This window comes from Gandjariella thermophila (assembly GCF_005405885.1).
Classification (GTDB): domain Bacteria; phylum Actinomycetota; class Actinomycetes; order Mycobacteriales; family Pseudonocardiaceae; genus Gandjariella; species Gandjariella thermophila.
Map to the genome: position 1 here is coordinate 170126 of NZ_BJFL01000003.1, position 55661 is coordinate 225786.

General features: G+C 69.9%; 60 protein-coding genes (2 of these 60 running past the window's edge). 10 read left to right on the top strand and 50 right to left on the bottom strand.

Features of this window, described 5'->3' with window-relative positions:
- Positions 1-90 carry the beginning of a type VII secretion-associated protein gene (locus tag FFT21_RS04640; RefSeq protein ID WP_137812491.1) on the bottom strand. Its footprint begins 1812 nt before the window's first position, so only the first 90 of its 1902 coding nucleotides appear in the window; its start codon is at positions 88-90; its stop codon lies beyond the left edge, outside the window.
- Between the two features lie 28 nt (positions 91-118).
- A complete protein-coding gene (gene eccCa / locus FFT21_RS04645) occupies positions 119-4096 on the bottom strand; it encodes a type VII secretion protein EccCa (protein ID WP_137812492.1) in 3978 nt (1325 codons plus the stop codon).
- A gap of 289 nt (positions 4097-4385) precedes the next feature.
- Between eccCa and eccD the strand changes: the two genes are divergently transcribed.
- Positions 4386-5783: a type VII secretion integral membrane protein EccD gene (gene eccD, locus FFT21_RS04650; protein WP_137812493.1), complete on the top strand. Its 1398-nt coding sequence runs from the start codon at positions 4386-4388 to the stop codon at positions 5781-5783.
- A gap of 46 nt (positions 5784-5829) precedes the next feature.
- Positions 5830-7239: a type VII secretion-associated serine protease mycosin gene (mycP, locus tag FFT21_RS04655; RefSeq protein WP_137812494.1), complete on the top strand. Its 1410-nt coding sequence runs from the start codon at positions 5830-5832 to the stop codon at positions 7237-7239.
- 24 nt (positions 7240-7263) lie between these two features.
- On the opposite strand, the gene eccB is transcribed toward mycP, so the two are convergent.
- Complete coding sequence (gene eccB / locus FFT21_RS04660; protein WP_192909386.1) at positions 7264-8868, bottom strand: type VII secretion protein EccB; 1605 nt, start codon at positions 8866-8868, stop codon at positions 7264-7266.
- Positions 8869-9179: 311 nt separating this feature from the next.
- Here eccB and eccE point away from each other — a divergent pair, with 311 nt between their 5' ends.
- Positions 9180-10379, top strand: a complete 1200-nt coding sequence (gene eccE / locus FFT21_RS04665) for a type VII secretion protein EccE (RefSeq protein WP_225978117.1) — start codon at positions 9180-9182, stop codon at positions 10377-10379.
- A 40-nt stretch (positions 10380-10419) separates the two neighbouring features.
- Entirely contained in the window at positions 10420-11145 is a 726-nt protein-coding gene (locus tag FFT21_RS04670) for a hypothetical protein (protein WP_137812496.1), read from the top strand.
- 30 nt (positions 11146-11175) lie between these two features.
- Here the strand turns inward: FFT21_RS04670 and truA are convergent, their stop codons facing one another.
- The 36 genes from truA to rpsL form a co-directional block, all read right to left on the bottom strand.
- The gene (truA, locus tag FFT21_RS04675; RefSeq protein WP_225978118.1) at positions 11176-12012 is read right to left on the bottom strand and encodes a tRNA pseudouridine(38-40) synthase TruA; all 837 of its coding nucleotides are present in this window, start codon (positions 12010-12012) and stop codon (positions 11176-11178) included.
- Positions 12013-12092: 80 nt separating this feature from the next.
- A complete protein-coding gene (gene rplQ, locus FFT21_RS04680; protein ID WP_137812498.1) occupies positions 12093-12677 on the bottom strand; it encodes a 50S ribosomal protein L17 in 585 nt (194 codons plus the stop codon).
- Positions 12678-12731: 54 nt separating this feature from the next.
- Positions 12732-13796 carry a DNA-directed RNA polymerase subunit alpha gene (locus tag FFT21_RS04685; RefSeq protein ID WP_137812499.1) on the bottom strand — a complete coding sequence of 355 codons (1065 nt, stop codon included), beginning with the start codon at positions 13794-13796 and terminating at the stop codon, positions 12732-12734.
- A gap of 157 nt (positions 13797-13953) precedes the next feature.
- On the bottom strand, positions 13954-14559 hold the full coding sequence (gene rpsD, locus FFT21_RS04690; RefSeq protein ID WP_137812500.1) for a 30S ribosomal protein S4: 606 nt from the start codon (positions 14557-14559) through the stop codon (positions 13954-13956).
- A 23-nt stretch (positions 14560-14582) separates the two neighbouring features.
- Positions 14583-14990 (bottom strand): 30S ribosomal protein S11, encoded by a 408-nt coding sequence (gene rpsK / locus FFT21_RS04695; protein ID WP_137812501.1) that lies wholly within the window; start codon positions 14988-14990, stop codon positions 14583-14585.
- Between the two features lie 27 nt (positions 14991-15017).
- Positions 15018-15398, bottom strand: coding sequence for a 30S ribosomal protein S13 (gene rpsM / locus FFT21_RS04700; protein ID WP_137812502.1), 381 nt, complete (start codon positions 15396-15398; stop codon positions 15018-15020).
- 216 nt (positions 15399-15614) lie between these two features.
- Positions 15615-15728 carry a 50S ribosomal protein L36 gene (gene rpmJ / locus FFT21_RS04705; protein WP_137812503.1) on the bottom strand — a complete coding sequence of 38 codons (114 nt, stop codon included), beginning with the start codon at positions 15726-15728 and terminating at the stop codon, positions 15615-15617.
- A 67-nt stretch (positions 15729-15795) separates the two neighbouring features.
- Positions 15796-16017 carry a translation initiation factor IF-1 gene (gene infA, locus FFT21_RS04710; RefSeq protein ID WP_009948665.1) on the bottom strand — a complete coding sequence of 74 codons (222 nt, stop codon included), beginning with the start codon at positions 16015-16017 and terminating at the stop codon, positions 15796-15798.
- A gap of 241 nt (positions 16018-16258) precedes the next feature.
- Positions 16259-17029, bottom strand: coding sequence for a type I methionyl aminopeptidase (gene map / locus FFT21_RS04715; RefSeq protein ID WP_137812700.1), 771 nt, complete (start codon positions 17027-17029; stop codon positions 16259-16261).
- A 62-nt stretch (positions 17030-17091) separates the two neighbouring features.
- The gene (locus FFT21_RS04720) at positions 17092-17643 is read right to left on the bottom strand and encodes an adenylate kinase (RefSeq protein WP_137812504.1); all 552 of its coding nucleotides are present in this window, start codon (positions 17641-17643) and stop codon (positions 17092-17094) included.
- Positions 17643-18956, bottom strand: a complete 1314-nt coding sequence (gene secY, locus FFT21_RS04725; RefSeq protein WP_137812505.1) for a preprotein translocase subunit SecY — start codon at positions 18954-18956, stop codon at positions 17643-17645. Before secY ends, FFT21_RS04720 begins: the two co-directional genes overlap by 1 nt.
- A 301-nt stretch (positions 18957-19257) precedes the next feature.
- On the bottom strand, positions 19258-19701 hold the full coding sequence (gene rplO, locus FFT21_RS04730) for a 50S ribosomal protein L15 (RefSeq protein ID WP_137812506.1): 444 nt from the start codon (positions 19699-19701) through the stop codon (positions 19258-19260).
- Between the two features lie 3 nt (positions 19702-19704).
- Positions 19705-19887 carry a 50S ribosomal protein L30 gene (gene rpmD, locus FFT21_RS04735; RefSeq protein ID WP_137812701.1) on the bottom strand — a complete coding sequence of 61 codons (183 nt, stop codon included), beginning with the start codon at positions 19885-19887 and terminating at the stop codon, positions 19705-19707.
- Between the two features lie 5 nt (positions 19888-19892).
- Positions 19893-20495, bottom strand: a complete 603-nt coding sequence (gene rpsE / locus FFT21_RS04740; protein WP_137812507.1) for a 30S ribosomal protein S5 — start codon at positions 20493-20495, stop codon at positions 19893-19895.
- Positions 20496-20531: 36 nt separating this feature from the next.
- Positions 20532-20948, bottom strand: a complete 417-nt coding sequence (rplR, locus tag FFT21_RS04745) for a 50S ribosomal protein L18 (protein ID WP_137812508.1) — start codon at positions 20946-20948, stop codon at positions 20532-20534.
- A 2-nt stretch (positions 20949-20950) separates the two neighbouring features.
- Positions 20951-21490 (bottom strand): 50S ribosomal protein L6, encoded by a 540-nt coding sequence (gene rplF / locus FFT21_RS04750; protein WP_137812509.1) that lies wholly within the window; start codon positions 21488-21490, stop codon positions 20951-20953.
- A gap of 17 nt (positions 21491-21507) precedes the next feature.
- Complete coding sequence (gene rpsH / locus FFT21_RS04755) at positions 21508-21906, bottom strand: 30S ribosomal protein S8 (protein WP_137812510.1); 399 nt, start codon at positions 21904-21906, stop codon at positions 21508-21510.
- A gap of 112 nt (positions 21907-22018) precedes the next feature.
- On the bottom strand, positions 22019-22204 hold the full coding sequence (locus FFT21_RS04760) for a type Z 30S ribosomal protein S14 (protein ID WP_137812511.1): 186 nt from the start codon (positions 22202-22204) through the stop codon (positions 22019-22021).
- A gap of 63 nt (positions 22205-22267) precedes the next feature.
- Positions 22268-22831 (bottom strand): 50S ribosomal protein L5, encoded by a 564-nt coding sequence (rplE, locus tag FFT21_RS04765; RefSeq protein WP_137812512.1) that lies wholly within the window; start codon positions 22829-22831, stop codon positions 22268-22270.
- A 2-nt stretch (positions 22832-22833) separates the two neighbouring features.
- Complete coding sequence (rplX, locus tag FFT21_RS04770) at positions 22834-23148, bottom strand: 50S ribosomal protein L24 (protein WP_137812513.1); 315 nt, start codon at positions 23146-23148, stop codon at positions 22834-22836.
- Entirely contained in the window at positions 23149-23517 is a 369-nt protein-coding gene (gene rplN, locus FFT21_RS04775; protein ID WP_137812514.1) for a 50S ribosomal protein L14, read from the bottom strand. It abuts the gene before it with no gap.
- Between the two features lie 58 nt (positions 23518-23575).
- Positions 23576-23854: a 30S ribosomal protein S17 gene (rpsQ, locus tag FFT21_RS04780; RefSeq protein ID WP_137812515.1), complete on the bottom strand. Its 279-nt coding sequence runs from the start codon at positions 23852-23854 to the stop codon at positions 23576-23578.
- A complete protein-coding gene (gene rpmC / locus FFT21_RS04785) occupies positions 23851-24099 on the bottom strand; it encodes a 50S ribosomal protein L29 (RefSeq protein ID WP_137812516.1) in 249 nt (82 codons plus the stop codon). The genes rpsQ and rpmC overlap by 4 nt, the downstream gene beginning before the upstream one ends.
- Entirely contained in the window at positions 24099-24518 is a 420-nt protein-coding gene (rplP, locus tag FFT21_RS04790) for a 50S ribosomal protein L16 (RefSeq protein WP_137812517.1), read from the bottom strand. Before rplP ends, rpmC begins: the two co-directional genes overlap by 1 nt.
- A 3-nt stretch (positions 24519-24521) precedes the next feature.
- On the bottom strand, positions 24522-25364 hold the full coding sequence (rpsC, locus tag FFT21_RS04795; protein ID WP_137812518.1) for a 30S ribosomal protein S3: 843 nt from the start codon (positions 25362-25364) through the stop codon (positions 24522-24524).
- On the bottom strand, positions 25365-25805 hold the full coding sequence (rplV, locus tag FFT21_RS04800; RefSeq protein ID WP_137812519.1) for a 50S ribosomal protein L22: 441 nt from the start codon (positions 25803-25805) through the stop codon (positions 25365-25367).
- 40 nt (positions 25806-25845) lie between these two features.
- Entirely contained in the window at positions 25846-26127 is a 282-nt protein-coding gene (rpsS, locus tag FFT21_RS04805; protein WP_137812520.1) for a 30S ribosomal protein S19, read from the bottom strand.
- An 18-nt stretch (positions 26128-26145) separates the two neighbouring features.
- Complete coding sequence (gene rplB / locus FFT21_RS04810; RefSeq protein ID WP_137812521.1) at positions 26146-26979, bottom strand: 50S ribosomal protein L2; 834 nt, start codon at positions 26977-26979, stop codon at positions 26146-26148.
- Between the two features lie 21 nt (positions 26980-27000).
- Complete coding sequence (rplW, locus tag FFT21_RS04815; RefSeq protein WP_137812522.1) at positions 27001-27300, bottom strand: 50S ribosomal protein L23; 300 nt, start codon at positions 27298-27300, stop codon at positions 27001-27003.
- Complete coding sequence (gene rplD / locus FFT21_RS04820) at positions 27297-27986, bottom strand: 50S ribosomal protein L4 (protein ID WP_137812523.1); 690 nt, start codon at positions 27984-27986, stop codon at positions 27297-27299. Before rplD ends, rplW begins: the two co-directional genes overlap by 4 nt.
- Positions 27986-28636, bottom strand: a complete 651-nt coding sequence (gene rplC, locus FFT21_RS04825; protein WP_137812524.1) for a 50S ribosomal protein L3 — start codon at positions 28634-28636, stop codon at positions 27986-27988. Before rplC ends, rplD begins: the two co-directional genes overlap by 1 nt.
- A gap of 51 nt (positions 28637-28687) precedes the next feature.
- Positions 28688-28993, bottom strand: coding sequence for a 30S ribosomal protein S10 (gene rpsJ / locus FFT21_RS04830; RefSeq protein WP_003938093.1), 306 nt, complete (start codon positions 28991-28993; stop codon positions 28688-28690).
- 481 nt (positions 28994-29474) lie between these two features.
- Positions 29475-30668 (bottom strand): elongation factor Tu, encoded by a 1194-nt coding sequence (gene tuf / locus FFT21_RS04835; protein ID WP_137812525.1) that lies wholly within the window; start codon positions 30666-30668, stop codon positions 29475-29477.
- Positions 30669-30888: 220 nt separating this feature from the next.
- Positions 30889-33006 (bottom strand): elongation factor G, encoded by a 2118-nt coding sequence (gene fusA / locus FFT21_RS04840; RefSeq protein WP_137812526.1) that lies wholly within the window; start codon positions 33004-33006, stop codon positions 30889-30891.
- A gap of 76 nt (positions 33007-33082) precedes the next feature.
- Positions 33083-33553 carry a 30S ribosomal protein S7 gene (gene rpsG / locus FFT21_RS04845; RefSeq protein ID WP_137812527.1) on the bottom strand — a complete coding sequence of 157 codons (471 nt, stop codon included), beginning with the start codon at positions 33551-33553 and terminating at the stop codon, positions 33083-33085.
- Positions 33553-33927 (bottom strand): 30S ribosomal protein S12, encoded by a 375-nt coding sequence (rpsL, locus tag FFT21_RS04850; protein WP_137812528.1) that lies wholly within the window; start codon positions 33925-33927, stop codon positions 33553-33555. Before rpsL ends, rpsG begins: the two co-directional genes overlap by 1 nt.
- Positions 33928-34394: 467 nt before the next feature.
- Here rpsL and FFT21_RS04855 point away from each other — a divergent pair, with 467 nt between their 5' ends.
- The 6 genes from FFT21_RS04855 to FFT21_RS04880 are packed head-to-tail and all read left to right on the top strand — an operon-like array spanning position 34395 to position 39382.
- The gene (locus FFT21_RS04855) at positions 34395-35153 is read left to right on the top strand and encodes a YbaB/EbfC family nucleoid-associated protein (RefSeq protein ID WP_137812529.1); all 759 of its coding nucleotides are present in this window, start codon (positions 34395-34397) and stop codon (positions 35151-35153) included.
- A complete protein-coding gene (locus tag FFT21_RS04860; protein WP_137812530.1) occupies positions 35153-35530 on the top strand; it encodes a WXG100 family type VII secretion target in 378 nt (125 codons plus the stop codon). Before FFT21_RS04855 ends, FFT21_RS04860 begins: the two co-directional genes overlap by 1 nt.
- Positions 35531-35551: 21 nt before the next feature.
- On the top strand, positions 35552-36847 hold the full coding sequence (locus FFT21_RS04865) for a WXG100 family type VII secretion target (protein ID WP_137812531.1): 1296 nt from the start codon (positions 35552-35554) through the stop codon (positions 36845-36847).
- Between the two features lie 32 nt (positions 36848-36879).
- Complete coding sequence (locus tag FFT21_RS04870; protein ID WP_137812532.1) at positions 36880-37530, top strand: hypothetical protein; 651 nt, start codon at positions 36880-36882, stop codon at positions 37528-37530.
- Positions 37527-38819 carry a hypothetical protein gene (locus FFT21_RS04875; protein WP_137812533.1) on the top strand — a complete coding sequence of 431 codons (1293 nt, stop codon included), beginning with the start codon at positions 37527-37529 and terminating at the stop codon, positions 38817-38819. The genes FFT21_RS04870 and FFT21_RS04875 overlap by 4 nt, the downstream gene beginning before the upstream one ends.
- The gene (locus FFT21_RS04880) at positions 38816-39382 is read left to right on the top strand and encodes a hypothetical protein (RefSeq protein ID WP_137812534.1); all 567 of its coding nucleotides are present in this window, start codon (positions 38816-38818) and stop codon (positions 39380-39382) included. The genes FFT21_RS04875 and FFT21_RS04880 overlap by 4 nt, the downstream gene beginning before the upstream one ends.
- 61 nt (positions 39383-39443) lie before the next feature.
- On the opposite strand, the gene FFT21_RS04885 is transcribed toward FFT21_RS04880, so the two are convergent.
- The 11 genes from FFT21_RS04885 to FFT21_RS04935 all read right to left on the bottom strand — a co-directional run.
- A complete protein-coding gene (locus tag FFT21_RS04885; protein ID WP_137812535.1) occupies positions 39444-43352 on the bottom strand; it encodes a DNA-directed RNA polymerase subunit beta' in 3909 nt (1302 codons plus the stop codon).
- A 170-nt stretch (positions 43353-43522) separates the two neighbouring features.
- Complete coding sequence (gene rpoB, locus FFT21_RS04890; protein ID WP_137812536.1) at positions 43523-47005, bottom strand: DNA-directed RNA polymerase subunit beta; 3483 nt, start codon at positions 47003-47005, stop codon at positions 43523-43525.
- A 457-nt stretch (positions 47006-47462) separates the two neighbouring features.
- Positions 47463-48011: a DUF2017 family protein gene (locus FFT21_RS04895; protein ID WP_192909387.1), complete on the bottom strand. Its 549-nt coding sequence runs from the start codon at positions 48009-48011 to the stop codon at positions 47463-47465.
- Positions 48012-48235: 224 nt separating this feature from the next.
- Entirely contained in the window at positions 48236-49030 is a 795-nt protein-coding gene (locus FFT21_RS04900) for a hypothetical protein (RefSeq protein WP_137812538.1), read from the bottom strand.
- A 102-nt stretch (positions 49031-49132) separates the two neighbouring features.
- Positions 49133-49678, bottom strand: a complete 546-nt coding sequence (locus FFT21_RS04905; protein ID WP_225978095.1) for an Rv1363c family protein — start codon at positions 49676-49678, stop codon at positions 49133-49135.
- Between the two features lie 174 nt (positions 49679-49852).
- Positions 49853-51115: an MCE family protein gene (locus FFT21_RS04910; RefSeq protein ID WP_137812539.1), complete on the bottom strand. Its 1263-nt coding sequence runs from the start codon at positions 51113-51115 to the stop codon at positions 49853-49855.
- Positions 51115-52305 (bottom strand): MCE family protein, encoded by a 1191-nt coding sequence (locus tag FFT21_RS04915; RefSeq protein ID WP_225978096.1) that lies wholly within the window; start codon positions 52303-52305, stop codon positions 51115-51117. Before FFT21_RS04915 ends, FFT21_RS04910 begins: the two co-directional genes overlap by 1 nt.
- Positions 52302-53513: an MCE family protein gene (locus FFT21_RS04920; RefSeq protein ID WP_137812540.1), complete on the bottom strand. Its 1212-nt coding sequence runs from the start codon at positions 53511-53513 to the stop codon at positions 52302-52304. The genes FFT21_RS04915 and FFT21_RS04920 overlap by 4 nt, the downstream gene beginning before the upstream one ends.
- A complete protein-coding gene (locus FFT21_RS04925; RefSeq protein ID WP_137812541.1) occupies positions 53510-54493 on the bottom strand; it encodes an MCE family protein in 984 nt (327 codons plus the stop codon). The genes FFT21_RS04920 and FFT21_RS04925 overlap by 4 nt, the downstream gene beginning before the upstream one ends.
- Entirely contained in the window at positions 54490-55521 is a 1032-nt protein-coding gene (locus tag FFT21_RS04930; protein WP_137812542.1) for an MCE family protein, read from the bottom strand. The genes FFT21_RS04925 and FFT21_RS04930 overlap by 4 nt, the downstream gene beginning before the upstream one ends.
- On the bottom strand, positions 55518-55661 hold the final stretch of the coding sequence (locus FFT21_RS04935; protein WP_137812543.1) for an MCE family protein. 1212 nt of this gene lie beyond the right edge of the window; the window shows 144 of its 1356 coding nt (coding positions 1213-1356); its start codon lies beyond the right edge, outside the window; the stop codon is at positions 55518-55520. The genes FFT21_RS04930 and FFT21_RS04935 overlap by 4 nt, the downstream gene beginning before the upstream one ends.

Below are 55661 nucleotides of genomic sequence, written 5' to 3' on the forward strand. Positions count from 1 at the left end.
GAACACGACGACCTGCGGCTCCCGGCCGTCGACCGACACCACCACGCACGTGCTGGACGTGCCGAAGTCGACGGCGACGTGCAGGCTCACCGGATGTTCCCGGGACCGGGCACGGCCGCTACTCCGGTTGCACCCATGCCACCTGCATGAGCTGCTGGCCGTGCCGGCGGCTGACCAGCGTGCCGCGGCCCGGCGGCAGCGGGGACGGCTTGACCGTGCCGAGCAGCGCGCCCTCATCCTTGCTGCCGCTGCCGACCAGGCCGGGTGCGGCGATCTCCTTGAGCTTGCCCAGCACCGGGTCGAACAGCGCCCGCGAGGCACCGCCGGTGCGCCGCACCGCGACCAGGTGCAGGCCCACGTCCTTGGCCTGGGCCAGGTACTCGGCCAGCGGCTGCAACGGGTTGTTGCCCTGCGGCGCGACCAGGTCGTAGTCGTCGACGAGGACGAACAACTCCGGCCCCTTCCACCAGGACCGGTTCTTCAACTGCTCCTGGGTGACGTCCGGACCGGGCAGCCGGCGCTGCATCGAGTCCCGCACGTCCTTGACCATGTCAACCAGCTGGTTGGACGAGACCACGTAGCCGATGAGGTGGTCCGAGTCCACGAAGCCGAGCATGGTGCGCCGGTAGTCCACCAGCAGGATCAGCGCCTCCTGCGGGGTGTAGCGGGTCATGATGCCCTGGGCGATGGCGCGCATCAGGTTCGTCTTGCCCGACTCGCCGTCCATGAACGCGAAGAAGTGCGAGTCCGCGTCGAAGTCCAGGTACACCGGGGCGAGGTCGTCCTCGTTGACCCCGATGGGCACCAGCCGGGGGCGCGGCTGCTGCTCCGGCGCGGGCAGCTGCTCGTAGGGCAGCAGTTCCGGCAGCAGGCGCACCGGCGGCGCGGAGCGACCCCGCCACGCGCCGTGCACCCTGGTCACCGCGTCCTGCACGCCCGGCCCCACGTCGGCCGGGTTGCCCGAGCCGTCGATGCGCGGCAGGCCGATGAGGCAGTGCAGCTTGTCCCTGGTCAGGCCGCGGCCGGGCCGGCCGGCCGGCACGTTCTGCGCCACCCGGCGGTCCACATCGGACTCCGTGGGGTCACCGAGGCGCAGCTCGAACCGGGTACCGAGCAGGTCCTTGAGCGCCGGCCGGATCTCCGCCCACCGGTTGGTGGCCACGATCACGTGCACGCCGTAGGAGAGCCCCTGCGCGGCGATGTTGGTGACCTGGGACTCCAGCAGTTCGAAGTCCTGCCGGAAGTTCATCCAGCCGTCCACGATGAGGAACACGTCGCCGAACGGGTCCTCGCGCAGCTCGCCGCGCCGCTTGCGGTTGCGGAACTCGACCATCGAGTCGATGCCGTACTCCTGGAACCGCTGCTCCCGCTCGGCGATCAGGGTGTTCATCTCGGCGATCATCCGGCGGGTCAGGTCCGGGTCGCGCCGCCCGGCGATGCCGCCCACGTGCGGCAGTCCACGCAACGAGGCGAGCGTGCCGCCGCCCAGGTCGATCGCGTAGAACTGCACCTCCTCCGGGGTGTGCGTCAACGCCATCGACATGATCAGCGTGCGCAGCAGCATCGACTTACCGGACTGTGGCCCGCCGACCACCGCGCCGTGCCCGGCCGCGCCGGAGAAGTCCGCCCACAGCATGTCCCGCCGCTGCTCGAACGGCTTGTCCACGATGCCCAGCGGCACCTGGAGCTGCCCGTTCCCGAAGAAGCCCACCGGGGAAAGGCCACGGTCCTCGGTCGGGGTGAGCGGCGGCAGCAACTGGTCCAGCGACGGCGGCTCGTCCAGCGGCGGCAGCCACACCTGGTGCGCGGGCGGGCCCTGGCCGACCAGCCGGTTGACGATGACCTCGAGCATGCTGGGCTCGTTGCCCTCGCTCTTCTCCTCCCTGGCCACCGGCACCGGAGCGACCGGCTCCTTGGGGATCTCGATGTAGTCGGGCACGAACAGCCGGGGCCGCTTGTCGCTGGTGATCGGCGCCGAGGTGGACCCGGTCTGGATGCCGCGCGGCCGGTACGGGCCGGAGACGTACGACGCCTTGAACCGGATCAGCGGCTCACCCTGGATGCTCAGGTATCCGGAGCCGGGAATGGGCGGCAGTTCGAAGGCGTCCGGCGCGCCGATCGCGGCGCGGGACTCCGCGGCGGAGAACGTCTTCAGACCGATCCGGTAGGACAGGTAGGTGTCCAGGCCGCGCAGCTTGCCCTCCTCCAGCCGCTGCGAGGCGAGCAGCATGTGCATCTGCAGCGACCGGCCGACCCGGCCGATCTGCAGAAAGATGTCGATGAAGTCGGGCTTGGCGGTGAGCATCTCGGAGAACTCGTCGATGCAGATGAACAGCGCCGGCAGCGGGTCGAGGTCGGCGCCGTTCTCCCGGGCCTTCTCGTAGTCCCAGACGTTCTTGAAGTTGCCCTTGGCCAGCACCTCCTGCCGGCGGGCCACCTCGCCGGCGATGGCGTCCTTCATCCGGTCGACCAGGGTCAGGTCGCCGGCCAGGTTGGTGATCACGGCCGCGACGTGCGGCGCCTTGTCCAGGCCGAGGAAGGTGGCGCCACCCTTGAAGTCGACCAGGATCATGTTCAGCGTGCTGGACGAGTGCGTGGCCAGCAGGCCGAGCACGAGCGTGCGCAGGAACTCGGACTTACCGGAACCGGTGGCCCCGATGCACAGCCCGTGCGGGCCCATGCCCTCGGCCGCGGCCTCCTTGATGTCCAGTTCGACCGGCTGCCCGTACTCGCCGACGCCGAACGGGATGCGGTAGCGGTCCCGGATCGGCCGCGGCCGCCACGCCGTGGGGATGTCGAAGGTCATCGGGTCGCCCTGGATACCGAGCAGCTCCAGGAAGTCCGGATTGGACAGCAGCGGCTCCTCGTCGCCCTGCACGTCCTGGCCGCCGATCCGGTACGGGGCGAGCCGGCGGGCGAGCGCCTCGGCCTCCACCGCGGACAGCGTGTCCGGCGCGCCGAACCACTCGACGTTGTTCGCGCTTCGGGCGCCCAGCCGGTCCGGCTCGACCACCAGGCGCAGCCCGCGGCGGGCGGTGAGCGCGCCCAGCGAGTCGGAGAGGTCCAGCAGCGTGACGCCGACCAGCCCCTCCTCCAGGATGATCTGCTCCTCGCGGCTCACCTCGCCGTCGTCGATCACGATGATCACGTGCGGCTGGTCGGCGCTGGGCGGGGCGTTACGGGTGAACCGGGGCCGGTCCCGCAGTTGCTCGGCCAGGTACTGCTCGATCTGCGCGAGCGACCCGGTCATCAACCGCATCTGACCGATGCCGTCGATCTCGGTGGGGTGCTGGGCATGCGGCAGCCACTTCACCCACTCCCACTCGGCCTTCGCCCGCCCCGTGGCCACCACGGCGACCAGCAGGTCGTCCGGGGTGTGGAAGGTGGCCATCTGGGCGATCATCGCCCTGGCCAGGCCCCGGGTCAGCTCCCGATCGCCCTGTAACCCGACGGCGGCGAAGCCGCGCAGCGAGATGGCGATCGGCAGGTCCGGCACGATGGAGTGGGCCCGCACGAAGCGGCGCAGCGCGAGCGTGGCGATCGGCTCCAGCTCGTCCACCGGGCCGGTCTGCGGCGGCACCAGGCGGGTGGCCAGCCGCTGCGAGCCGCGCCCGACCCGGACGTGGCAGAAGTCCGCATCGGACTGCCGCCGCTCCCACATCCGCCGGCTGGCCGCCACCGACCACAGCGCCTGCGGATCGGGGTGGCTCCACTCCAGCGCGGCGCGCTGCTCGTCCGCCGCCTCCCTGGCGCGTTCCCGCATCTGGCCGAGGTAACGCAGGTAGTCCTTGCGGTCCTCGTCCATCTCGGCCTTTTTCTGGCCGCCGCCGCGGCCACCTCCGCCGGCCATCATGCCCACGGTCGAGACCAGGAACATGCCGCCGAACAGCAGCGACTGCGGGTTGTTGCCGCCGCTGGTGAAGGTGAACGCCATCAGCCCGACCGAGGCCAGGATCATGGCCGCGGGCAACACCTTCATCAGCACGTTGCCCGGGATGACCCGGGGCACCTCGGGCGGCGGTTCGAGGTGAACCTCACCCCCGGGCGGCCGCGGGGCGGCAAGGCGTGCGGAACGCTTGAACTGCAGCGTGCTCACCGAACGGCAACCCTTCGACTCGTCTCGACTTCCTCTACCGGCTCGCGCCGGCACCACCCCGGAGGACGCCGCGACGCGGCCCGTCCGGCACCGGGCTCCGGGTGGGCGTGCGGACCCGGCGAAGAAGCCACGGAACCACTTCACCGGAACCGGCCGCCCGGCCGTACCCGGTGCAGCCATACTAGGGGCGCCCGCCGACGCCGTGGTCCCATTCCGCGATGACGGGCCGGGCGGTACCGCTGATCGGACAGAAAAGACGGAAACGGACAAGGGATTCGAGGGGGCGCTGGTGGCGACCGGGACGACAGTGTTCAGCCGGGTGACGGTGGTGGCGCCCAACACGCGCATCGACGTCGCGCTGCCGGCCGACGTCGCCGTGGCCGACCTGCTACCGATGCTGCTGGAGATGGCCAGGGAGTCGGCACCGGACGGCGGCGTCCGGCACGGCGGCTGGTGCCTCGCCAAGCTCGGCGAGGGGCCGCTCGACCCGAGCCGCACGCTCGCCTCGCTCGGCGTCGTGGACGGTGAACTGCTGCAACTGCGCCGCCGGTCGGACAACCCGCCGCCGCCGCTGTACGACGACGTGGTCGACGCGATCGCCGAGGCCCACCCGGACAGCTACCGGCCATGGACGGCGGAGACGGCCAGCGCCATCGGGCACATCGCCGCCGGCATGGCGCTGCTCGCCGCCGCGGTCGCGGTCCTGCTGGGCGGCCCGCTGATGGGCGGGAATCCGCTGATCGCCGCGGTCGCCGGCGGCGTGGGCGCGGTGCTGGCGGTGACCGTGGGCGCGGTGCTCACCCGGGTCTACGCGATTCCCACCACCGGCGTGCTGGTCGCCGCGGCCGGTGGCCTGCCGATGGCCTTCGTCTGCGGCCTCTACGTGGTCCCCGGTTCGCCCGGCCGGGCCAACCTGCTGCTGGCCAGCACCCTCGTGCTGATCGTCGCCGCCGCGTCGATCATGGTGATCGGCGCGGGCGTCGTCACCTTCGTGGCCGCCGCGACCGCGGCCGTGTTCGGCGCGCTGGCCTTCCTGGTCGCCACGCTGGTGGACACTCCCCCGGCGGCCGTCGCCGCGGGGGCCGCCGCGGCCGCTCTGGCCGGGCTGTCCGTGCTGCCCCGGATCACCATCCAGCTCGCCGGACTGCCGCTGCCGAACGTGCCGAGCAACGCCGAGGACCTCAAGGAGGACGCCGGCTTCCCCGACTTCGAGGAGATCGAGCAGCGCTCCGGGCTGGCCCACCAGTACATGACCGGGCTGGTCGTCGGCTGTGGCGCGGTCGCCGCGATCGGGTCGGTGGTCGCCGCCACCTCGCCGAGCATCTTCGGGCCGATCCTCGCCGTGGTGGTGACCCTGGTGATGCTGCTGCGCTCGCGCACCTACGCCAACGGCAGCCAGGCGGTCGCGCTGCTGGCCAGCGGCATGGTGTCCGGGGCCGGCGTGCTGGTGGGCTGGATGATCGAGGCGAACGCGCTCACCCGGGTGCTGCTGGTGTTCGGCGCGCTGGTGCTGGCCGCGGCCGCCTCCCTGGTGCTCGGCGTTGTCGTGCCGCACCAGCGGTTCTCCCCGGTGCTGCGGCGCAGCGTGGACATCGCGGAGGCGGTGCTGATCGCGGCCGTGCTGCCGCTGGCGCTCGCGGTGATGGACCTCTACACCGCGGTACGGCACCTCAACCTCGGCTCCTGAAATCGCCGCACGCCCAGCATTCACCCGATCAAGGGACACTGCCACGATGCGCACTGCCAGCACGGCCACCCGCCTCGCGGTGCTCGGCGCCGCGACCCTGCTCGGCCTGGTGACCGCGGCCCTGCCGAGCGCCGTCGCGGACGACAACTCCTACGCCACGCCGCCACCGGTGAACCCCGACCTGGTTCCGCCGAACGAACCGCCCGCGCCGGACGCCCCGTACCAGCAGAAGAACGCGTGCGTCAGCTCCACCGTGGGCAGCCAGCGGATCGAGGGCACGTCCTGGGGTCAGCAGGTCATGCGGCTGCCGGAGGCGTGGCGGTTCGCCACCGGCAAGGGCCAGACCGTCGCGGTGATCGACACCGGGGTCAACCCGCACCCGCGGCTCGCCGGCCGGCTCTCCGGCGGCGGGGACTACGTCGAGCCGGGCAAGAACGGCACGTTCGACTGCGACGGGCACGGCACCGAGGTGGCCGGGATCATCGCCGCGTCCAACGACCCGAACACCGGGTTCGAGGGCGTCGCGCCGGACGCCACGATCCTCTCCATCCGGCAGACCAGCTCCAACTACCAGACGCCGGACGCGGGCTACCAGGGCGGCGAGCGGCCCGCCGGCACGGTGGACACGCTGGCCAGGGCGATCCGCGTGGCGGTGGACCGGGGCGCCACGGTGATCAACGCCTCGATCACCGCGTGCAACACCCCGGCCCAGCTCCGCGGCAACGCGTGGCGCGCGCTGCAGGCCGCGGTGTACTACGCGGTGCAGCACAACGTGGTGGTGGTGGCCGCGGCCGGCAACCGCAAGACCGACGCCACCCCCGGCTGCGAGCAGCAGAACGACAACCCGGACCCGAACAAGGTCAACGTGGTGGCCATGCCGCCGTGGTTCTCCGACGACGTGCTGTCGGTGGCCGCCGCGGACAAGGACGGCACGCCCGCGCCGTTCACCATCTGGGGCCCGTGGGTGAGCGTGGCCGCGCCCGGCACCAACATCATCTCGCTCGACCCGGCCGGCAACGGCCTGGCCAACACCGAGATGTCCGGCAGCCAGCAGCAGCCGTTGCAGGGCACCAGCTTCGCGTCCCCGTACGTGGCCGGGGTGGCCGCCCTGGTCAGGCAGCGGTTCCCGAACCTGACCGCGCGCCAGGTGATGCACCGGATCGAGGCCACCGCGCAGCACCCGGACGGCGCGGGCGGGCGGAACAGGAAGCTCGGCTACGGCATGGTGGACCCGGTGGCCGCGCTCACCGCGGTGCTGCCCGAGGAGAACGGCGCCACGGCGCCGAAGGCGGCGCCGCTGCGCACCTCGCTGGACCGCTCCTCGGCCAACTGGACGCCGGTGCGGGTCGCGCTGATCGGCGCCGGCGCTGGCGTCGGCATCCTGCTGGTCACCCTGTTCGTGGTGCACGCCTCCCGCCGGGTGCGGCGGCGCAGCGCCGGCTCCCGCCGGTACTGATCCCGCGCCGTCGTCCCGCCGGGATCAGCTGCCGCCGGCGGAGCGGGTCGAGGTCGGCGTCGGCCAGGTGCCCGCCCGGTTGTCCACCGGCACGGTGTCGAAGGTGCGCAGCGCGTCGTTGTGGTTCAGCGACGGGCCGGCCGGGAGCAGCCGGAGGATCGCGTCCGGGGCCGGGTCGAAGTTGCCGTTGTTGGTGTTCACCCCGAGCGCGGTGGCGGTGGCCACGTCCGGGATGCCGAACCGGACGCCGGTGTCCGCGACCAGGGTGAGCGGCCCGCTGGCGAAGTCCGCCTTGGAGCTAACGCTGCGCACCATCGCGGCGTGCCCCGGCGGCAGGTAGAACCACTTCACCAGCTCACCGCCGGCGCCCGGCTGGTTGAGCTGCACCGGCTGCATGCCCTGCGGCACCGGCACCTGCGAACCGAGCAGCACCTCGGTGTGCTCGTCGCCGTCCTTGAGGCTCCAGGACAGGCAGGACACCGGGGCGTCCGAGGCGGAAATCACATTCGGCCGCTCCGCGGGGAAGTCGCCGACCGGCAGCGGGTTCTGGGTGCGTGGCGCGGTGGCCTCCTGGCGGGCCGTGATGCTCGGGATGACCTGCTGGTTCGGCGCGTTCTCCGCCTGGAAAAGCTGCGCCACCGCAGGCGAGACCTGCTGCAGACCATCCTTGAGAACCAGGTAGTAGTGCGGATCCTCGCCGGCGACCTGGGCCTGCACCACGGTGCCGATCTTCGCGGCGATGCCGACGTCGTAACCCTTGGGCTGGGCGCCCTCGCCGTCCACGTTCGGCACGGCGAGCCTGCGCACCTCCGGGATGGCGTTGAGCTCCGCCGCGGTCATCCGCCGGGGCTTGGCATCGCGCAGGTTGAAGTTGGCGGCGACGGCGGTGTCGCTCAGGTCCACCCGGGCGCGCACCGCGCTGGCACCGATCTTCGAGCCCGGCGGGGTGGGGTAGACGAGATAGGTCTGGCCGTCCGGCGCGGCCGCGAGCACCGCGTCCCTCGGGCCGAGCGGGTGCAGCCCGTGCATGTCCGCGACGCCACCGAGCACGGTGGTCTGCACGTTCGCCCGGCTGCCCGCGTCCGGCTGGGAGCCCTGCACGTCGAGCTGGTCGCAGACCGCCCAGTTCGGCGAGGTGCGCTGCTCCTGCTTCTCCGGCAGCAGCAGCGGCGCGCCCGGGATGCCGGCCAGCCGGCCGCGCGGGATGCCCTGCAGCGCCGAGTCGTCCACCACGGTGGGCGGGCCCCCCGCCGGCCCGCCCTCGGACGGAGCCGGCGCGTTCGACCCGGACGACGAGGACTCCTGCATCAGCATCAACCGGGCCGAGGCGAGATTGAGCACCGGCACGAGTTGCCGTGGATTGCTGGTCGCCACGTAGACCGCGCCGCTCTCCTTGCTGATCACGATGCCCTGGGACGGCGCGCTGGGGCTCGGCTTGAACAGCCCGAACACGACGAAGCCGACCAGCCCCAGGCAGGACACGATGACGCCGACGGTGATCGCCCGGGTGTGTGTGCGCATCGGGTCGTGCAACATCACCGCGTCCTTGCGCACCAGCGCGGACTGCATCCTCCGGAGCACGAAGCGGTACGCCTGGACCTGTGACTTGGTGGTAGGTGTTGACGGCATTCTCGGCCTGTAGCCCCCTCGGTCGCGGTACGGTTCGGCAGGATAGCCGGACGCGGGGCGGTCCGGGTGCCACTCCGGTGGACCCGACCCCGATCTTCCCGGCCGGCGGTCCGAGAAGACAATCACCATGGATCCGGCCCGTGGGCGCCAGCCAGCACCGAGGGGGAGAGACCGAGCGGATGTCCGTGACCACTCCACAGCCGACCCGATCACAGCCCGGGGCGGCCGGTGCCTCGGCCGCGGCCAACGCGGTGCGCGTCGCGTTACGCGCCCGGCGCCGGACGGTCGGCGTCAGCCTCGCCGGCCTGCCGGTGGCCAACCTGGTGATGCTCGAGATCGGTCTGGCCATCGGGCTCGCCCTGATCAGCGTGAGCCGGCTGCTGCTGCCCGTCGCCGCCGCGGTGCTGCTGGTGGCACTGGTGATCGGGCTGCTGCGCTGGCGGCGCCGGTGGCTGACCCAGTGGCTGGCCCTGGTCGGCCGGTACGCGCTGCGCCCGCACACCCGGGTGGCCACCATCACCGCGCCGGACGAGACCGTGCTGGCGCCGTCGCTGGCGGACGCCGAGGCCGAGGAGGCGCCCACCGTCATCGGCCCGGAGGACCAGCGGGTCGCCCTGCTCCGGCTCGCCGTGCCGGACCTGGTCGTCGCCCAGGGCACCGACCACGAGCGGCGGCCGCTCGGCATGGCATGGCACGCCGGCGGGTGGACCGCGGTGCTGCTGGTCGATCCGGTTCCGGCGCCGGTGACGCACGTCGGTGCCGCGCCGAACCTGCCGCTCGGCGCGCTGGCACCGTGCCTGGAGGACCGCGGCGTGGTGCTGGACGCGATCCAGGTGATCTGGCACTGCTACCCGGGCAGCGCCTCGCTGCCGTCCCGGTCACCGGCGCTGGCCTCGTACCTGGAGGTGCTCGGCCCGCTGCCGGCCGCCGCCCGGCGGACCACGTGGGTCGCGGTGCGGCTGGACCCGAAGCGCTGCGTCGGCGCGATCGCCGAGCGCGGCGGCGGGGTGGTCGGCGCGCACCGCGCGCTGATCGGCGCGCTGTCCCGGGTGCGTAGCGCGCTGGGCGAGCGCGGCGTGCCCACCCGGCCGCTGGCCGCGGACGAACTGCTCAAGGCGGGCCTGTCCGCGGCGGAACTGACCGCGGTGGCCGGCGGCAACCGGCGGGTCGGCCTGCGGGAGCGGTGGGGTCGGGTGGCCAGCGACACGGTCGGCCACTCCAGCTACGCGATCACCGGATGGCCGCACCGCGGCACGGCACACAGCCTCAACGCGCTCACCGGGGTACGCGCGCTGTCGTCCACGGTGGCGATGTCCATCTCGCCGGGCGACGGCGAGGAGGTCGGCCTGCGCGGCCTGGTCCGGGTGAGCGCCCGCACCCCGGGTGAGCTGGGCGCCGCGGACGAGCGACTGCGGGCCATCGCCGGCCGGCTGGGCATCACGCTCACCCCGCTGCGCGGCCAGCAACTCGCCGGTCTCGCCGCGACGCTGCCGCTGGGCGGGACCTCGTGAGCGCCCTGGGATCAGGCCACCTCGTGCGGGAGAGGACGACATGAGCAGCCGGGTGATCGAGACACCGGGACGGTCGGGCGGCATCGCGCCGGAGTTTCTGGTGTCACCGGCCATGCTGGACGCGATCAGCCCGTCCGGCGACCGCGGCGGCATGGTGCTGGGCTCCGGGCAGCAGGGCGAGCCGCTCAGCGTCTCGGTGCTGCGCCCGACCCCGACCAGGATCGTCATCGTGGGCGGGCTGTACCTGGCCCGCCAGGTGGCGCTGCGGGCGATGGCCACCGGGGCGGAGGTGATGGTCGCCACAGGGCGCGACCCGGCGTGGCAGGTGCTGCTCCGGGCGGCCGGGGAGGGGCCGGACGGCCGGCCGGTGCCGATGGTGACCATCCGCAGGATCGCACCGGTCGAGCTGCCCCGGGCGTCGGAGGACCGGCCGCTGCTCGTGGTGCACGACGGCGGCGCGGTGCCGCAGGAGTTGTTCCCGCCGCGGTCGCCCTGGCAGACCACCCTGTACGTGCTGCCCTACCTGCATCCGCAGGCTGGTGCCACGGCGGGCGCCGCGGACATGGTGCTGCTGCAGCGGCTCCCAGTCGGCCAGGCGCAGCTCGCGGCGCGGATCTGGCGGCTGCCGCCGCCGATGGTGCAGCAGCTCAGCACGCTCAAGGACGACCAGGTGGTGGCGCTCGGACCAGGCCTGTGGCGGGTGTTGCGGCTGGTCACCACGCCCAGGGAGCAGCAGATCCTCGGCCCGGTCCGGCGCGGCGACTAAAGGCGTCAGTGCCTGTTCCGGAACAGGCTGTCAGGAGAGCGGCGCGCGCAGCCGGCGGGTCTGCGCGGCGCGGGCGGCCAACTCGCCGTCGGCCGGGTAGTCGACGCCGACCAGGCTGAGCCCGTGCGGCGGCGCCACGGTGACCGAACTGGCGCGCTCGGTGGCGGTGAGCAGCGACGCCGGCCAGTCCGCCGGTCGGCGCCCCTCGCCGACCGCCAGCAGCGCGCCGACCAGGCTGCGAACCATGGAGTGGCAGAAGGCGTCCGCCGCGACGTGCGCGACCAGTACCCCGCCGCTCTCCCGGCGCCAGTCCAGCCGCTGCAGCTCGCGCACGGTGGTCGCGCCGTCCCGGCGCCGGCAGAACGCGACGAAGTCGTGCTCGCCGAGCAACCGGGCGGAGGCGTCCCGCAGCGCGGCCAGGTCGAGCCGGCGCCGCCACGCCAGGGTGTGCCGGCGCTCCAGCGGGTGCGTCCCGAAGGGGGCGTCGCTGACCCGGTACTCGTAGTGCCGGCGCAGCGCGGAGAACCGGGCGTCGAAGTCGTCCGGGACCGCACGCGCGGCGAACACCCGCACGTCGCCGGGCAGCAGCCGGGCCAGCCGGCGCACCAGTCCGGCTAGCGCCTCGTCGACCGCCTCTTCCCGGCCGGCGGTCGCGGCGAGCGCGTCGACGGGCAGGTCGGCGTGCGCCACCTGGCCGGTGGCGTGCACTCCGGCGTCGGTGCGCCCGGCCACGGTCAACCGAACCTCGGTGCGCAGCACCGTGCCGAGCGTGTCCTCCAGCACGCCGCAGACCGTGCGCCGCTCCGGCTGCCTGGCCCAGCCGGAGAAGTCGGTGCCGTCGTAGCCGAGATCGAAACGCACCCGCATGGTCGACCCCGCGGTACGCCCGAGCCCGCCGTCCTCGGTGGGAACGGCGGGCTCGGGCGGCATGGCCTGCGATGGAACCGTCAGGACTTGTCGTCCTCGCCCTTCGCCTCGCCCTCGACGGTCTCGGTCGAGCCCTCGGCCGGCTCGGCCTCCGTCTGCGAGACGGTCTCCGCCGCCTCGGTGGCCTCGGCGGTTTCCTCGGAACCCTCCGCGGGCTCCGCCGCCGTCTGCGACGCGGGCCCGCTCTCCTTGGCCTTGGCCGCCGCCGGTCGGCTGCGGCGGGCCGCCTCGGCCTCGGCGGTCACCGTCTTGTCCGCGATCAGCTCGATGACCGCCATCTGGGCGTTGTCGCCCTTGCGCGGCATCGTCTTGACAATGCGGGTGTAGCCGCCGTTGCGGTCGGAGAAGAACGGGCCGATCTCGGCGATCAGCTTGTGCACGACGTCCTTGTCGCGGATCACCTTCTGGATCTCGCGACGGTTGTGCAGATCCCCGCGCTTCGCCTTGGTGATCAGCCGCTCGGCGAACGGGCGAAGCCGCCTGGCCTTCGCCTCGGTCGTCCTGATCCGGCCGTGGGTGAACAGCGACGTGGCCAGGTTGGCCAGCATCAGCCGCTGGTGGGCCGGCGACCCGCCGAGACGGGGTCCCTTGGTCGGGGTGGGCATCGGTTGCTCCTTACTTTGCGCGGCTGCGCGCGCCGGGTCCTCAGAGCCTCGGTGTCAGAGCTGCTCGGTCTCGGCGTAGTCCTGACCGTCGTCGTGGTTGGTGTCCGTCACGCTCGGCGTGCTCGGTGCGCCCCAACCCTCGGTCGGATATTCGGAAGCGGCGGCCGAAGGGTCGAACCCGGGCGGGCTGTCCTTCAGCGCCAGGCCGAGACCGGCGAGCTTCATCTTGACCTCGTCGATCGACTTCGCACCGAAGTTGCGGATGTCCAGCAGATCCGCCTCGCTGCGCGAGACCAGCTCGCCGACCGTGTGGATGCCCTCCCGCTTGAGGCAGTTGTAGGAGCGCACGGTCAGGTCGAGGTCCTCGATCGGCATGGCGAACGCCGCGATGGTGTCCGCCTCGGCCGGGGACGGGCCGATCTCGATGCCCTCGGCGTCCACGTTCAGCTCACGCGCCAGGCCGAACAGCTCGACCAGCGTCTTACCGGCGGACGCGACCGCGTCCCTCGGCGTGATCGACGGCTTGGTCTCCACGTCGAGGATCAGCTTGTCGAAGTCGGTCCGCTGCTCGACACGGGTCGCCTCGACCTTGTAGGTCACCTTCAGCACGGGCGAGTAGATCGAGTCGACCGGGATGCGGCCGATCTCGGCGCCTGCCTGCTTGTTCTGCATGGCAGGCACGTAGCCGCGGCCGCGCTCGACCACGAGCTCGATCTCCAGCTTGCCCTTGCCGTTGAGGGTGGCGATGTGCAGGTCCGGGTTGTGCACGGTGACCCCGGCCGGCGGAACGATGTCCCCCGCGGTGACCGCGCCGGGACCCTGCTTGCGCAGGTACATGGTCACCGGCTCGTCCTCCTCGGAACTGACCACCAGCTCCTTGAGGTTGAGGATGATGTCGGTGACGTCCTCCTTGACGCCGGGCACGGTGGTGAACTCGTGCAGCACGCCGTCGATGCGGATGCTGGTCACCGCCGCGCCGGGAATGGAGGACAGCAGCGTGCGACGCAGCGAGTTGCCGAGCGTGTAGCCGAAGCCCGGCTCGAGCGGCTCGATGGTGAACTTCGAGCGCGTGTCGTTGACCGGCTCCTCGGTCAGCGTGGGTCGCTGGGAGATGAGCACTGGATCTTTCCTTTCCTTCCGGCGCCCGCCATATGACGCCGTTGGATGGCTCGCCGCCCGGGCCCTCGGCCTGGTCGGCGATGCGCCGACGTACCCTGCGCGCCGGCGCCCGATCCGTGGCCGGGGAGACGGCCGGAACCGCCTCCCCGGCCCTGGATCACTTCGAGTAGTACTCGACGATGAGCTGCTCCTGGACCGGGGTGTCGATCTGCGCCCGCTCCGGGAGCTGGTGCACCAGGATCCGCAGGTTCGACTGGACGACCTGCAGCCAGCCGGGCACCGGGCGCTCGCCGTAGGTCTCCTTGGCCACCACGAACGGCAGCATCGGCATCGACTTCGGCCGAACGTCGATGATGTCGTACTGGGACACCCGGTAGCTCGGGATGTTCACCTTGTGGCCGTTGACCAGGAAGTGCCCGTGGCTGACCAGCTGGCGGGCCTGCCGGCGGGTGCGGGCCAGGCCGGCCCGGTACACCACGTTGTCCAGCCGCGACTCGAGCAGCTTGAGCAGGTTCTCGCCGGTCTTGCCGGGACGGCGGGCCGCCTCCTCGTAGTAGCGGTGGAACTGCTTCTCCAGGATGCCGTAGGTGAAGCGGGCCTTCTGCTTCTCCTGCAGCTGCAGCAGGTACTCGCTCTCCTTGATCCGGCCGCGGCCGTGCTGGCCGGGCGGGTAGGGGCGACGCTCGAACGCCTGGTCGCCGCCGACGAGGTCGACCTTGAGCCGGCGGGACTTGCGGGTGACGGGGCCGGTGTAACGAGCCATCTGTCCTTACTCCTCCCCGTGCCTCAGACCCGGCGCCGCTTCGGCGGGCGGCAGCCGTTGTGCGGCTGCGGGGTCACGTCCTGGATCGTGCCGACCTCCAGGCCGGCGGCCTGCAGCGAGCGGATCGCGGTCTCCCGGCCGGAACCGGGGCCCTTGACGAACACGTCGACCTTGCGCATGCCGTGCTCGGCGGCCTTCCGCGCGGCGTTCTCCGCGGCCATCTGCGCGGCGAACGGGGTGGACTTGCGCGACCCCTTGAAGCCGACGTGGCCGGCCGACGCCCAGCTGATCACGGCGCCGTTCGGATCCGTGATCGACACGATCGTGTTGTTGAACGTGCTCTTGATGTGCGCGTGGCCGTGGGTGACGTTCTTCTTCTCCTTGCGCCGGACCTTCTTGACCCCGGCGCCGGAGCGAGACTTCGGTGGCATTCTTCTTGCTCTCTCTCGTGCGAGGTCTTACTTCTTCCCGGCCTTCTTCTTGCCGGCGACCGTCTTCTTCGGGCCCTTGCGGGTGCGGGCGTTGGTCTTGGTCCGCTGGCCACGCACGGGCAGCCCGCGGCGGTGCCGCAGGCCCTGGTAGCAGCCGATCTCGATCTTCCGGCGGATGTCGGCCTGGACCTCGCGGCGGAGGTCACCCTCGACCTTGAAGTTGTTCTCGATGTAGTCGCGCAGCCGGACGGCGTCCTCGTCGGTCAGGTCCCGCACGCGCAGGTCCGGGCTCACGCCCGTGGCGGTGAGGACCTCCTTGGAACGGGTACGGCCGATGCCGTAGATGTAGGTCAGCGCGATCTCCATCCGCTTCTCGCGGGGGAGGTCGACGCCAGCGAGTCGTGCCATATGGCGCTTACTCCTCGGTTCCTCATGCTCCAGGTCTGCTCCTCACCCACCCGGGAACGACTCGCTGTCGTCGGGCCCGCTCTCGCGGGTTCCCTTCCCGGCCCCGGCCTGGAGTCCGGGGGCAGGCCGGGCGTGCGCCCGGCAGGGTCGAGGAGGCTTGCGGTTGTCTTCGGTTCCGCGTGACCGGTTCGCCCGGCCCGGACGGTGGTGTCGCGGTCAGCCCTGGCGCTGCTTGTGGCGCAGGTTGCTGCAGATCACCATGACCCGCCCGTGCCTGCGGACGATCTGGCACTTGTCGCAGATCCGCTTGACGCTCGGTTGGACCTTCACGGTCGTGGTCTCCTGCTCGGCCTCGTGCCGGGGGCGGCCGCCCCGCGGCACAGCAATGACACGATCGTCACTTGTAGCGGTAGACGATGCGGCCGCGGGACAGGTCGTAGGGCGACAGCTCCACGACAACCCGGTCCTCGGGCAGAATGCGGATGTAGTGCTGCCGCATCTTGCCGCTGATGTGCGCCAGGACCTTGTGGCCGTTCTCCAGCTCGACGCGGAACATCGCGTTGGGGAGCGGCTCGATCACGCGGCCTTCGACCTCGATGGCCCCGTCCTTCTTGCCCATGTCCTCCGCGTTTCGTGACAGTGTGGTTTCTCGCGGTGCCCGGACCCGATCCACGGGCTTCCGGCACGGGCACGCGTCCACCCATCTCCGAAGAACTCGCTGCACGATGCTGGCTACCACGGGCAGGACGAGACGGGCGCGACGAGTGCGCCGGTGTCCTAGTTTACGCAACCATCCGTCATCGCCCCAAATCGGGGCCACGTCGCGCCGCGTCGGGTGATCGTCACCCTGGGTGCGGCCGTTATTCCGGGGCGGTGAGCACCCAGGGGCCGTCGTCAGTGACCGCCACCGTGTGCTCCCAGTGCGCGGCCCGGGACCCGTCCGCGGTCACCACGGTCCACCCGTCCTCGAGTTCCTCTGTCTCCGCGGTGCCCAGGGTGAGCATCGGCTCCACGGCCAGCGCCATGCCGGTCCGCAGCCGGGGCCCGCGGCCGGGCCGCCCGTAGTTGGGCAGGAACGGCTCCATGTGCATCTCGGTGCCGATGCCGTGCCCGCCGTAATCGGTGACGATGCCGTACTCCACGCCGTCCCGGGCGCGGGCGGCCAGTACGGCCCGCTCCACCGCGTGCGAGACGTCGCTCAACCGGGAGTCCGGGCGGATCGCCTCGATGCCGGCCAGCATGGCCTCGCGGCACGCCTCGGAGAGCCTGCGGTCGCCGTCCCGTGGGCTACCCACGGACAGGGTGACGGCCGAGTCGCCGTGCCAGCCGTCCAGGATCGCCCCGCAGTCCACGGACAGCAGGTCACCTTCGGCGAGCACCTGGTCCCGGCTGGGGATGCCGTGCACCACCTGATCGTTCACCGAGGCGCAGATGGACGCGGGGAAGCCGTGGTAGCCCTTGAACGACGGAACCGCGCCCGCGTCCCGGATAGTCTGCTCGGCCAACTCGTCCAGTTCCGCGGTGCTCACCCCGGCGTGGGCGTGCTCGGCCACCAGGGCCAGGGCGCGGGCCACCACCAGGCCGGCGGCGCGCATGGCCTCCAGCTCGGTGCGGTTCTTGATCTCGATCACGCGTTCCTTGCGCAGGGAGCCGAGGATGCCTGCGCGGACGACGCCGCGCAGGCCACCGGTGGTCACTTACCGTCGCGCAACGCGTCCAACGCGCGCGCGGTGACTTCGTCGATCTCGCCGACGGCGTCCACCGCCACCACCCGGTCCCGGTAGTAGTCCAGCAGCGGCGCCGTGTCCGTCCGGTACACCTGCAGCCGGCGCCGGATGACGTCCTCGGAGTCGTCCGACCGGCCGCGCGCGAGCATCCGCTCCACCACCACGTTCTCCGGGATGACGAACTCGACGACGGCGTCCAGACCGGTCCCGTTCCCGGCGAGGATCTCGTCCAGCACCTTGGCCTGGGAGAGGTTGCGGGGGAAGCCGTCGAGCAGGAAGCCCTCCCGGGCGTCCGGCTCGGCCAGGCGCCCCCGGACCATCTCGTTGGTCACCGTGTCCGGCACCAGCTCACCGGCGTCCAGGTAGCGCTTGGCCTCGCGGCCAAGCTCGGTCTGCTGCCCCACGTGCGCGCGGAACAGCTCACCGGTGGAGATGTGCGGAATGCCGAGCTTCTCGCTGAGCACGGCGGCTTGCGTACCCTTGCCCGCTCCCGGCGGGCCGACGAGGACGAGTCGCACTAGCGGAGGAACCCTTCGTAGTTACGCTGCATGAGCTGGCTCTCGATCTGCTTCACGGTGTCGAGTCCGACACCAACCATGATCAGCACGGCGGTGCCACCGAACGGGAAGTTGTTCGAACTCCCGCCCTGACCCGTGATGTCGATGAAGAAGTTCGGCAGCACGGCGATGAGACCGAGGTAGATGGAGCCAGGCAGGGTGATCCTGTTCAGCACGAAGCTGAGGTATTCCGCGGTGGGCCGACCGGGACGGATGCCGGGGATGAACCCACCGAACTTCTTCATCTCGTCGGCGCGCTCGTCCGGGTTGAACGTGATCGCCACGTAGAAGTAGGTAAAGAAGATGATCAAGGCGAAGTACAGCGAGATGTGCACGTAGTTCGACGGCGCGACCAGGTACTGCTGGATGAAGGTCTGCCACCAGGGCGCGTTGCCCCCCTGCGAGGTGGCCAACCGGGAGACCAGATCCGGCAGGTAGAGCAGGGAGGACGCGAAGATCACCGGGATCACACCGGCCTGGTTGACCTTCAACGGTAGATAGGTGGACGTGCCGCCGTACATCCGGCGACCGATCATGCGCTTGGCGTACTGCACCGGGATCCGCCGCTGCGCCTGCTCGACGAAGACCACGCTGGCGATGATGGCCAGGCCGAACACGCAGATCACCGCGAAGGTGACGCCGCCGTGGCCGAGAATGGTCTTGCCCTCGGCGGGGATGCGCGCCGCGATCGACGTGAAGATCAGCAGCGACATGCCGTTGCCCACGCCCCGCTCGGTGATCAGCTCGCCCAGCCACATGATCACCGCGGTGCCGGCGGTCATCGTCACCACAACGACGATCAGGCTGAACACGCTGGAGTCCGGGATCACCGGGTCCGTGCAGTTCTGGAACAACTGCCCGCGCACGGCCAGCGCCACGATGCCGGTGGACTGCAGGATGGCCAGCGCGACCGTGAGGTACCGGGTGTACTGGGTCAGCTTGTTCTGCCCGGCCTGGCCCTCCTTGCGCAACTGCTCGAAGCGCGGGATCACCACGGTGAGCAACTGGATGATGATGCTCGCCGTGATGTACGGCATGATACCCAGCGCGAAGATGGACAGCTGCAGCAGCGCACCACCGGAGAACAGGTTGAGCAGCGTGTAGACGCCGCCCTGGTCGGAGACGACCTTGATGCACTTCTGCACGTTCGCGTAGGACACGCCAGGCGCCGGCAGCGTGGCCCCCAGGCGGTACACGACCAGCATCCCGAGGGTAAAAAGGATCTTGCGGCGCAAGTCCGGCGTCGCGAGAGCCGAGCGGAAGGCGCTGAGCACGCGGGACCTCCTCGGCGTCACCGGGCTCTTTCGCCGGTGAGCATGGCTGGGCCGGCAGGCAGCCGGCGGGCCGCACCTGGTGGACGGCCCTGATGGGCATCACGGACACGCCTCGCACCGGTGGTGCCAAGCGTGACAACGACTGTAACAGCACCCTGTGGAGCCGGAAGACTCCGTCAGCACGAAGGGTGATGCCCTCGGCTGGCGAGAGCCGCCGGGCGGCTGGCACGGTTCAGACGTGCCAGCCGCCCGGGCACTGCCTCTCCCGAGCGCCCCGGCTTCACCGTGGCGCGTCAGGGCGTTACAGCTTGGTGGCGGAACCGCCGGCCGCGGTGATCTTCTCCTGGGCACTCCCGGAGAAGGCGTGCGCGGTGACGTCCAGCCTGACCCCGCCGAGGTCGCCGTTGCCGAGCACCTTCACCGGCTGGCCCTTGCGGACCGCGCCGGCCCGGACCAGTTCCTCGACGCCGACCGTGCCGCCCTCGGGGAACAGCCGGGCCAGGTCGCCGATGTTGACCACCTGGTACTCGACGCGGAACCGGTTGCGGAAGCCCTTCAGCTTGGGCAGCCGCATGTGCAGCGGCATCTGGCCACCCTCGAAGGCGGGGGACACGTTCTTGCGGGCCTTGGTGCCCTTCGTGCCCCGCCCGGCGGTCTTGCCCTTGGAACCCTCGCCGCGACCCACCCGGATCTTGGCGGTCCTGGCGCCCGGGGCGGGCCGCAGGTGGTGGATCTTGATGGTCATGGGTCAGTCGACCTCCTCGACAACCACCAGGTGGCGGACCGTGTTGATCAGCCCGCGGACCTGGGGGGTGTCCTCGCGCACTACCGACTGCCGGATCTTGCGCAGCCCGAGCGTGCGCAGCGAGTCCCGCTGGTTCTGCTTGGTGCCGATGGTGCTGCGCACCTGGGTGACCTTGAGCTGTGCCATCGCGGTCACGCCCCCTGCCCGGCGCGGGCGCGGAGCAGGCCGGCCGGCGCCACGTCCTCCAGCGGCAGGCCACGGCGGGCCGCGACCTCCTCCGGACGCTGCAGCTGCTTCAGCGCCGCCACCGTGGCGTGCACGATGTTGATGGCGTTGTCGCTGCCCAGCGACTTGCTCAGCACGTCGTGCACGCCCGCGCACTCCAGCACGGCGCGCACCGGGCCACCGGCGATGACGCCGGTACCGGGGCTGGCCGGGCGGAGCAGCACGACGCCGGCGGCCGCCTCACCCTGCACGGGGTGCGGGATGGTGCCGGCGACCTTGGGCACCCGGAAGAAGTTCTTCTTGGCCTCTTCCACGCCCTTGGCGATGGCCGCCGGGACCTCCTTGGCCTTGCCGTAGCCGACGCCGACCATGCCCTCGCCGTCGCCGACGACCACCAGCGCGGTGAAGCTGAACCGGCGGCCGCCCTTGACAACCTTGGACACGCGGTTGATCGCGACCACGCGCTCCAGATGCGGGGTCTTCTCGTGGGCCGCCCCGCCGCGGCCACCGTCCCGGCGGTCGCGGCGGTCGCCGCGCTCCCCGCCTTCGCGACGCATGCGTCCTGGCATCAGGCGTCCCTCTCGTTCATCACAGTGTGCATGTTCCTAGAACTCCAGCCCCGCCCCGCGGGCCGCGTCGGCCAGCGCGGCGATGCGCCCGTGGTAGTCGTGGCCGCCGCGGTCGAACACGACCTTGGAGATGCCCGCCTCCTTTGCCCGGGCGGCGACCAGCTCGCCGACGCGGGCCGCACGGGCCTTCTTGTCGCCCTCCATCGCCCGCACGTCGGCCTCCATGCTGGACGCCGACGCCACGGTGTGGCCGGCCACGTCGTCGATCACCTGCGCGACCATGTGCCGCGTGGAGCGGGTGACGACCAGTCGCGGCCGCTCCGGCGTGCCGAAGATCTTCTTGCGCAGCCGGAAATGGCGGCGCGCCCGGGCGAGACGGCGCACGGTCGAGATGTCCTTGCCGACCGGCTTCCGCTTCGGCGCCGCGGTCTTCTGTGCAGTGGACTCGCTCATGCTCACTTACCCGTCTTCCCGACCTTGCGGCGGATCTGCTCACCCGCGTAGCGCACGCCCTTGCCCTTGTACGGGTCCGGCCGGCGCAGCTTCCGGATGTTGGCGGCCACCTCGCCGACCCGCTGCTTGTCGATGCCACTCACCGAGAACCGGGTGGGGGACTCCACCGCGAAGGTGATGCCCTCCGGCGCGGCGACCTTCACCGGGTGGCTGTAGCCCAGGGAGAACTCGAGGTCCGCGCCCTTGAGCTGGACGCGGTAGCCGACCCCGTGGATCTCCATCTTCTTCTCGTAGCCCTGGGTCACCCCGATCACGAGGTTGTTCACCAGCGTGCGGGACAGCCCGTGCATGGACTTGCTCCACCGCTCGTCGTCCGGCCGCTTCACCAGCAGGGCGCCGTCGCCGTCGCGCTCCACGACGATCGGCTCCGGGATGGTGCGGGACAGCGTGCCCTTCGGGCCCTTGACGGTCACCGTGCGACCGTCGATGGTGACGTCGACCCCGGACGGAACGGGGATCGGCAGCTTTCCGATGCGCGACATGCCTTGTTCCCCCTTCCTCACCACACGTAGGCGAGGACTTCCCCGCCCACGCCCTGCTTCTGTGCCTGGCGGTCGGTGAGCAGCCCGGAGGACGTCGAAATGATCGCGACGCCCAGGCCGCCCAGGACCTTCGGCAGGTTGGTCGACTTCGCGTACACCCGCAGGCCGGGCTTGGAGACCCGGCGCAGGCCGGCGATGCTGCGCTCCCGGTTCGGGCCGAACTTCAGCTCGATGACGAGGAGCTTGCCCTTCTCGCCCTGCTCGGTGCGGTAGCCGGCGATGTAGCCCTCCCGCTGCAGGATCTCGGCGATGTTCGCCTTGAGCTTGGAGTGCGGCATCACGACCTGGTCGTGGTATGCCGAGTTGGCGTTCCGCAGACGCGTCAGCATGTCTGCGATCGGGTCGGTCATCGTCATGGTGACCTCTTCTACCTTTCTCGCCGCGGTTCCCTGGCCTTGACCGGCGTCCGGGCCTACGGCGAAGTGGGGATCAGCAGGGCGAAGCTCGTCCTCGGCGGGAGCCGGTTCGTCACCAGCTCGACTTGTTCACGCCGGGCAGCTCGCCCCGGTGCGCCATCTCGCGCAGGCACACCCGGCACAGCCCGAACTTGCGGAACACCGCGCGGGGCCGGCCGCAGCGGTTGCACCGGGTGTAGCCGCGCACCGCGAACTTCGGCTTGCGCGCGGCCTTGGTGATCAGCCCCTTCTTGGCCATCAGCTCTGCTCCTTACCACAATGGAGTCCGGCCGGAAGGACCGGAGACACGGCGCTCCGCAAGTCAGTTCTCCTTGAACGGGAAGCCCAGGCGCCGCAGCAGCGACCGGCCCTCCTCGTCGGTCGTGGCGGTGGTGACGACGGTGATGTCCATGCCGCGCGGGCGGTCGATCGAGCCGAGGTCGATCTCGTGGAACATCGACTGCTCGTTCAGCCCGAACGTGTAGTTGCCGTTGCCGTCGAACTGCCGGTCCGACAGCCCGCGGAAGTCGCGGATACGGGGCAGCGCGATGGTCAGCAACCGGTCCAGAAACTCCCACATCCGGTCGCCGCGCAGGGTGGCCCGCGCGCCGATCGGCATGCCCTGGCGCAGCTTGAACTGGGCGATCGACTTGCGGGCCCGCCGGATCTCCGGCCGCTGCCCGGTGATCGCGGCCAGGTCGCGCACCGCGCCCTCGATCAGCTTGCCGTCCCGGGCGGCGTCGCCGACACCCATGTTCACCACGACCTTGACCACGCCGGGCACCTGCATCGGGTTGGCGTAGCCGAACTCCTTCCGCAGCGCGGCGACGATCTCCTCGCGGTAGCGGGCCTTCAGCCGCGGGACGACCTTCTCAGCGGTGGTCATGATCAGATGTCCTTACCGTTCCGGCGCGAGATGCGGACGCGCTTGCCCTCGTCGTTCGTCCGGTACCCGACCCGGGCCGGCTTGCCGTCGGAGTCGACCACCATCACGTTGCTGACGTGGATCGGCGCCTCCTGGGTGACGATCCCGCCGGACTGCGCGCCGCGCTGGGTCTGCGTGATCCGGGTATGCTTCTTGATCCGGTTGACGCCCTCGACGAGCACCTTCTGGCGGTCCGGGTAGGCCTGGATCACCTTGCCCTTGGCGCCCTTGTCCTTGCCGGCGATGACGACGACCGTGTCACCCTTCTTGACCTTCATCTACAGCACCTCCGGCGCGAGCGAGATGATCTTCATGAACCTCTTGTCGCGCAGCTCCCGGCCGACCGGGCCGAAGATGCGGGTACCGCGCGGCTCGTTGTCGTTCTTGATGAGCACCGCGGCGTTCTCGTCGAACCGGATGTAGGAGCCGTCCGGACGGCGCTTCTCCTTCGCCGTACGCACCACGACGGCCTTGACCACGTCGCCCTTCTTGACGCCGGCACCCGGAATCGCGTCCTTGACCGTGGCGACGATGATGTCCCCGATGCCCGCGTAGCGCCGCGCCGAACCGCCGAGCACCCGGATGCAGAGGATCTCCTTCGCACCGGTGTTGTCGGCGACGCGCAGCCGCGACTCCTGCTGGATCACAACAACTCCTGACCCCTTGTGGCACGCCAGATTTCCGACCTGACGCGCGCGGTCCTCGTTACTTGGCCTTCTCCAGGATCTCCACCAGCCGCCAGCGCTTGGTCGCCGACAGCGGGCGGGTCTCCATCAGCAGCACGCGGTCACCGACACCCGCGGTGTTCTGCTCGTCGTGCGCCTTGACCTTCTTGGTGGTCCGCACGACCTTGCCGTACAGCGGGTGCTTCTTGCGGTCCTCCAGCTCGACCACGATCGTCTTCTGCATCTTGTCCGAGACGACGTAGCCCTCGCGGACCTTGCGGTAGTTGCGCGTCACGGTTCCGTTCTTCTGCTCGCTCATGCCGCACCCTCACCAGTGGAAGCCGCGTCCGGGGAGACGGAGAGACCCAGCTCGCGCTCCCGCATCACGGTGTAGACGCGGGCGATCTCCCGCCGGACGGTCCGCAGCCTGCGGTTGTTGTCCAGCTGCCCGGTGGCCATCTGGAAGCGGAGGTTGAACAGCTCCTCCTTGGCCTCCCGAAGGCGCAGCACGAGCTCCTCATCGGTGAGCTCACGCAGCTCAGACGCGGTGGTACCGGCTGCCATCAGAACTCACCACCCTCTCGCGTGACGATGCGGCACTTCATCGGAAGCTTGTGGATCGCGCGGCGCAGCGCCTCGCGGGCCACCGCCTCGTTCGGGAAGTTCATCTCGAACAGCACCCGACCAGGCTTGACGTTGGCCACCCAGTGCTCCGGCGAGCCCTTACCGGAACCCATCCGGGTCTCCGCCGGCTTCTTGGTCAGCGGACGGTCCGGGAAGATGTTGATCCACACCTTGCCACCACGGCGGATGTGCCGGGTGATGGCGATACGTGCGGACTCGATCTGCCGGTTGGTCACGTACGCCGGCTCCAGTGCCTGGATGCCGTACTCGCCGAAGGTGACCTTGGTGCCACCCTTGGCGAGCCCCTTGCGCTTCGGCGAGTGCTGCTTGCGGTGCTTGACCTTGCGCGGGATCAGCACGACTCAGCCCTCCGTCTTCTCAGCCGCGCCGCTGGCAGCCCCGGCGGCAGCGTCGTTACTGGCCTCGGCCGCGCTGGCCCGGCTGGCCGACTCGGCGGCGGCCCGCCCGGCCTCGGTGCTCGTGCTGGTGGTGCCGGAGGCGCCGGACCGGCGCGGGCGGCTGGGCCGCTCGCGGCGCGGCGGGCGGGACTCGGCCACGGCCTCGCGCTCCCGGCGGCCGCCGACCACGTCGCCCTTGTAGATCCACACCTTCACGCCGATCCGGCCGAACGTGGTGCGGGCCTCGAAGAAGCCGTAGTCGATGTCCGCGCGCAGCGTGTGCAGCGGCACCCGGCCCTCGCGGTAGAACTCCGAGCGGGACATCTCGGCGCCGCCGAGCCGACCGCCGCACTGCACCCGGATGCCCTTCACCTGCGGCGAGCGCATGGCCGACTGGATGGCCTTGCGCATCGCGCGGCGGAAGGACACGCGGTTGGACAGCTGCTCGGCGGTGACCTGGGCGACCAACTGGGCGTCCGCCTCGGGGTTCTTCACCTCGAGGATGTTCAGCTGGACCTGCTTCTTGGTCAGCTTCTCCAGCTCGCCGCGGATCCGGTCGGCCTCGGCGCCGCGCCGGCCGATCACGATGCCCGGCCGGGCGGTGTGGATGTCCACCCGCACCCGGTCCCGGGTGCGCTCGATCTCCACACGGGAGATGCCGGCCCGCTCCATGCCCTTGGAGAGCATGCGGCGGATCTTCACGTCCTCCGCGACGTACTCGGAGTACTGCTTGTCGGCGTACCAGCGCGACTTCCAGTCCGTGGTGATCCCCAGCCGGAAGCCGTGCGGGTTGATCTTCTGACCCACTTACCGGGCCTCCTTCTGACGTGCGCTGGCCTTCGCGCTGGTCTTGCGCGCCTTGCCGGTGCCGGTGGCGGCCTTGGGCCGGGACTCCACCTCGACCGTGATGTGGCTCGTGCGCTTGCGGATCCGGTAGGCGCGGCCCTGGGCGCGCGGCCGGAACCGCTTCAGCGTCGGCCCCTCGTCCACGTACGCCCGGCTCACCCAGAGGGTCTCCGGGTCCAGGCTGAGGTTGTTCTCGGCGTTGGCCATGGCGCTGGCGAGCACCTTCGCCACCGGCTCGCTCGCGGCCTGCGGCGCGAACCTGAGCACGGCCAGGGCCTCCTGGGCGTTGCGGCCCCGGATCAGGTCGATCACCCGACGCGCCTTCATCGGCGTCGTGCGGACGTAGCGGGCCCGCGCCGTGGCGCGCGGCAGCTCCTCCGCGCCGTCGGCGTTGTTACCCATCGCTTGCTACCCCTTAGCTTTCGCTGGTCCGAGCCCGCCGTCACCGGCGGCGCGACTTGCGGTCTTCCTTGACGTGGCCCTTGAACGTGCGGGTCGGCGCGAACTCGCCGAGCTTGTGCCCGACCATCGACTCGGTGATGAACACCGGCACGTGCTTGCGGCCGTCGTGCACCGCGATGGTGTGGCCCAGCATGTCCGGAATGATCGTGGACCGGCGGGACCAGGTCTTGATCACGGTCTTCTTGCCCGACTCGTTCAGCGCGTCCACCTTCTTGAGCAGGTGGTCGTCCACGAACGGGCCCTTCTTCAGGCTGCGTGGCATCCTTCACTCCCTCCCTGCTCAGCGCTTCTTACCGGTACGGCGGCGGCGAACGATGAGCCGGTCACTGGCCTTGCGGCGGCGGGTGCGGCCCTCCGGCCGACCGTGCGGGTTGACCGGGTGGCGACCACCCGAGGTCTTGCCCTCACCACCACCGTGCGGGTGGTCCACCGGGTTCATGGCCACACCGCGGACCGTCGGGCGCTTGCCCTTCCAGCGCATCCGGCCGGCCTTGCCCCAGTTGATGTTGGCGTGCTCGGAGTTGCCGACCTCGCCGACGGTGGCGCGGCAGCGCACGTCCACGTTGCGGATCTCGCCCGAGGGCATCCGCAGCTGGGCGTACGGGCCCTCCTTGGCGACCAGCTGCACGCTCGCGCCGGCCGAGCGGGCGATCTTCGCACCGCCGCCCGGGCGCAGCTCGATGGCGTGTACCACGGTGCCCACCGGGATGTTGCGCAGCGGCAGGTTGTTGCCCGGCTTGATGTCCGCGCGCGGGCCGTTCTCCACCATGTCGCCCTGGCGCAACTTGTTCGGCGCCAGGATGTAGCGCTTCTCGCCGTCGACGTAGTGCAGCAGCGCGATGCGCGCGGTGCGGTTCGGGTCGTACTCGATGTGCGCGACCTTCGCCGGCACGCCGTCCTTGTCGTGGCGACGGAAGTCGATCAGGCGGTACGCCCGCTTGTGGCCGCCGCCCTTGTGCCGGGTGGTGATCCGGCCGTGGCCGTTCCGGCCACCGCGGCCGTGCAGCGGACGCACCAGCGACTTCTCCGGCTCCGACCGGGTGATCTCGGCGAAGTCGGACACGCTCGCGCCGCGACGCCCCGGCGTCGTCGGCTTGTACTTGCGGATGCCCATCTCTTACGCAGTCCTCGCTCGTCAGGCGGCCGGGCCGCCGAAGATCTCGATCGGCTTGCTGTCCGGCGACAGGGTCACGATCGCGCGCTTGGTGTCCTTGCGCTTGCCGTAGCCGTACCGGGTGCGCTTGCGCTTGCCCTCGCGGTTCAGCGTGTTCACGCTGACCACCTTGACGCCGAAGACCTTCTCCACCGCGATCTTGATCTCGGTCTTGTTGGCCGTCGGGCGCACCAGGAACGTGTACTTGTTCTCCTCGAGCAGCCCGTAGGACTTCTCGGAGATCACCGGCGCGATGAGGATGTCGCGGGGGTCGGGGATCACTTCTCGCCCTCCTCGGCCAACTCGCTGGAGCGAGCGGTTGCCTTGACCGAACGGCCACGGGCCGGGCCGGCCAGGAACAGCTCGAAGGCCTCCCTGGTGAACACCACGTCGTCGTTGACCAGCACGTCGTAGGTGTTGAGCTGGTCCGGCGAGATGACGTGCACGTTCGGCAGGTTGCGCGCGGACAGCCAGCCCAGCTCGTCGGAACGGCCGAGCACCAGCAGCAGCCGCTTCGCGTCGGTCACCGAGGCCAGCACCTTGCGCGCCGCCTTGGTGGACGGCTTCTCGCCCTCCACCAGGCCGGTCAGCACGTGCACCCGGCCGGCGCGGGCCCGGTCGGACAGCGCTCCGCGCAGCGCGGCCGCCTTCATCTTCTTCGGCGTGCGCTGGTCGTAGGAGCGCGGCGTCGGGCCGTGCACGGTGCCACCGCCGGTGAACTGCGGGGCGCGCACCGAGCCCTGCCGGGCGCGGCCGGTGCCCTTCTGCCGGTACGGCTTCTTGCCGCCGCCGCGGACCTCGCCGCGGGTCTTGGTGTCGTGCGTGCCCTGCCGGGCCGCGGCCAGCTGGGCCACCACGACCTGGTGCATCAGCGGCACGTTGGCCTGCACGTCGAACACGTCGGCGGGCAGCTCGACGGTGCCGTCGCTCTTTCCGTCCGGGGTGCGGACCTCAACCGTCGCCGTCATCACGCACCACCCTTCGCGGCCGTCCGGACGAAGACCAGCCCGCCCCTCGGGCCGGGAACGGCGCCCTTGATCAGCAGCAGGCCGGACTCCTGGTCCACCTGGTGCACGGTCAGGCTCTGCGTGGTCACCCGCTCGTTGCCCATCCGGCCAGCCATCCGCAGGCCCTTGAACACCCGGCCGGGGGTGGCGCAGCCGCCGATGGAGCCGGGGGAGCGGTGCTTGCGCTGGGTGCCGTGGCTGGCGCCCAGACCACCGAAGCCGTGCCGCTTCATCACACCGGCCGTGCCCTTGCCCTTGCTGGTGCCGGTCACGTCGACCAGCGCGCCGGCCTCGAACACCTCGGCGGTGATCTCCTGGCCGACCTGGTACTCGCCGGCGTCGGTGGTGCGCAGCTCCGCCAGGTGCCGGCGCGGCGTCACGCCGGCCTTGGCGAAGTGCCCCGACTTCGGCTTGTTGACCTTGCGCGGGTCGATGGCGCCGTAGGCCAGCTGCACGGCCGAGTAGCCGTCCTTCTCCGGGGTCCGAACCTGGGTCACCACGCACGGGCCGGCCTTCACCACGGTCACCGGAACGACCCGGTTCCGCTCGTCGAAGACCTGGGTCATGCCGAGCTTGGTGCCCAGGATCCCCTTGATCTGCCTGTCAGACATGGGTCTCGTTACTCTCCGCCCCACATGGGTTAGCTCTGCCGTGCCCAGCGCTTACTGGATGTTGACGTCGACGCTCGCCGGCAGATCGATGCGCATGAGCGCGTCCACCGTCTTGGGCGTCGGGTCGAGGATGTCGATCAGACGCTTGTGCGTGCGCATCTCGAAGTGCTCGCGCGAGTCCTTGTACTTGTGCGGCGAGCGGATGACGCAGTACACGTTCTTCTCGGTGGGCAGCGGCACCGGCCCGACGACCCGAGCGCCGGTGCGCGTCACGGTCTCGACGATCTTGCGCGCGGACGCGTCGATCGCCTCGTGGTCGTAGGCCTTGAGCCGGATGCGGATCTTCTGTCCCGCCATGGTGGCTTGCCGTTCCTCTTCTCGTACCGCTGCGGTGCGGGTGCCTTGCCGGGTGACCCGACGGATTCCGCCGGAGTGCTTCTGCCGTGCCTTCGAGGTCCGGGTCGTCCGGCCTGCCGAACGGCCCGCACACTCGCGCTCCGCCCCTGTTCAGATGTCACGGTCGCCGGTCCACGCGGTCGGGCGTGTCGAGCCCTCGAGCACAGACCGGTCCCACTGACCTCGTCGGTGGGATGAGCCTTACGCTCCGGCGCCCCCACCCGAACCGGAATCACCCGGTGGGCGAAAAGGCGCTCGGTTTCCCTTGTTCAGGGCCTCTCGTGACGGGGTGGCCGGGACCTTCCCGAACACGCCGGGCGCGTTCATGCGGATACCGGCCACCCCGTCCGAGGCAACCCATACAGGATGCCACACCGCTGTGTGGCGATCCAAATCGGGTCACACGCGGGGGAGGCCACCCGAGGGCGACCTCCCCCACCACTCACTTGATGATCTTGGTGACGCGGCCCGCGCCGACGGTGCGGCCACCCTCGCGAATGGCGAAGCGCAGACCCTCCTCCATCGCGATGGGCTGGATCAGCTTCACCGACATCTCGGTGGTGTCGCCCGGCATCACCATCTCGGTGCCCTCGGGGAGGGTCACCACACCGGTCACGTCCGTGGTACGGAAGTAGAACTGCGGCCGGTAGTTGGTGAAGAACGGCGTGTGCCGGCCGCCCTCGTCCTTGGACAGGATGTAGACCTGCGCCTCGAACTCGGTGTGCGGCGTCGTGGTGCCCGGCTGGATGACGACCATGCCGCGCTCGACCTGCTCGCGCTTGATACCACGCAGCAGCAGGGCGGCGTTGTCGCCCGCCTGGCCCTCGTCCAGCATCTTGTTGAACATCTCGATGCTGGTGACCGTCGTCTTCATGGACTGTTCCTTGATGCCGACGATCTCGACATCCTGGTTCAGCTTGACGACGCCGCGCTCGATGCGGCCGGTCACCACGGTGCCGCGGCCGGTGATCGTGAAGACGTCCTCGATCGGCATGAGGAACGGCTTGTCGGTCTCCCGCTGCGGGTCCGGGATGAACTCGTCGCAGGCCTCGAGGAGCTTCATCAGGGCGTCGCCCCACTCCTTGTCGCCCTCGAGCGCCTTGAGCGCGGAGACGCGCACGATCGGCACGTCGTCACCCGGGAACTCGTACTGGTTCAGCAGCTCGCGGACCTCGAGCTCGACGAGCTCCAGGATCTCCTCGTCGTCGACCATGTCGGCCTTGTTGAGGGCCACCACGATGTAGGGCACCCCGACCTGGCGGGCGAGCAGCACGTGCTCCTTGGTCTGCGGCATCGGACCGTCGGTCGCCGCCACCACCAGGATCGCGCCGTCCATCTGGGCCGCGCCGGTGATCATGTTCTTGATGTAGTCGGCGTGACCCGGGCAGTCGACGTGCGCGTAGTGCCGCTTGTCGGTCTGGTACTCGATGTGTGCGATCGAGATGGTGATACCGCGCTGCTTCTCCTCCGGAGCCTTGTCGATCTCGTCGAACGGCTTGAAGGGGTTCAGCTCAGGGTGCTTGTCGTGCAGGACCTTGGAGATCGCCGCGGTCAGCGTGGTCTTCCCGTGGTCGATGTGGCCGATGGTCCCGATGTTGACGTGCGGCTTGGTCCGCTCGAACTTCGCCTTCGCCACTGGAATTGTCCTCCTGGACTTCTGTTCTCTCCGCCGGTCCGCCCGCTGGCTTTCGGTGCGGTCGGCTTCTCGTCAGGGTCGGTTGTGCGGACCCCGGGGGGAGTGCCCGGGAGAGCCGCACTGCTGTGCGGTGCTCCGGTGTGGGGTCACTCCCCCGCGCCTTCGCGACAGCCGATGACTCGGCTCGGGTGAGTGGCCCCGCTGGAAGAGCCCAACACGATCACTCACCTGTCGCCTTCGCGATGATCTCCTTCGCGACGTTGGTGGGAACCTCCGCGTAGGAGTCGAACTGCATGGTGTACGTCGCCCGGCCCTGGGTCTTGGACCGCAGGTCGCCGACGTAACCAAACATCTCCGACAGCGGGACCAGCGCCTTGACGACGCGGGTACCGCTGCGCTCCTCCATCGCCTGAATCTGACCGCGACGGGAGTTCAGGTCGCCGATGACGTCGCCCATGTAGTCCTCGGGCGTGTTGACCTCGACCGCCATCATCGGCTCGAGCAGCACCGGGTCGGCCTTGCGCGCGGCCTCCTTGAGCGCCATCGAACCGGCGATCTTGAACGCCATCTCGGACGAGTCGACCTCGTGGTAGGCGCCGTCGATCAGTGTCACCTTGAGGCCGACCAGCGGGTAGCCGGCGAGCACACCGTACTGCATGGCGTCCTGGGCACCGGCGTCCACCGAGGGGATGTACTCCCGGGGAACGCGACCACCCGTGATCTTGTTGTCGAACTCGTACATCGCACCGTCGGCCGTCTTCTCCAGCGGCTCGAGCTTGATGATGACCCGAGCGAACTGGCCGGAGCCACCGGTCTGCTTCTTGTGCGTGTACTCGTACTTCTCGACGGTACGCCGGATGGTCTCCCGGTAGGCCACCTGAGGCTTGCCAATGTTCGCCTCGACCTTGAAGTCGGACTTCATCCGGTTGACCAGCACCTCAAGGTGCAGCTCACCCATGCCCTCGATGATGGTCTGGCCGGTCTCCTCGTCCAGGCTGACCCGGAAGGTCGGGTCCTCCTCGGCGAGCTTCTGGATCGCCGCGGAGAGCTTCTCCTGGTCGGCCTTGGTCTTCGGCTCGATGGCCACCTTGATGACCGGCTCCGGGAAGGTCATCGACTCGAGGATGATCGGGTTCTGCGGGTCGCAGAGCGTGTCCCCGGTGGTGGTCTCCTTCAGGCCGATGGCCGCGTAGATGTGCCCGGCGCGCGCCTCGTCGACCGGGTTCTCCTTGTTGGAGTGCATCTGGAACAGCTTGCCGATGCGCTCCTTGCGGTCCTTGGTCGAGTTGATCACTTGCGTGCCCGCGGCGACCTTGCCCGAGTAGACCCGGATGTAGGTGAGCTTCCCGAAGAACGGGTGGCTCATGATCTTGTGCACCAGGGCGGAGAACGGCTCGTCGATGCTGGCCTTGCGGGTGGCCTTGGTCTCGCCGTCCGGCAGCACGCCCTCGACCGGCGGCACGTCCAGTGGCGACGGCAGGTACTGGATCACCGCGTCCAGCATCGGCTGGACGCCCTTGTTCTTGAACGCCGAGCCGCACAGGACCGGGTAGACCTCGCTGGCGGTGGTCAGCTTGCGGATGCCGGCCCGGATCTGCTCGACGGTCAGCTCCTCGCCGCCGAGGTAGGCCTCCATCAGCTCCTCGTCGGCCTCGGCTACCGCCTCCAGCAGCTTCTCCCGGTACTCCGCGGCCTTGTCGGCCAGCTCGGCCGGGATGTCCTCGACGGCGTAGTCCTCGCCCTTCTTGGTCTCACCGCGCCAGGTGAGCGCCTTCATCCGGACCAGGTCCACGACGCCGATGAAGTCCGACTCCGCGCCGATGGGCAGCTGGATCACCAGCGGGCGGGCGCCGAGGCGCTCCTCGATGGTGCGCACGGTGAAGTAGAAGTCCGCGCCCAGCTTGTCCATCTTGTTGACGAAACAGATGCGCGGCACCTCGTACTTGTCCGCCTGGCGCCACACGGTCTCCGACTGGGGCTCGACGCCCTCCTTGCCGTCGAACACGGCAACGGCGCCGTCCAGCACGCGCAGCGAGCGCTCGACCTCGACGGTGAAGTCGACGTGGCCAGGCGTGTCGATGATGTTGATCTGGTGGTCCCGGCCGTTCTGGTCGGGCCAGAAGCAGGTCGTCGCGGCGGAGGTGATGGTGATACCGCGCTTCTGCTCCTCCTCCATCCAGTCCATCGTCGCGGCGCCGTCGTGCACCTCGCCGATCTTGTAGTTGATCCCGGTGTAGAACAGGATCCGCTCGGTCGTGGTGGTCTTTCCAGCGTCGATGTGGGCCATGATCCCGATGTTGCGGACCCTGGCCAGGTCAGTTAGCACGTCGCGTGCCACGAGCTTGTCCCCTGTCTTCCAGCAGCTTGTCGCTGTCGGTAGGGCTGGCGGGCCCGGCTGGCTGCCGGGCCGGCGTTCACCAGCGGTAGTGCGCGAAGGCCTTGTTGGCCTCGGCCATCTTGTGCGTGTCCTCGCGGCGCTTCACGCTGGCCCCGAGGCCGTTGCTCGCGTCGAGCAACTCGTTCATCAGCCGCTCGACCATCGTCTTCTCCCGCCGCTGCCGCGACGACATGATCATCCAGCGCAGTGCCAGCGTGGTGGCGCGGCCGGGCTTCACCTCGACCGGCACCTGGTAGGTGGCGCCACCGACGCGGCGGCTCTTCACCTCCAGGGTGGGCCGCACGTTGTCCAGCGCGCGCTTGAGCGTGACCACCGGGTCGGTACCGGTCTTCTCCCGGCAACCCTCCATGGCCTGGTAGACGATCCGCTCGGCGAGCGACCGCTTCCCGTCCATCAGGACCTTGTTGATCAGCTGGGTGACCAGTGGAGAGCCGTACACCGGGTCCGAGATCAGCGGCCGCTTCGGGGCCGGTCCCTTGCGGGGCATCAGCGCTTCTCCTTCTTCGCGCCGTAACGGCTGCGAGCCTGCTTGCGGTTCTTCACGCCCTGCGTGTCGAGAGAACCACGGATGATCTTGTAACGGACGCCGGGAAGATCCTTCACGCGGCCACCACGAACGAGCACCATCGAGTGCTCCTGCAGGTTGTGGCCCTCGCCAGGGATGTAGGCCGTGACCTCGATGCCGCTGGAGAGCTTGACACGCGCAACCTTACGCAGTGCCGAGTTCGGCTTCTTCGGGGTGGTGGTGTAGACGCGCGTGCACACACCGCTTCGCTGAGGGCTTCCCTTGAGCGCCGCGGCCTTGGTCTTGGCGACCTTGTCCTGGCGGCCCTTCCGGACCAACTGCTGGATCGTGGGCATAGACCGGCTGCTTCTTCCGTTCGCGTCTCGTACGTGCGAGCTCTGTGTACTTGGGGTCCCCCTCCGTACCCCGAGGTCGGGCGTGTCAGCCCACTCTCGTGCCCTTGGGCGGCACCAAAGCGTCCCAGCGGGATTCGGGAGGATGCTCCGCCTCCCCGGCGCGGCGTCCGCCACTCACAGGCACGCGGAGTGGCCCGACATAGGTCGGGCACGAGTAACAAAGATACCTGCCTCGCTCGGCACGGGTCAAAACGGGGTACGGCCGCACCATGGCGGGACCTCTCACCCTCACGGTAACTCAGTTCCACCCGTTCGGGCAGGGGTGGCACGCCGAACACGCCCCGGCGGGCCGCACGTGACGCACGCCACCGGGGGCTTTGTCCAATGCGCCCACGTCCTCATTTCGAGTGAAGGATCATGATCCGCGCACGCCTCGTGCCCGGCCTGTCACTACGGGAGGGAACGTCATGACCGAACCGGTCACCGAACAGGTGGAGCGGCTGCGCCACCGTCTGGAGGCCGTCCGGCGCAACCAGCGGGACGCGGAGGAGCGGTTCGCGAGACTCGACGCGATGCGGGCCGAGGTCGCGGCCATCGAGACCGCGGTGACCTCGAGCGACCGCGCGGTCACCGTGGTCGCCGGCCCGGGCGGCTCGGTGAAGTCGGTCCGCTTCGCCGACGAGGCGAGGCGGCTGACGCCCAACCAGCTCTCCCAAACCGTGACGGCGACGATCCAGCGGGCGGTCGCCGAGGCGGCCAAACAGCAGGCCACCGTCGTGCAGAGCTACGTCGGCGACGACATCGACGTCCTCGGCCGCGTGATGAAGACCCAGGAGGAGCTGCTCGGCCACGCGCTGCGGCCGGCCGAGACCGAGGCCCCGACCGGCGTCCCGGGTCACCGCGCGTCCTCGCCCGCGCCGCCTCCCTCGCACCACAGGCCGGGTACGCAGCCGCGCGGCCGGCTCGGCTGGGGTCCCGCCGCGGCCCCGGGCCAGCGGCCGGGCCACGCGCCACCACCTCCGGCCGGGTCCGCCGCGGCGCCGGCCGTCCCCCCGGGTGGGGCGCGCCCGGCACCGCGCCGGCCCGCCGTCGCGCCGAGCCACGACGACCCCGAGCAGTTCTCCGTGTTCGACCGGGGCACGCGGCCCACCCAGCCGCCCGCAGCGCCGGGGACGTCGCGCAACTCCGACGGCGTGATGCGGCTCTATGACGAGGAGAACGGCTGATGGGCGGGTTCCAGACCAACCACGAGCACCTGGCCGAGGCCGGCCGGCAGATCGCCGCGCACGGCGAAGGCTCGCAGGAGATCCAGGGGAAGATCCGGGAGGCCAACGTCTCGCCGCAGTCCTGGGGGCTGCTCGGGCTCGAGGCGTTGTTCCCCATCTACCTGACGCTGCTGTCCGACCTCGAGTCGCACCTGGCCGCCATGCAGCACCACCTGACCGAGACGGGCGACGCACTGGGCCAGACCGCCGACGCGTACCGGCAGCTCGAGGAGGAGGTCGCCAGGTCCTTCCAGGACATCCTCGACCGGCTCGACGGCGGCGGGCCCACGCCGCTGAACTCGCCCAGCGCTCCGGACAGCTCCGGCCTCTACACGTAGGACAGGAAGCGAGACGTAGACATGACCGAGCCGAGCGTGGCCTCCGCGTTCGAAGGAAAGGACCTGGTCTCCGACTTCGGGGGCAGGCTCGCCGACCACTATCGGGGCGCGGTGACCGGTGAGAAGGACGCGTTCACCGGCGAGACGGCCATCCAGAACATCCCCGGTCTGGGTAGCGCCTACCAGCCGTTCAAGGACGGATACACCCTGGTCAAGGACGTCCGCTCGGGAGAGGACACCAAGGCTCTCGCCGGGGACGTGAAGGACGTCGCCTCGGACACGTGGAGCCTCGTCTCCGAGGCGAGGGGAGCGATCGCGGACCCGCTGGGTTGGCTGATCCAGAAGGGCCTCGGCTTCCTGGAAGACGTGGTCTTCCCGCTCAAGGAGATGCTAGAGCTGGTCACCGGCGACCCGGAGGCGCTGGAGAAGTCGGCCGAGCAGTTCGACGCGATCGCCGCGGACCTGAAGAAGCTGGCCGAGAACGTCGAGCAGGCCGCGACGCAGGGGTGCCAGGTATGGGCGGGCGAGGCCGCACCGGCGGCGGGCCAGAAGATCGGCGAGACCAAGCGGAGCATCGAGGAGACCGCGCAGGCCGCCGGGCACGTCGCCACCATGCTGAAGGTCAGCAGCATGCTCATGCAGGCTGCCTACGACATCATCAATGGCATCATCGCCGACGTGATCGAGCAACTGGTGATCACCTGGGTGGCCGCCCAGGCCGCCGCACCGGTCACCCTGGGCGCCTCCGAGGCCGCGGCCGCGGGGGCGAGCGCCGCCGAGGTGGGCATCGGGGTGGCGCGGGCCACCCCGAAGATCGCCAAGGTCACCGAGATCCTGCAGAAGATCACCCAGTTCATCCAGAAGGTCCTGCGGGCGCTGAAGGGGTCGGTCGGGAAACTCCTCAACGAGACCAAGGTTGGCGGCAAGTTCCTGCAGCAGGAGATCAAGGAGGGCGAGAAGGTTGTCCAGAAGGCCGGGGCTGGTCGCGAGGGCCTGGACGCGCTCGGCACCACCAGGCAAAGCCTGGAGAAGGACCTCGGGCGCGAGGTGGACAGCGGGGAACTCTTCGGTCGCCACGTCCGGGACCACCTGGACGACTGGGTGAAGCACAGCGCCAAGGAGCATGCGCTGGAACAACTCGGACTGCCGAGCGAGCGGCCGCAAGGAGCCAAGGAGTGGCTCGAGGCGGGCGAGGAGTTCGCCACGAAAGCCAGGGAGAAGTTCGAGGACGTCCAGCAGGCGGTTGAGTACTCGACTGATCCGGGCGCGCAGGCGGAAGAAGACAAGAACGCGAAGGAGAAGGGCGGCAAGGACTGAGCGGCGCGCCGCCGCCGAAGGAGGTGCTCCGCATGAGCCACGGATTCCCACCCGGACTGACCTACCAGAGCCCGCTCTTCTCCGGGCCCCCGACCGTCCACGGTGTCTATCGCGGGGTGAACGTCTTCGCGGACCGATCAAGGAACTCTTCCACCTGGGACCTCTGGGACGTCGTGAATCTTCTTGATCCCGAAGTGCTGAGCTGGGGTTCGCGGCATGAGCACGAGTCGACCATGCGTGTCGCCGTGGAACTCACCGGACCGCTCCCGTATCTCACGATCGCGAACCGCGAAGGCACGAACGACTCCATCGCCGTCGGATCCGACGGACAACCCCCGCACCCCTTCGACAAATGGAATGTCGACTTTGCCCATTCCCTGTCGATCGGCTATCCACCCTTCGACGACAGGTACGTGGTCAGCAGCGGCGACATCGGGTTCCTGCGCACCGTCATGCGGCCCGAGCTGGCCCAGTGGATGGTCTCGGTGCACGACCGGGTCCGGTGGCAGAAGGTCGTCTTCCTGGAGTCCCGGGTGTGGGCGCTGAGCAGCGACAAGCAACTCGATCCCGGGCACGTGCTGCCCCTGGCGGACTACCTGATCGAGATGCTCCACCACACGCACCCGGTCGCCACGCCCGCACCGGCGCCCGGTGCCCAGGCGTTCGGCGGTGATACGGCATGACGCCCACCCCGGCCGGCGCCGCGGCGGGCGCGCTGCCCGGCCTGTGGCCGCATGCCCCCGACGCGCCGTTCCTCGTTCCGGTGCCCGGAACCGCGGAAGTCCCGGACGAGCTGCGGGCTGCGGGGATCACCGCCGAGGGCCTGCAACCGGCCTACTGGATCGGGCGCGACCGGTTCTATCTCACGGCCACCCGCAACGGCCTGCCCATCGCGTGGCCCAACGTCACCCACCGCGGAGGCGAGGTCGTGCGGAACCCGGGAATACCGCTGGCCGGAGTCGTCACCGTTCGACCCGGGGTGATCTCCAACCTGCGGAAGCCGGTCGAGATGTCGGTGGACGACTGGCTCACACCGTTCGTCGACAAGGTGCTGCTGGACAACGGACCGGCCGTTTTCCTCACCGGCCAGTACGAGGTTTTCCTTCCGACGCCGGACCCGGTGGGGCTGGCCGCCGAGATCGAACGGCGGCGGCAGGGTGTCATCCGCTTCGGCGGCTGGACAATGCCCGACGCGGCAAATCCGCCGGACAACCTCCGCGGTGGCGGGCCCATCGACGGCAGGCCGGTCTACGGCATGGATGCCCAGCCCACCTTCCGGCGCATCACCGCGCTCTTCGCCGAGCCGACGTGGCAGCCGCACACGCCCGCCCCGATCGGTTCGCTGCGTCCGGTGGGCGAACCGCCGAGCGCGCCAAGACCGCCGCGGAACGTGCCGCTCCCGGAGAGCGTGCCCGACCAGGTCTGGAACCTCGGCGGCGCGAACTCGGGGCTGCAGGTCATGGCCACGGTCCGCAGGATGGTCCTGGGACCCGCCCCGCTGCCCCGGATTCCGTCGCTGAGCCTGGAACGGTTCCCGCCCGAGCCTCATCCGTTCATGAGCGTGCCGCTGGCGCGCCTGTCCGTGGTGCGGGCTGGCCAACTGTCCGGACTGCCACCGCGGTGGGCGGTCCGCGGGCTGGCGCCGGACACCCGCACCGAGATCCGGCTCACCATGGCCGACGGCCCCGCGGTATGGCTGTGGGGCCCCACCCACGAGTGGGTCATCCCGGTGCCGGACGACGAGGCGGCGAACGCGCTGGTCGCCGGCATCCGGTCCCGCCAGGAGGTGGGCATGCTCTTCCCCGTCGCGCTCAGCTCCGGCCCGGAACGCTCGGCCTGGCAGCTCTCCGAACTCAGACCGGTGGACGGGCCGCAGGGACGGGCGCTGCCGCCTACGCCGGCGTACGCGCCGGTGGAACCGACCATCGTGCCGCCGGGCACGTGGCAGCCGACCGGAGGGGACAGCAGATGAGAATCCTGGCGGTGGTCGTCGCGCTGCTCGGCGGGGCAGGCATCATCGGTGGGATCGGCATGGGGGTCAACGAGGGCTCCGTGGCACTCGGCTGGGGTGAGAAGGTCACCATCCACGTCGACCGCAGCTACACGACCCGCGAGGTCCAGCGGAACCAGACAACCCACACCCGGCGGTACGTGACCCGGTCCCACCTTGAGGGCCACTACACCAGGGACGGAAGCACGCACACCGTCGACCTCGACGGCAGTTACCCGATCGGCTCGGACGTCACCGGCTATGTGCCGGTGCTCGGCGGCGCACCGACCACCCACACCGGTGGGTCCGCGGTGTTGCTGAGCCTGTGCGGGTTTCTGCTCACGGTGCCGTTCGGAATCGGGCTGTTGTTCCTTGCCCGGTACCTGTGGCGCGGCGGCGCCAGGCGTCCCGCCGCCACGGCCGCGCCCTCGCCGGTCGCCCCGCAGCCCGCTCCGTACCAGGGACAGTCCCCGGACCAAGGCCCCACGCCGTACCAGGCTCCGATGCCGTACCAGGGGCAGCAGAACCCGCCGACCTGGCAGTGAGTGGTACGCCGAAGGGCCCCGGGGTGTTGCGCCCCGGGGCCCTTCTCCTGACGAGTGGACCTCAGCGGTAGTCGCGGCCGAAGTCGTAGTCGTCCAGCGGCACCGCGGCGCCGGTACCCGTGCCGAAGACGTCCGGCGTGTAGTAGCCGTCGTCGTAGGACGGGATGGCGTAGGCGGCCGCCCGTGCCTCCTCGGTGGGCTGAACCTGGATGTTCCGGTACCGGTTGATGCCGGTGCCGGCCGGGATCAGCTTGCCGATGATCACGTTTTCCTTCAGGCCGACCAGCTTGTCGCTCTTGCCCTCGATCGCGGCCTCGGTGAGCACCCGCGTGGTCTCCTGGAAGGACGCGGCCGACAGCCACGACTCGGTGGCCAGCGACGCCTTGGTGATGCCCATCAGCACCGGGCGGCCGGATGCCGGCTCGCCGCCCTCGGCCACCACCCTGCGGTTCTCCGCCTCGAACTGGGCGCGCTCGACCAGCCCGCCCGGCAGGAACTCGGTGGAGCCCGAGTCGATGATCGTGACCCGGCGCAGCATCTGCCGGACGATCACCTCGATGTGCTTGTCGTGGATGGACACACCCTGCGCCCGGTAGACCTTCTGCACCTCCTGCACCAGGTGGAGCTGGGCCTCTCGGGGACCCATCACGCGCAGCACCTCGTGCGGGTCGGGCGTGCCCTCGAGCAGCTGCTGCCCGACCTCGACGTGGTCACCGTCGGCCAGCGCCCGCTCGCTGCCGTCCGCCGAGATGGGGGCCAGCCGCTGACGCTTGGACAGCTTGTCGTAGACGACCTCCTCGCTCCCGTCGTCCGGGACGATGGTGATCTTCCACGACTTGTCGCCCTCCTCGATCCGGATGCGACCGGCCACATCGGCGATGGGCGCCTTGCCCTTGGGTACCCGGGCCTCGAACAGCTCGGTGACGCGGGGCAGACCGGTGGTGATGTCGTCACCGGCGACACCACCCTGGTGGAAGGTCCGCATGGTCAGCTGCGTGCCCGGCTCACCGATGGACTGCGCGGCCACGATGCCGACCGCCTCGCCAACGTCCACCAGCTTGCCGGTGGCCATCGAGCGGCCGTAGCAGGTCGCGCAGACGCCGGTGCTGGACTCGCAGGTGAGCACGCTGCGCACCTTGACCCGGGTGATGCCGGCGCCCAGCAGCTTCTCGATCGCCGGGTCGCCCAGGTCGTCGCCGCGGTTGAGCAGCAGGTTGCCGTTCGGGTCGTGCACGTCCTCGGAGAGGGTGCGCGCGTAGACGCTGGTCTCCACGTGCTGGTGCCGGACGACCTTGCCGTCGAGCACCTCGCCGATCGGCATCCAGATGCCCCGGCTGGTGTCGCAGTCGCTCTCCCGGACGATGACGTCCTGGGAGACGTCCACCAGGCGCCGGGTGAGGTACCCGGAGTCCGCGGTCCGCAGCGCGGTGTCGGCCAGACCCTTGCGGGCACCGTGCGTGGAGATGAAGTACTCCAGCACCGTCAGGCCCTCACGGAAGTTCGCCTTGATCGGCCGGGGGATGTACTCACCCTTCGGGTTGGACACCAGACCACGCATACCGGCCAGCGACCGGACCTGGGTCATGTTGCCCGCCGCCCCGGACTTCACGATCATCCGGATCGAGTTGTCCTCGGGGAAGTTGTCCTCCATGGCCTGGGCGACCTCGTCGGTGGCCTGCTGCCACACCTTGACCAGCTCGTTGTTGCGCTCCGCGTAGGAGAGCTGGCCGCGCTGGTAGCGCTTCTCCACCTGGTCGGCCCGCTTCTCGAAGGAGTCCAGGATCTCCTTCTTGCCCGGCGGCACGACCACGTCGGAGATGGCCACGGTGACCCCGGAGCGGGTGGCCCAGTAGAAGCCGGCGTCCTTCAGCTTGTCCAGCGTCTGGGCGACGGTGACGATCGGGTACCGCTCGGCCAGGTCGTTCACGATCGCTGCCTGCCGCTTCTTCGGCATCGGCTCATTGACGAACGGGTAGTCCGCCGGCAGCAGGTCGTTGAACAGCACCCGGCCCAGCGTGGTGTCCGCGAGCCACGGCTGGCCCGGCTGGTAGCCCTCGGGCTCCTCGCCGGGTGCCGGCGCCCGGTCCTTGATCCGGACCTTGATCGGCGCCTGCAAATCGATCGCCTTCCGGTCGAAGGCCATGATCGCCTCGGCCGGGGAGGCGAACGCCTGGCCGGCGCCCTTCGCGTCCTCGGAGAGCTTGGTCAGGTGGAACAGCCCGGTCACCATGTCCAGACGCGGCATGGCCAGCGGGCGGCCGGAGGCCGGGGAGAGGATGTTGTTGCTGGACAGCATCAGCACCCGGGCCTCGGCCTGCGCCTCCGCGGACAGCGGCAGGTGCACGGCCATCTGGTCACCGTCGAAGTCCGCGTTGAACGCCTCGCAGACCAGCGGGTGCAGCTGGATCGCCTTGCCCTCGACCAGCTGCGGCTCGAAGGCCTGGATGCCGAGGCGGTGCAGCGTCGGCGCCCGGTTCAGCAGCACCGGGTGCTCGGTGATGACCTCCTCCAGCACGTCCCACACGGCCGGGCGGGCGCGCTCCACCATCCGCTTGGCGGATTTGATGTTCTGCGCGTGGTTGAGGTCCACCAGCCGCTTCATCACGAACGGCTTGAACAGTTCCAGCGCCATCAGCTTGGGCAGGCCGCACTGGTGCAGCTTGAGCTGCGGGCCGACCACGATGACCGACCGGCCGGAGTAGTCGACACGCTTGCCGAGCAGGTTCTGGCGGAACCGGCCCTGCTTGCCCTTGAGCAGGTCGGACAGCGACTTCAGCGGCCGGTTGCCCGGACCGGTGACCGGGCGACCGCGGCGGCCGTTGTCGAACAGCGCGTCCACGGCCTCCTGGAGCATCCGCTTCTCGTTGTTGACGATGATCTCGGGCGCGCCGAGGTCGATCAGTCGCTTGAGGCGGTTGTTCCGGTTGATCACCCGGCGGTACAGGTCATTGAGGTCGGAGGTGGCGAACCGGCCACCGTCGAGCTGCACCATCGGGCGCAGGTCCGGCGGGATGACCGGGACGCAGTCCAGCACCATGCCCATCGGCGAGTTGCGGGTGGTCTGGAACGCGGCGACCACCTTCAGCCGCTTCAGGGCGCGCAGCTTGCGCTGGCCCTTGCCGTTGCGGATGACCTCGCGCAGGCCCTCGGCCTCGGCGTCCACGTCGAAGTCGGCCAGCAGCTTCTGGATGGCCTCGGCGCCCATGCCGCCGGTGAAGTACTCGCCGTAGCGGTCCACCAGCTCGCGGTAGAGCTGCTCGTCCGCGATGAGCTGCTTGGGCTCCAGCTTGGTGAAGGTGCTCCAGACCTCGTCGAGCCGGTCCAGCTCGCGCTGGGCGCGGTCGCGGATCTGCCGCATCTCACGCTCGCCGCCCTCCTTGACCTTGCGGCGGACGTCGCTCTTGGCGCCCTCGCTCTCCAGTTCGGCGAGGTCGGCCTCGAGCTTCTGCGCGCGCGCCTCGATGTCGGCATCCCGCTTGTCCTCGACGCGCTTGCGCTCGACCTGGATCTCGTTCTCGAGAGTGGGCAGGTCGTTGTGCCGCATCTCGGTGTTCACCGAGGTGATCACGTAGGCGGCGAAGTAGATGATCTTTTCCAGGTCCTTCGGCGCCAGGTCCAGCAGGTAACCCAGCCGGCTCGGGACGCCCTTGAAGTACCAGATGTGGGTGACCGGCGCGGCCAGCTCGATGTGGCCCATCCGCTCCCGGCGCACCTCGGCGCGAGTCACCTCGACACCGCACCGCTCGCAGACGATGCCCTTGAACCGGACCCGCTTGTACTTACCGCAGTAGCACTCCCAGTCCCGGGTCGGGCCGAAGATCTTCTCGCAGAACAGCCCGTCCTTCTCCGGCTTGAGCGTGCGGTAGTTGATCGTCTCGGGCTTCTTGACCTCGCCGTACGACCACTGGCGGATGTCGTCCGCGGTGGCCAGGCCGATGCGGAGCTCGTCGAAGAAGTTGACGTCTAGCACGTCGGGTCTTCTCCCCTTGAGTTGGTTAGCGGTGAGGCCGGCGCGGGGCCTCGGGGTGGCGCGAGTCGGGCCGGGGCGGGTGGGCGGGAGGAACACCCGCCCCCGCAGGGAGCGGGGGGGGGGGGGGGGGGGGGGGGCCCCCCCGGACCACCCGCCCCGGCAGGGAGCGATCAGGTCACCACGTCGTCCACGGAGGGCGACTCGGTCCTCGACAGGTTGATGCCGAGATTGGCGGCGGCCCGCTCCAGGTCCTCCTCGTCGCCGTCGCGCATCTCGATCGCGGCGCCGTCGCTGGAGAGCACCTCCACGTTCAGGCACAGCGACTGGAGCTCCTTGAGGAGCACCTTGAACGACTCCGGCACACCGGGCTCGGGGACGTTCTCACCCTTGACGATCGACTCGTACACCTTGACGCGGCCGAGCTTGTCGTCCGACTTGATGGTCAGCAGCTCCTGCAGCGTGTACGCGGCGCCGTAGGCCTGCATCGCCCAGCACTCCATCTCGCCGAAGCGCTGGCCACCGAACTGCGCCTTACCGCCCAGCGGCTGCTGGGTGATCATCGAGTACGGGCCGGTGGACCGGGCGTGGATCTTGTCGTCGACCAGGTGCAGCAGCTTGAGGATGTACATGTAGCCGACCGCGACCGGGTACGGGAACGGCTCACCGCTACGGCCGTCGAAGAGGGTGGCCTTGCCGTTCTCGCCGACCATCCGCTCGCCGTCCCGGTTGGGCAGGGTGGAGCCGAGCAGCCCGGTGATCTCGTTCTCGCGGGCGCCGTCGAACACCGGGGTGGCGGTGTTCGTGCCGGGCTCCGCCTCGTAGAGATCCTCGGGCAGCTTGCTCGCCCACTCGGGCTGGCCCTCGATCTTCCACCCGGACTTGGCGATCCAGCCGAGGTGGGTCTCCAGGACCTGCCCGATGTTCATCCGTCGCGGCACACCGTGGGTGTTCAGCACGATGTCCACCGGGGTGCCGTCCGGCAGGAACGGCATGTCCTCCACCGGCAGGATCTTGCCGATGACGCCCTTGTTGCCGTGCCGGCCGGCGAGCTTGTCCCCATCCTGGATCTTGCGCTTCTGCGCCACGTAGACCCGGACCAGCTCGTTGACGCCCGGCGGCAGCTCGTCGTCGTCTTCCCGGCTGAACACCCGGATGCCGATGACCTTGCCGGTCTCGCCGTGCGGCACCTTCAGCGAGGTGTCCCGGACCTCGCGGGCCTTCTCGCCGAAGATGGCGCGGAGCAGCCGCTCCTCCGGGGTCAGCTCAGTCTCACCCTTCGGGGTGACCTTGCCGACCAGGATGTCGCCGGCCTGCACCTCGGCACCGATCCGGATGATGCCGCGCTCGTCGAGGTCGGCCAGCACCTCCTCGGAGACGTTCGGGATGTCCCGGGTGATCTCCTCGGCGCCGAGCTTGGTGTCCCGGGCGTCGATCTCGTGCTCCTCGATGTGGATCGAGGTGAGCACGTCGTCCTGCACCAGCCGCTGGGACAGGATGATCGCGTCCTCGTAGTTGTGGCCCTCCCACGGCATGATCGCCACGAGCAGGTTCTTACCCAGCGCCATCTCGGCGTTCTGCGTGCACGGCCCGTCGGCGAGCACCTGGCCCACCTCGACCCGGTCGCCCTCGTTGACGATCGGCTTCTGGTTGATGCAGGTGCCCTGGTTGGACCGGCGGAACTTGTGCAGGCTGTAGGTCTGCCGGGTGCCGTCGTCGGCCATCACGGTGATGTAGTCGGCGCACAGCTCCTCGACCACGCCGGCCTTCTTGTTCACCACGACGTCCGCGGCGTCCACCGCGGCCCGCAGTTCCATCCCGGTGCCGACCAGCGGCGCCTCGCTGCGCAGCAGCGGCACCGCCTGCCGCTGCATGTTGGCGCCCATCAGCGCGCGGTTGGCGTCGTCGTGCTCCAGGAACGGGATCATGGCCGTGGCCACGGACACCATCTGCCGCGGCGAGACGTCCATGTAGTCCACGCCCTTGGGGTCGATCAACTCGACCTCGCCGCCCTTCTTGCGGACCAGGACGCGGTCGTCGAGGAAGCGGCCCTCGTCGTCGATCGGCGTGTTCGCCTGCGCCTTGACGTAGCGGTCCTCCTCGTCCGCGGTGAGGTAGTCGATCTGCTGGGTGACCCGGCCGTCGACCACCTTGCGGTACGGCGTCTCGATGAACCCGAACGGGTTGACCCGCCCGTACGTGGACAGCGAGCCGATCAGACCGATGTTCGGGCCTTCCGGCGTCTCGATCGGGCACATCCGGCCGTAGTGCGACGGGTGCACGTCGCGGACCTCGAAGCCGGCGCGTTCCCGGGACAGACCACCGGGGCCGAGCGCGGACAGGCGGCGCTTGTGCGTCAGCCCGGCCAGCGGGTTGGTCTGGTCCATGAACTGGGAGAGCTGCGAGGTGCCGAAGAACTCCTTGATCGCGGCGACCACCGGCCGGATGTTGATCAGTGTCTGCGGCGTGATGGCCTCGACGTCCTGGGTGGTCATCCGCTCCCGGACCACCCGCTCCATGCGGGACAGACCGACCCGGATTTGGTTCTGGATCAGCTCGCCCACGGTGCGCAGCCGGCGGTTACCGAAGTGGTCGATGTCGTCCACCTCGACCGGAACCTCGTTGTCGCCCACCCGCATCGCGGTGTCCCCGGCGTGCAGCCGGACCAGGTACTCGATGGTGGTGACGATGTCGTCCTCGGTGAGCACGCCGACGTCGTAGGGCAGCTCGAGGCCAAGCTTCTTGTTGACCTTGTACCGGCCGACCTTGGCCAGGTCGTACCGCTTGTCCTTGAAGAACAGGTTCTCCAGGAGGGCCTGCGCGCTCTCCTTGGTCGGGGGCTCGCCGGGCCGCAGCTTGCGGTAGATGTCCAGCAGCGCCTCGTCGGTGCCGGCGGTGTGGTCCTTCTCCAGGGTGGTCAGCAGGATCTCGGAGAAGCCGAACCGCTCGCGGATCTGCTCCGTGGTCCAACCGAGCGCCTTGAGCAGCACGGTGACCGGCTGGCGACGCTTGCGGTCGATCCGCACACCGACGGTGTCGCGCTTGTCGACATCGAACTCGAGCCAGGCGCCCCGACTCGGGATGATCTTGACGCTGAACACGTCCTTGTCGGTCGTCTTGTCGACCGCCTGGTCGAAGTAGACGCCGGGAGACCGGACAAGCTGGGAGACCACCACCCGCTCGGTGCCGTTGATGATGAACGTGCCCTTGTCCGTCATCATCGGGAAGTCACCCATGAACACCGTCTGGCTCTTGATCTCGCCAGTGGTGTGGTTGGTGAACTCCGCGGTGACGAACAGCGGGGCGGCGTAGGTCATGTCCTTGTCCTTGCACTCCTCGACGGAGGCCTTGACCTCGTCGAAGCGTGGGTCGGAGAAGGACAGGGACATCGAGCCCGAGAAATCCTCGATGGGAGAGATCTCGTTGAGGACCTCCTCCAGGCCGCTCACGGGGATCTCGTCACCGGCGTCAACTCGGCGCTGGAACCACGTCTCCGAACCGGTGAGCCACTCGAACGACTGGATCTGCAGGTCGAGCAGGTTGGGCACCTCGAGCGGTTCGCGAATCTTGGCGAACGACACTCGCTTGGGCGCTCCGGGGATCCCCGAGGTGGAGTTGGTCGCAGCAATGGCCTTGGTCGCGCGGGAGACTGCCAAGATGCGTCCTTCCAGGGACTATGTGAGCTGGCTAGCAGCTGACTAGCGCGGCTATCAAGGGTGCGGTCGTGCCCGTCATCCTAGCTCTCGGACAGAGGGCACACGGAAAGAGGGCAGCGCAAAAGGGCAGTCTAGCCGCACACTCGGCCACTGTCCAGACGCGCCGCGAGTGGCGGTCCCACGCTCACCGACAGAGTGACCTTCGCGCGGGCCGGAGTCAAGGTGCCACGCCTCGATGCACTCCGCCGGCGCAGTCCACCCACCCCATAACAGCCGCGATGACCTGCGCAGATGCCCAGACGATGAATTCATCTCCCGCGGCGAGGGGATGCGCACGCACACTCTCCGTGTTCCGCGAAGCAGAGATCAGGCGGCCGAAAGTGTGACCAACGTCACGATTCATGAGCGCAGCGGCCGGCCTCGCGTCGGTTCAGGCGGTGCCGCCGCGCCGACCGGCTCAGCCCGTCGTGGTGAGGCCGGCGATCCGGGCCAGCCCGTCCACCACCTGCCGCAGCCACCCGACGTGGAAGTACGGCGTCTCCAGGTGCTCCGGCGGTTCCAGCGGCGGCGGGGCGTCCAGCGCGTCCACCACCCCGGTCTTCACCGCGTACGCCACCCGCAGGTCGACCAGCACCCCGGCCCAGGCCCGCACCTTGCCCGGCTCGTCAAGCAGCACCACTCCGCCCTGCTCGGGCAGGGTGGCCAGGACGATCTCGATCCCGTCCCGGATCCGGCCCAGCACGTCCGGCTCCCACCACAGCCGCACCGGCTCGGGCTCGAACTCCGGCACGTAACGCGCGAGCAGGGTGCGCAGCATCGGCTCCTGCGGCGGCGCCACCGGCAGCGGCATGCCGACGAAGGCGTGCAGCAGGTCGCCGCACCGGTACTGCCGTGCCCGCCAGTCGATCAGGTCCCGGAAGCCGCACAGCTGCCGGCGCAGCCAGCGCACCTGGACGGGCAGGAAGGTGCCGATGACGAGCTCGTCCGTGCGGTCCCAGCAGATCACCCCATGCCCCCCACCGTGGTCACCCTCCCGGGAAGGAAACCGCGCCAGCGCTGCACCTCGACGGCCCCCTTAGTCACCCACCGTTTCCGGTGGAGTCTGCACGGTAGCCACCCGGGTGCGCCAGCCGCCCCGCCCGGATCGTCCCGACGGCACCCGGACGGCGGTCCCGAGGGACCAGCCCGCGCGCTGACCCCTCGGGACCGCCGTCCGCGCTCACCGCATGCTCACCGCATGTTCAGATCCGTGATCACCCAGTTGTTGCCACGCTTCTCGGCGTTCACGCTGAGCTGCGCGGCACCGGAGTTGGTCTGGTTGGCATCGGTGCGGGTGGCTGTCTGGTCCAGGAAGAGCAGCACCTGCGCCCGGTCGCCCTGCAGCATCTTCACGCCGGACGTGACCACCTTGACGCTGACCACCAGCTTCTGCGCCGGGGCCTGCTGCTTGATCTGCGCGAAGAGCTGGTTGTACTGGTCGGCGGCCTTACCGGTGAGCAGTTGCTTGGCGGCGTTCTCGGTGGCCGCGGTGTCCGCGAAGCTGTACGAGAACACCTTCTCCACGGCCGAGCTGATCTGGCCGTTCACCTCGCTCGTCGCGGCCGCGTCGACCAGCGCCTTGTTCTCCGCGTCGCCGCCGGAGGTCAGCGCGCTCGCTTCGCCGCGGAACCACACGGCCAGCCCGGCGAGCACGGCCGCGAGCAGCACCAGCGCGATGGGCAGCGCGAACTCCCGGCTGAACAGCCCGCCCCGGCCGGCCGCGGGCTCGGCCGCCGCCCCACCCGACTCGGCCTCCCCGGCATCGGGCGAGTCCTTGATCTTGCTCAGCTGGGCGGTGGTCTCGGTGGCGCGCTCCGCGCCCTGGTCGGTGCCGTCCTGGGTGGCGCCGTTCTCCTCGCCGATCACCGGCCGCGCCACCCCGCCGTCGGTGGCACTGGCCGACTCCTCGGCCGGCGCGGCGACGCCCTCGTTCGCCGCGCCCTGCTCCGGCGCTTCGGCTTCCTGGTCGTGCGGGCGCTGGCGCATGCCGGCGACCCGGGGGCGGCGGGACCCCGACTGCGTGCCTGTGCGGCGACGGGATGGGGGCACGTCTATCGTCCTCTCAGTGGTTCTGCAGCGGGCCGTTGGCTAGGAGCCGGCGGAACCAACCGGGACCGGGCCCAGCGCGCTGATCTTCCACCCGGACGGGGTGCGGGTCATCGCGGCCTGGAACTCGTTCCGCTTCGTCACCGCCTGGCCGCCCTCCGGGGTGACCACCGTGTCCACCAGCGCGATCAGCGTCGCGGTGCCTGCCCGGTCGTCGAGCTGGGTGACCGCGGCGTCGACCACCTTGGCGGTGGTCGTGGTCTTCGCGTCCTGGATCCGCTTCTTGCTGTCGTCCTTGCCCTGCGCGATCTCGTCGTGGAGTTGGCCGGTGGACGAGTCGAGCCACTGGTTCAGGCCGGCGTCCACGTTCTTGTAGTTCAAGGTGTTGAAGTTGACGATGTCCTGCTGGCCGATGCGCAGGACATCGTCGCGGTCCCGGGCGAACTGCAGCGACTCGTCGTGCGCGGCGCTCCACCACGACCAGCCGAAGATCGCGGCGCACACGGCGGCCGCCGCGGCGAGCGTCGCGGAGACCAGCACCAGGTTGCGGCGCAGCCGGTGGCGGTCGGTCTCCCGCTGGGTGTCCATGTTGCTCCAGTTGGGTTGCGTGGTCGGGTCGGACCGGGGGCGGCCATCACGCTACGTCACCAGTGATGGCCGCCACCAGCCACGGTCAGTGCTTGTTTCCGAACGCGCGCCGCGCTCCGCCCCGGCGCGTTCCCGGACTCGCCATCGCACCTACCTCCAGTTCTGGAACTGGCGTCAGCCCCGTAGACCGAGGAGTTGTGCCAGCGTCGTCGGTCCCTGCATGCCGGGCAGCCCGAGGACGCCGGGCAGCGGGTTCTGCCCGGGGCCGCCCGCGCTCCAGCCACTCTGCGAGTTGGTCTGGTCGCTCGGCGCGGACGCCGCCGGCGCCCTACCGCCGCGCGGTGCGTTCTGCGCCCCGCGCACGTCGCTCGGGCTGCCCGCCGGTTCGGCGCAGTACGCCCTGGTGTTCAGCGGGTCGGGGTTGGTCGCGTTGCCGGGCCGCTTCTGGGTGCCCTCGTAGCCCTTGGTGCACGGCGGCGGGTCGAAGGAGTTCAGCGCCATGCCGAAGTGCGCGGTGCCGTCACCGGGCACGACGGTGTAGCCGCCGGCCACCGCGAGCGGGTAGGTCACGAACACCTGCTCCAGCCCGTTCGTGCGGGTCAGGAACACGTTGGAGGTGGTGAGCAAGTTCGCCACGACCACCCCGAGGTTGTGCCCGGACTCCCGCAGCAGGCCGTCGAACTGCGAGCCGGCCTGCGGCGCGCTGGTGATCAACCCGCGCAGGTCCGGGTCGGACTTCTTGAACTGCCCGGCCAGGGTGGCCAGGTCCCTGCTGAACGACTTGATCGCCGACGCCTCGTCGTTCTGCGTGCCCAGCACCGTGCGGCCGTCGGAGAGCAGCCGCTCGGTCTGCGGCAGGTGGTCGCTGGCCGCGCCGACGAGCGCGCGCTGGCTGTCCAGCAGCCGCTGCAGGTTCGGTCCCGCGCCCTGGAAGGCGGTGTCCAGCTCGTCCACCACGGTGCGCAGCGAGTCGGTGGGCACCGAGGCGGCGAAGGTGTCCAGGTTGGTCAGCAGCCCCTCCACCGGAGGCGGGGTCTCGGTGCGCTGCTGGGCGATCTGCGAGCCGTCCGCCAGGTACGGCCCGCCGTCCCGGTTGGGCCGCAGGTCGACGTACTGCTCACCGACGGCCGACCGGTCGGCCACCACCGCCCGGGTGTCCGAGGGGATCTTCGGTGCCGACGGGTCGATCTGCAGGTCGGCCTGGATCCCGTCGGCGGTCAGCCGGAGTTGGCCGACCCGGCCGACGGTGACGCCCCGGTAGGTGACCTCGGCGTTGGTGAAGATGCCGCCCGAGTCGGCGAGGTCGGCCTTCACCACGTAGCCGGAAGGACCGAACAGCCGCTCCAGTCCGGCGTAGCGCGCGCCCACGTAGCTCACGCCGAGCAGCGCGATCACCACGAACGCGCCGATCTGCAGTCGGACCCTGTGGCTGAGCATCAGTGACCACCATTCCCGAGCAGGTTGCCGAGCAGACCGCCCGAGCCACCGGACGAGTTACCACTGGGGGCGCCACCGCCCCCGCTGGGCAGCGGCAGCGGTGGGCCGCTGTTGGGCAGGCTGATCGCCGGCTGCCGGGACCGCGACAGGTTGTCCACCACGTCGCTGAAGTTGAGGTCCAGCTTGGCGAACAGGTTGGCGTAGTCGCCCTTCATGGCGTCCACCGCGGAGTCCGGGAACGGGTAGGTGAGCAGCAGCTGCAAGGCGTTGGGCAGCGACTGCCCGGCCGCGGCGAGCTGGTTCAGCGTCGGCGCGAGCGCCTTGAGGTCGGCCACCATGTCGTCCCGGCTCTTGTTGATCGTGTCGGTGGCCACCCCGGACAGCTTGTCCAGCGACTGCAACATGGTCACCAGCTGCCGGCGCTGGTCGGCGAGCACCTTGATGCCGGCCGGCACGGTGTCCAGCGCGGTGCCGATCTGGGCGCGCTGGGCGTTCAGCGTGCCGGACAGCCGGTTCAGCCCGTCCAGCGCCCTGGTGATGTCGCCTCGCCGCGCGTCCAGCCCGGTGACCAGGTTGTTCAGGTTGGCCAGCAGGCCGCGGATCTGGCTCTCGTTGCCGCTGGTGGCGTTGTTCAACTCCCGGGTGATGTCCTGGAGCTGGCCGATGCCGCCGCCGTTGAGCAGCAGCGACAGCGCGCCGAGCACCTCCTCGACCTCCGGGTTGCGGTTGGTCCGCTCCAGCGGGATGGTCGAGCCGTTGATCAGCATGCCCTGCGGCTTGACGCCGGTGGGCGCGGCCAACTCGACATACTTCTCGCCGAGCAGGCTGGACTGGCGCAGCATCGCCACCGAGTTGGCCGGCAGGTGGACGTCCCCGTTCACCGCCACGACGACGTCCGCGGTCCAGCCGTCCTTGATCAGATTGATCGACTGGACCTTGCCCACCGGGACGTCGTTGACCTTCACCCCGGCCTGCGGCACCAGGTCGAGCACGTCCTTGAACTGCACGTGCACCTGGTAGGGGTGGTTGCCGAGGTCGGCGCCGCCGGGCAGCGGCATGCCGTAGACCCCGTTGAACCCGCAGCCGGCGACCGCGCCGACGACGGCCAGCCCGGCCACGGCGGCGGCCGCGGCCCTGGCCAGGCGGCGGGGGCGCGAAGCCCTGCCGGATGCCACAGTCGGCCCGTTCACCGGTGACCTCCCTGTGCCGTGGTCGACTGACCGGACAGCAGCGTGCCGACCACCGGCAGCGGCAGCGGCGGCAGCTTGCCTTGTTGCAGTGCGGAGATGGCCTGGCTGGAGCTGGGCAGCGGGACCGCCCCGCTGAGCACCGGGGCGAGCTGGCCACACGCCGTGGACAGGAAGGCCGGCACCTGCTTCGGCTGCGCCTGCTGGAGCAGCTTGCACACGGTGACCAGCGGCGGCTGGGTCAGCTCGTTGATGTCCGCGCGGGTGTCCAGCGTGCCGGACGCGGCGTTGTAGGCGTTCTGCAGGTTGCCCAGCGCGGTGGGGGCCACGTCGAGGATCTCCGCCAGCGAGTTGCGCTGGTCGACCAGCACCTGGGTGATGCTGGCTAGCTTGTCCACGTCACCCTTCAGCGCCGCGCGGTTGTCCTTGATGAAGGCCTGCACCTGGGCCAGCGCGACGGCCAGGTCATGCAGCGCCGCGCCGAGATCGTCCTTCTCGCCGGCGAGGAAGCCGCTCGTGTCGGCCAACTGCTGGTTGAACTGGCGCACCTGGTTGTCGTTCTGCGCCAGCATGGTGGTGAACTTCTGCAGGTTGTCCACCGTGGCGAAGAGGTCCTCGCGGGAGTCGGCGAGCGTACCGGTGGCCTGGCCAAGCTGGTTGATCACGTTGTTCAGCGCTTGGCCGTTGCCGTTCAGGTTCGCCGCCGCGGTGTTCAGCAGGTTGGACAGCGCCCCGTTCTTGTTCGCCCCGTTCGGGCCGAGCGCGGTGGTGAGCTGATTGAGGCTCTTGTACAGCTCGTCCAGCTCCACCGGGGTGGCGGTGCGCTCGCGCGGGATGACGGCGCCGTCGGTGAGCTGCGGCCCGCTGGTGTAGGTGGGGGTGAGCTGCACGTAGCGGTCACTGACCACGCTCGGCGCGACCACGACGGCCTTGGCGTCGGCCGGGACCTTCACGCTGCGGTCCACCGACATGTCCACTCGCACCGTGGTGCCCTGCGGCTGCACCGTGTCGATGCGGCCCACGCTCACCCCGAGCATCTTCACGTCCCCGCCGGGGTAGACCCCGACGGCCGCGGTGAAGTACGCGCTGATCCGCTTGGAATCGGCGTGCTGGAACGCCCACCACATCACGCCCGCGGCGACCAGTGCGAGCACGCACGCCACCGCGACTGCTCGGAAGACGTTCCGGCCGGCCCGGCTGGCCACGGTCATGGTCGGCAGCCCTCCTGGTTGATCGGTCCCACCGCCGGCGGCAGCAGGCCGCAGATGTAGGTGTCGAACCACCGGCCGTTGCCCAGCGCGTTGGCGAACAACCGGTAGAAGGGAGCCATCTCCTGCAGGCTCTTGTTCAGGTTGTCCTGGTTGCGCTGGAGAATCGCGGCCACCCGGTCGAGTTGCTGCAGGGCCGGGCGCAGCTGGTTGTTGTTGTCCGCCACCAGGCCCTGCAGTTGGATGGACAGTTGCTGCGTGCCCCGCAGCAGCTCGCTGATCGCGTCCTTGCGCTTGCGCACCTCGGCCAGCAGCAGGTTGCCGTCCGAGAGCAGTTGCTGGAACTGCTGGTCGCGGTCCGCCAGGGTCTTGGTGATCTGGCTGGTGTTGGCCACCAGCCTGGCCAACTGGTCGTCCCGCGAGGCGATCGTGTTGGACAGCGCGGACAGCCCGTTCAGCGCGCCGCGCACGTCGGCGGGCGAGTCACGGAAGGTATCCGAGATGACCGCGAAGCTCTTGGCGAGCTGCGTGGTGTCGATCTGCTCGACCGTGTTGGCCAGGCCGCCGAACGCCTCCTGCACGTCGTAGGGGGCGAAGGTGTGGCCGAGCGGGATCGGCGTAGACGGGTTGAGCGCCTGGGCGCCCTGCGGGTCCAGGGCCAGGTACTTCTGCCCCAGCAGCGTCTTGATCTTGATGGCGGCGGTGGTCCGGTCGCCGACCCAGGCCTTGTCGACCATGAACGTCACCTTGACGTGGTTACCGTCCAGCGCCACGTCGGTGACCTTGCCGACCTTCACGCCGGCGATCCGGACCTCATCCTTGGGCTTGAGCCCGGCCGACTCGCTGAAGTCGGCCCGGTACGTCGTGCCGCCGCCGATGATGGGCAACTCGTCGGCGTTGAAGGCGGCCAGCACCAGCAGCGCGAGCACGGTCAGCCCGATCGCGCCGATGGCCAGGGGGTTACGTTCGCGGAACGGCTTCATCGGTGGCACCTCGGCTGCGTGGAGGGCAGCGCGGTCAGCGTGACCGGGTTGTTGATGATCGGCGGAAGGCTCGCCTGACCACTGCCCTCGCAGAGGAAGAAGTTGAACCAGGACCCGTAGCTCGCGGTGTGGCTGATCGTGTCCAGCTTGCCGGGCAGGTGCGCCAGCACGCTGTTCACCACGTCGCCGGAGTCCGCGAGGTTCCTGGACAGGTTGCCCAGCCCGGCGATGTCCTGCTTCAGTGGCGCCCTGCTGTCCTGCAGCAGGCCCGAGGTGGTGACCGTGAGGTCGCCCAGCGAGCTGATCGCGTCGCCGATCGGCTTGCGGTCCTCGGCCAGCCCGGAGACCAGTTGCTGCAACTGCACGACCAGGTCGGACAGCTCGTTGCCGCGCGCGTTCACGGTGTCCAGCACGCCGTTGAGGTTGTCGATGACCTGCCCGATCACCTGGTCCTTGCTGGCGATCGCCTGGGTCAGCGACGCGGTGTGCGCGAGCAGGCTGTCCACCGTGCCGCCCTCGCCCTGCAGCACCTGGATGATCTCGTAGGACAGCTTGTTGACGTCGTCCGGGGACAACGCCTGGAACAGTGGCTTGAAGCCGTTGAAGAGCGCGGTCAGGTCGAGCGCCGGCTTGGTGCGGTCCAGCGGGATCACCCCACCGGGCGGCAGCACCGCTCCCGGACTGCCGGCGCCCTGATCCAGCGCGATATACCGCTGGCCGACCAGGTTGCGGTACTTGATGGTGGCGGTGACCGAGGCGGGCAGCCTGATGCCCTGGTCGACGCTGAACTTCACCTCGGCGACCCGGCGGTCGGCGATGTCGATCTTGTCGACCTGGCCCACCCGGACGCCGGCGATGCGCACGTCGTCGCCCGGGTTGAGCGAGGTCACGTCGGTGAACCTGGCCGTGTAGTCACTCTTGGACGCCAGGTCCATGTTGGCGATGGTGATGCCGAGCAGCGTGGTGGCCAGCACGGTCACCGCCGCGAAGACGATTAGCTTGGTCAGGGGCGCGGCGATGCTCCTCACTTGAGCGTCACCTCCGCACCGCGGAACAGCGGGCCGACCAGCAGGCTGGTCCAGTTCGGCATGTCCTGGGGTTGCACCCCGAGTTGCGGCGCGAGCATGGCGGCCAGGAAGTCCTCCTCCGCGGGAGAGTTGGGCAGGCC

What these genes read in the sequence shown, in the direction of transcription:
- FFT21_RS04870 (WP_137812532.1), top strand. Translation starts at nt 36,880, where the DNA reads ATGAGCCACGGATTCCCACCCGGACTGACCTACCAGAGCCCGCTCTTC.
- rpsE (WP_137812507.1), bottom strand. Translation starts at nt 20,495, where the DNA reads ATGCCAGGACGCATGCGTCGCGAAGGCGGGGAGCGCGGCGACCGCCGC.
- infA (WP_009948665.1), bottom strand. Translation starts at nt 16,017, where the DNA reads ATGGGCAAGAAGGACGGGGCCATCGAGGTCGAAGGCCGCGTGATCGAG.
- FFT21_RS04865 (WP_137812531.1), top strand. Translation starts at nt 35,552, where the DNA reads ATGACCGAGCCGAGCGTGGCCTCCGCGTTCGAAGGAAAGGACCTGGTC.
- FFT21_RS04860 (WP_137812530.1), top strand. Translation starts at nt 35,153, where the DNA reads ATGGGCGGGTTCCAGACCAACCACGAGCACCTGGCCGAGGCCGGCCGG.
- rpsM (WP_137812502.1), bottom strand. Translation starts at nt 15,398, where the DNA reads ATGGCACGACTCGCTGGCGTCGACCTCCCCCGCGAGAAGCGGATGGAG.
- truA (WP_225978118.1), bottom strand. Translation starts at nt 12,012, where the DNA reads ATGCGGGTGCGTTTCGATCTCGGCTACGACGGCACCGACTTCTCCGGC.
- FFT21_RS04900 (WP_137812538.1), bottom strand. Translation starts at nt 49,030, where the DNA reads ATGCGCCAGCGCCCGCACGACCAGGAAGCCGAAGCGCCGGAGCAGGGC.
- FFT21_RS04905 (WP_225978095.1), bottom strand. Translation starts at nt 49,678, where the DNA reads ATGGACACCCAGCGGGAGACCGACCGCCACCGGCTGCGCCGCAACCTG.
- rpsL (WP_137812528.1), bottom strand. Translation starts at nt 33,927, where the DNA reads ATGCCCACGATCCAGCAGTTGGTCCGGAAGGGCCGCCAGGACAAGGTC.
- eccB (WP_192909386.1), bottom strand. Translation starts at nt 8,868, where the DNA reads ATGCCGTCAACACCTACCACCAAGTCACAGGTCCAGGCGTACCGCTTC.
- rpsS (WP_137812520.1), bottom strand. Translation starts at nt 26,127, where the DNA reads ATGCCACGCAGCCTGAAGAAGGGCCCGTTCGTGGACGACCACCTGCTC.
- FFT21_RS04855 (WP_137812529.1), top strand. Translation starts at nt 34,395, where the DNA reads ATGACCGAACCGGTCACCGAACAGGTGGAGCGGCTGCGCCACCGTCTG.
- rplX (WP_137812513.1), bottom strand. Translation starts at nt 23,148, where the DNA reads ATGAAGGTCAAGAAGGGTGACACGGTCGTCGTCATCGCCGGCAAGGAC.
- rplE (WP_137812512.1), bottom strand. Translation starts at nt 22,831, where the DNA reads ATGACCACCGCTGAGAAGGTCGTCCCGCGGCTGAAGGCCCGCTACCGC.
- rpsH (WP_137812510.1), bottom strand. Translation starts at nt 21,906, where the DNA reads ATGACGATGACCGACCCGATCGCAGACATGCTGACGCGTCTGCGGAAC.
- rplB (WP_137812521.1), bottom strand. Translation starts at nt 26,979, where the DNA reads ATGGGCATCCGCAAGTACAAGCCGACGACGCCGGGGCGTCGCGGCGCG.
- FFT21_RS04925 (WP_137812541.1), bottom strand. Translation starts at nt 54,493, where the DNA reads ATGAAGCCGTTCCGCGAACGTAACCCCCTGGCCATCGGCGCGATCGGG.
- rpsG (WP_137812527.1), bottom strand. Translation starts at nt 33,553, where the DNA reads ATGCCCCGCAAGGGACCGGCCCCGAAGCGGCCGCTGATCTCGGACCCG.
- FFT21_RS04875 (WP_137812533.1), top strand. Translation starts at nt 37,527, where the DNA reads ATGACGCCCACCCCGGCCGGCGCCGCGGCGGGCGCGCTGCCCGGCCTG.
- FFT21_RS04760 (WP_137812511.1), bottom strand. Translation starts at nt 22,204, where the DNA reads ATGGCCAAGAAGGGGCTGATCACCAAGGCCGCGCGCAAGCCGAAGTTC.
- rpmD (WP_137812701.1), bottom strand. Translation starts at nt 19,887, where the DNA reads ATGGCACAGCTCAAGGTCACCCAGGTGCGCAGCACCATCGGCACCAAG.
- rplF (WP_137812509.1), bottom strand. Translation starts at nt 21,490, where the DNA reads ATGTCGCGCATCGGAAAGCTGCCGATCCCCGTTCCGTCCGGGGTCGAC.
- rplR (WP_137812508.1), bottom strand. Translation starts at nt 20,948, where the DNA reads ATGAGCGAGTCCACTGCACAGAAGACCGCGGCGCCGAAGCGGAAGCCG.
- rpsQ (WP_137812515.1), bottom strand. Translation starts at nt 23,854, where the DNA reads ATGAGCGAGCAGAAGAACGGAACCGTGACGCGCAACTACCGCAAGGTC.
- FFT21_RS04670 (WP_137812496.1), top strand. Translation starts at nt 10,420, where the DNA reads ATGAGCAGCCGGGTGATCGAGACACCGGGACGGTCGGGCGGCATCGCG.
- rpsJ (WP_003938093.1), bottom strand. Translation starts at nt 28,993, where the DNA reads ATGGCGGGACAGAAGATCCGCATCCGGCTCAAGGCCTACGACCACGAG.
- rplV (WP_137812519.1), bottom strand. Translation starts at nt 25,805, where the DNA reads ATGGGTAACAACGCCGACGGCGCGGAGGAGCTGCCGCGCGCCACGGCG.
- FFT21_RS04910 (WP_137812539.1), bottom strand. Translation starts at nt 51,115, where the DNA reads ATGCTCAGCCACAGGGTCCGACTGCAGATCGGCGCGTTCGTGGTGATC.
- rplD (WP_137812523.1), bottom strand. Translation starts at nt 27,986, where the DNA reads ATGACGGCGACGGTTGAGGTCCGCACCCCGGACGGAAAGAGCGACGGC.
- rpmC (WP_137812516.1), bottom strand. Translation starts at nt 24,099, where the DNA reads ATGGCAGCCGGTACCACCGCGTCTGAGCTGCGTGAGCTCACCGATGAG.
- rpsD (WP_137812500.1), bottom strand. Translation starts at nt 14,559, where the DNA reads ATGGCTCGTTACACCGGCCCCGTCACCCGCAAGTCCCGCCGGCTCAAG.
- FFT21_RS04880 (WP_137812534.1), top strand. Translation starts at nt 38,816, where the DNA reads ATGAGAATCCTGGCGGTGGTCGTCGCGCTGCTCGGCGGGGCAGGCATC.
- mycP (WP_137812494.1), top strand. Translation starts at nt 5,830, where the DNA reads ATGCGCACTGCCAGCACGGCCACCCGCCTCGCGGTGCTCGGCGCCGCG.
- rplC (WP_137812524.1), bottom strand. Translation starts at nt 28,636, where the DNA reads ATGTCTGACAGGCAGATCAAGGGGATCCTGGGCACCAAGCTCGGCATG.
- rpsK (WP_137812501.1), bottom strand. Translation starts at nt 14,990, where the DNA reads ATGCCACCGAAGTCTCGCTCCGGCGCCGGGGTCAAGAAGGTCCGGCGC.
- rplQ (WP_137812498.1), bottom strand. Translation starts at nt 12,677, where the DNA reads ATGCCCACCCCGACCAAGGGACCCCGTCTCGGCGGGTCGCCGGCCCAC.
- rplO (WP_137812506.1), bottom strand. Translation starts at nt 19,701, where the DNA reads ATGACCATCAAGATCCACCACCTGCGGCCCGCCCCGGGCGCCAGGACC.
- FFT21_RS04920 (WP_137812540.1), bottom strand. Translation starts at nt 53,513, where the DNA reads ATGACCGTGGCCAGCCGGGCCGGCCGGAACGTCTTCCGAGCAGTCGCG.